This window comes from Pseudotabrizicola algicola, assembly GCF_010915705.1.
Classification (GTDB): Bacteria; Pseudomonadota; Alphaproteobacteria; order Rhodobacterales; family Rhodobacteraceae; genus Pseudotabrizicola; species Pseudotabrizicola algicola.
Map to the genome: position 1 here is coordinate 112518 of NZ_JAAIKE010000007.1, position 57671 is coordinate 170188.

53 protein-coding genes (2 of these 53 cut by a window edge) are annotated in these 57671 nt (G+C 58.8%); 17 read left to right on the forward strand and 36 right to left on the reverse strand.

From position 1 onward, the window contains the following. The 3 genes in view from G3572_RS17775 to hslO are tightly spaced (each overlapping or abutting the next) and all read right to left on the reverse strand, a layout consistent with a single transcriptional unit that may run on beyond the window. Positions 1-181, reverse strand: partial view of a CCA tRNA nucleotidyltransferase gene (locus G3572_RS17775; protein ID WP_164614416.1) — the 5' portion only. It extends 962 nt beyond the left edge of the window; the window shows 181 of its 1143 coding nt (coding positions 1-181); it begins with the start codon at positions 179-181; its stop codon lies beyond the left edge, outside the window. Further along, a complete protein-coding gene (locus G3572_RS17780; RefSeq protein ID WP_164614418.1) occupies positions 178-771 on the reverse strand; it encodes a CoA pyrophosphatase in 594 nt (197 codons plus the stop codon). Before G3572_RS17780 ends, G3572_RS17775 begins: the two co-directional genes overlap by 4 nt. Beyond that, a complete protein-coding gene (hslO, locus tag G3572_RS17785) occupies positions 764-1750 on the reverse strand; it encodes an Hsp33 family molecular chaperone HslO (protein ID WP_164614420.1) in 987 nt (328 codons plus the stop codon). Before hslO ends, G3572_RS17780 begins: the two co-directional genes overlap by 8 nt. A gap of 78 nt (positions 1751-1828) precedes the next feature. Here hslO and G3572_RS17790 point away from each other — a divergent pair, with 78 nt between their 5' ends. Continuing rightward, positions 1829-2275 carry an NUDIX hydrolase gene (locus G3572_RS17790; RefSeq protein ID WP_164614422.1) on the forward strand — a complete coding sequence of 149 codons (447 nt, stop codon included), beginning with the start codon at positions 1829-1831 and terminating at the stop codon, positions 2273-2275. Here G3572_RS17790 and G3572_RS17795 read toward each other — a convergent pair. Further along, positions 2263-3525, reverse strand: coding sequence for a PP2C family protein-serine/threonine phosphatase (locus tag G3572_RS17795; RefSeq protein WP_164614541.1), 1263 nt, complete (start codon positions 3523-3525; stop codon positions 2263-2265). The two genes, G3572_RS17790 and G3572_RS17795, sit on opposite strands and share 13 nt — an antisense overlap. 207 nt (positions 3526-3732) lie before the next feature. On the opposite strand from G3572_RS17795, the gene G3572_RS17800 reads away from it, so the two are divergent. Next, positions 3733-4041: an Hpt domain-containing protein gene (locus G3572_RS17800; RefSeq protein ID WP_354004065.1), complete on the forward strand. Its 309-nt coding sequence runs from the start codon at positions 3733-3735 to the stop codon at positions 4039-4041. On the opposite strand, the gene ilvA is transcribed toward G3572_RS17800, so the two are convergent. The 3 genes from ilvA to G3572_RS17815 form a co-directional block, all read right to left on the reverse strand. Further along, positions 4038-5285: a threonine ammonia-lyase IlvA gene (ilvA, locus tag G3572_RS17805; protein ID WP_164614426.1), complete on the reverse strand. Its 1248-nt coding sequence runs from the start codon at positions 5283-5285 to the stop codon at positions 4038-4040. The two genes, G3572_RS17800 and ilvA, sit on opposite strands and share 4 nt — an antisense overlap. Positions 5286-5661: 376 nt before the next feature. Beyond that, complete coding sequence (ctaD, locus tag G3572_RS17810) at positions 5662-8172, reverse strand: cytochrome c oxidase subunit I (RefSeq protein ID WP_354004066.1); 2511 nt, start codon at positions 8170-8172, stop codon at positions 5662-5664. After that, positions 8159-8800 carry a cytochrome c oxidase subunit II gene (locus G3572_RS17815; RefSeq protein WP_240335617.1) on the reverse strand — a complete coding sequence of 214 codons (642 nt, stop codon included), beginning with the start codon at positions 8798-8800 and terminating at the stop codon, positions 8159-8161. Before G3572_RS17815 ends, ctaD begins: the two co-directional genes overlap by 14 nt. Before the next feature lie 75 nt (positions 8801-8875). Here G3572_RS17815 and G3572_RS17820 point away from each other — a divergent pair, with 75 nt between their 5' ends. Beyond that, complete coding sequence (locus G3572_RS17820) at positions 8876-9403, forward strand: DUF2231 domain-containing protein (RefSeq protein ID WP_164614430.1); 528 nt, start codon at positions 8876-8878, stop codon at positions 9401-9403. Here the strand turns inward: G3572_RS17820 and G3572_RS17825 are convergent. Together G3572_RS17825 and G3572_RS17830 are read right to left on the reverse strand one after the other, a co-directional pair. Continuing rightward, positions 9385-9861 carry a HemJ family protein gene (locus tag G3572_RS17825; RefSeq protein ID WP_164614432.1) on the reverse strand — a complete coding sequence of 159 codons (477 nt, stop codon included), beginning with the start codon at positions 9859-9861 and terminating at the stop codon, positions 9385-9387. The genes G3572_RS17820 and G3572_RS17825 overlap by 19 nt on opposite strands. After that, positions 9858-10724, reverse strand: coding sequence for a cytochrome c oxidase assembly protein (locus G3572_RS17830; protein ID WP_205518783.1), 867 nt, complete (start codon positions 10722-10724; stop codon positions 9858-9860). Before G3572_RS17830 ends, G3572_RS17825 begins: the two co-directional genes overlap by 4 nt. A gap of 170 nt (positions 10725-10894) precedes the next feature. Between G3572_RS17830 and G3572_RS17835 the strand changes: the two genes are divergently transcribed. Together G3572_RS17835 and G3572_RS17840 are read left to right on the forward strand one after the other, a co-directional pair. Next, on the forward strand, positions 10895-12187 hold the full coding sequence (locus G3572_RS17835; protein WP_164614434.1) for a ferredoxin reductase family protein: 1293 nt from the start codon (positions 10895-10897) through the stop codon (positions 12185-12187). Between the two features lie 174 nt (positions 12188-12361). After that, positions 12362-13612, forward strand: a complete 1251-nt coding sequence (locus G3572_RS17840; RefSeq protein WP_164614435.1) for an argininosuccinate synthase — start codon at positions 12362-12364, stop codon at positions 13610-13612. A gap of 50 nt (positions 13613-13662) precedes the next feature. Here the strand turns inward: G3572_RS17840 and G3572_RS17845 are convergent, their stop codons facing one another. After that, a complete protein-coding gene (locus G3572_RS17845) occupies positions 13663-14379 on the reverse strand; it encodes a sulfotransferase-like domain-containing protein (protein WP_240335618.1) in 717 nt (238 codons plus the stop codon). Positions 14380-14455: 76 nt separating this feature from the next. After that, entirely contained in the window at positions 14456-15355 is a 900-nt protein-coding gene (locus tag G3572_RS17850; RefSeq protein WP_164614548.1) for a D-amino acid aminotransferase, read from the reverse strand. 142 nt (positions 15356-15497) lie between these two features. On the opposite strand from G3572_RS17850, the gene msrA reads away from it, so the two are divergent. Beyond that, complete coding sequence (gene msrA / locus G3572_RS17855; protein WP_164614437.1) at positions 15498-16127, forward strand: peptide-methionine (S)-S-oxide reductase MsrA; 630 nt, start codon at positions 15498-15500, stop codon at positions 16125-16127. Between the two features lie 34 nt (positions 16128-16161). On the opposite strand, the gene G3572_RS17860 is transcribed toward msrA, so the two are convergent. Both G3572_RS17860 and G3572_RS17865 read right to left on the reverse strand, forming a co-directional pair. After that, the gene (locus G3572_RS17860; protein ID WP_164614439.1) at positions 16162-18423 is read right to left on the reverse strand and encodes an NADP-dependent malic enzyme; all 2262 of its coding nucleotides are present in this window, start codon (positions 18421-18423) and stop codon (positions 16162-16164) included. A 75-nt stretch (positions 18424-18498) separates the two neighbouring features. Continuing rightward, the gene (locus tag G3572_RS17865; protein ID WP_164614441.1) at positions 18499-20214 is read right to left on the reverse strand and encodes a glycosyltransferase 61 family protein; all 1716 of its coding nucleotides are present in this window, start codon (positions 20212-20214) and stop codon (positions 18499-18501) included. A gap of 154 nt (positions 20215-20368) precedes the next feature. Here G3572_RS17865 and mutS point away from each other — a divergent pair, with 154 nt between their 5' ends. Continuing rightward, positions 20369-22969, forward strand: a complete 2601-nt coding sequence (gene mutS, locus G3572_RS17870; protein ID WP_240335619.1) for a DNA mismatch repair protein MutS — start codon at positions 20369-20371, stop codon at positions 22967-22969. Positions 22970-23285: 316 nt separating this feature from the next. Here the strand turns inward: mutS and G3572_RS17875 are convergent, their stop codons facing one another. Continuing rightward, positions 23286-23819, reverse strand: a complete 534-nt coding sequence (locus G3572_RS17875) for a nucleotide exchange factor GrpE (protein WP_164614443.1) — start codon at positions 23817-23819, stop codon at positions 23286-23288. A gap of 31 nt (positions 23820-23850) precedes the next feature. Beyond that, entirely contained in the window at positions 23851-24921 is a 1071-nt protein-coding gene (gene hrcA / locus G3572_RS17880) for a heat-inducible transcriptional repressor HrcA (protein ID WP_164614445.1), read from the reverse strand. A gap of 113 nt (positions 24922-25034) precedes the next feature. Between hrcA and rph the strand changes: the two genes are divergently transcribed. The 3 genes from rph to hemW are packed head-to-tail and all read left to right on the forward strand — an operon-like array spanning position 25035 to position 27543. Then, positions 25035-25751, forward strand: coding sequence for a ribonuclease PH (gene rph / locus G3572_RS17885; protein ID WP_164614447.1), 717 nt, complete (start codon positions 25035-25037; stop codon positions 25749-25751). Positions 25752-25776: 25 nt separating this feature from the next. Next, positions 25777-26361 carry an RdgB/HAM1 family non-canonical purine NTP pyrophosphatase gene (gene rdgB, locus G3572_RS17890; protein WP_240335620.1) on the forward strand — a complete coding sequence of 195 codons (585 nt, stop codon included), beginning with the start codon at positions 25777-25779 and terminating at the stop codon, positions 26359-26361. A gap of 27 nt (positions 26362-26388) precedes the next feature. After that, positions 26389-27543: a radical SAM family heme chaperone HemW gene (hemW, locus tag G3572_RS17895; RefSeq protein ID WP_164614451.1), complete on the forward strand. Its 1155-nt coding sequence runs from the start codon at positions 26389-26391 to the stop codon at positions 27541-27543. Positions 27544-27545: 2 nt separating this feature from the next. On the opposite strand, the gene G3572_RS17900 is transcribed toward hemW, so the two are convergent. The 7 genes from G3572_RS17900 to hemJ all read right to left on the reverse strand — a co-directional run bounded on the left by G3572_RS17900 (position 27546) and on the right by hemJ (position 34924). Then, complete coding sequence (locus tag G3572_RS17900; RefSeq protein WP_164614452.1) at positions 27546-28460, reverse strand: ParB/RepB/Spo0J family partition protein; 915 nt, start codon at positions 28458-28460, stop codon at positions 27546-27548. A 17-nt stretch (positions 28461-28477) separates the two neighbouring features. Then, positions 28478-29290 (reverse strand): ParA family protein, encoded by an 813-nt coding sequence (locus G3572_RS17905; protein WP_164614454.1) that lies wholly within the window; start codon positions 29288-29290, stop codon positions 28478-28480. After that, the gene (gene rsmG, locus G3572_RS17910) at positions 29283-29903 is read right to left on the reverse strand and encodes a 16S rRNA (guanine(527)-N(7))-methyltransferase RsmG (protein WP_164614456.1); all 621 of its coding nucleotides are present in this window, start codon (positions 29901-29903) and stop codon (positions 29283-29285) included. Before rsmG ends, G3572_RS17905 begins: the two co-directional genes overlap by 8 nt. Next, positions 29903-31768 (reverse strand): tRNA uridine-5-carboxymethylaminomethyl(34) synthesis enzyme MnmG, encoded by a 1866-nt coding sequence (gene mnmG / locus G3572_RS17915; RefSeq protein ID WP_164614458.1) that lies wholly within the window; start codon positions 31766-31768, stop codon positions 29903-29905. The genes rsmG and mnmG overlap by 1 nt, the downstream gene beginning before the upstream one ends. A gap of 11 nt (positions 31769-31779) precedes the next feature. After that, complete coding sequence (gene mnmE, locus G3572_RS17920; RefSeq protein WP_164614460.1) at positions 31780-33060, reverse strand: tRNA uridine-5-carboxymethylaminomethyl(34) synthesis GTPase MnmE; 1281 nt, start codon at positions 33058-33060, stop codon at positions 31780-31782. Between the two features lie 22 nt (positions 33061-33082). Next, positions 33083-34354: a transcription termination factor Rho gene (gene rho, locus G3572_RS17925; protein WP_164614462.1), complete on the reverse strand. Its 1272-nt coding sequence runs from the start codon at positions 34352-34354 to the stop codon at positions 33083-33085. Between the two features lie 120 nt (positions 34355-34474). After that, positions 34475-34924, reverse strand: a complete 450-nt coding sequence (gene hemJ, locus G3572_RS17930) for a protoporphyrinogen oxidase HemJ (protein ID WP_164614464.1) — start codon at positions 34922-34924, stop codon at positions 34475-34477. A 414-nt stretch (positions 34925-35338) separates the two neighbouring features. Between hemJ and G3572_RS17935 the strand changes: the two genes are divergently transcribed. The 4 genes from G3572_RS17935 to dnaQ are packed head-to-tail and all read left to right on the forward strand — an operon-like array spanning position 35339 to position 38052. Then, positions 35339-35932, forward strand: coding sequence for a Maf family protein (locus tag G3572_RS17935; RefSeq protein ID WP_164614466.1), 594 nt, complete (start codon positions 35339-35341; stop codon positions 35930-35932). Then, positions 35929-36771, forward strand: coding sequence for a shikimate dehydrogenase (locus G3572_RS17940; RefSeq protein ID WP_164614468.1), 843 nt, complete (start codon positions 35929-35931; stop codon positions 36769-36771). Before G3572_RS17935 ends, G3572_RS17940 begins: the two co-directional genes overlap by 4 nt. Further along, positions 36768-37358 carry a dephospho-CoA kinase gene (gene coaE / locus G3572_RS17945; RefSeq protein WP_164614470.1) on the forward strand — a complete coding sequence of 197 codons (591 nt, stop codon included), beginning with the start codon at positions 36768-36770 and terminating at the stop codon, positions 37356-37358. Before G3572_RS17940 ends, coaE begins: the two co-directional genes overlap by 4 nt. Further along, the gene (gene dnaQ, locus G3572_RS17950; RefSeq protein WP_164614472.1) at positions 37351-38052 is read left to right on the forward strand and encodes a DNA polymerase III subunit epsilon; all 702 of its coding nucleotides are present in this window, start codon (positions 37351-37353) and stop codon (positions 38050-38052) included. Before coaE ends, dnaQ begins: the two co-directional genes overlap by 8 nt. A 52-nt stretch (positions 38053-38104) precedes the next feature. Here dnaQ and secB read toward each other — a convergent pair whose 3' ends face one another. Beyond that, entirely contained in the window at positions 38105-38611 is a 507-nt protein-coding gene (gene secB / locus G3572_RS17955; protein ID WP_164614473.1) for a protein-export chaperone SecB, read from the reverse strand. A 60-nt stretch (positions 38612-38671) separates the two neighbouring features. Continuing rightward, entirely contained in the window at positions 38672-39142 is a 471-nt protein-coding gene (locus G3572_RS17960) for an FxsA family protein (protein ID WP_164614476.1), read from the reverse strand. A gap of 140 nt (positions 39143-39282) precedes the next feature. Between G3572_RS17960 and G3572_RS17965 the strand changes: the two genes are divergently transcribed. Genes G3572_RS17965 through G3572_RS17975 form a run of 3 tightly spaced genes read left to right on the forward strand, consistent with a single transcriptional unit; the run spans position 39283 to position 41585 of the window. Then, on the forward strand, positions 39283-39942 hold the full coding sequence (locus G3572_RS17965) for a Tim44/TimA family putative adaptor protein (protein WP_164614478.1): 660 nt from the start codon (positions 39283-39285) through the stop codon (positions 39940-39942). A 56-nt stretch (positions 39943-39998) separates the two neighbouring features. Continuing rightward, entirely contained in the window at positions 39999-40982 is a 984-nt protein-coding gene (gene mltA / locus G3572_RS17970) for a murein transglycosylase A (protein WP_164614480.1), read from the forward strand. A gap of 3 nt (positions 40983-40985) precedes the next feature. Then, entirely contained in the window at positions 40986-41585 is a 600-nt protein-coding gene (locus G3572_RS17975) for a Smr/MutS family protein (protein WP_164614482.1), read from the forward strand. A gap of 4 nt (positions 41586-41589) precedes the next feature. Here the strand turns inward: G3572_RS17975 and G3572_RS17980 are convergent, their stop codons facing one another. The 12 genes from G3572_RS17980 to regB all read right to left on the reverse strand — a co-directional run. Beyond that, a complete protein-coding gene (locus G3572_RS17980; protein ID WP_164614484.1) occupies positions 41590-42873 on the reverse strand; it encodes an alpha/beta hydrolase in 1284 nt (427 codons plus the stop codon). After that, entirely contained in the window at positions 42803-44098 is a 1296-nt protein-coding gene (gene hslU / locus G3572_RS17985; RefSeq protein ID WP_164614486.1) for an ATP-dependent protease ATPase subunit HslU, read from the reverse strand. The genes G3572_RS17980 and hslU overlap by 71 nt, the downstream gene beginning before the upstream one ends. Continuing rightward, complete coding sequence (locus tag G3572_RS17990; RefSeq protein WP_164614487.1) at positions 44095-45150, reverse strand: hypothetical protein; 1056 nt, start codon at positions 45148-45150, stop codon at positions 44095-44097. Before G3572_RS17990 ends, hslU begins: the two co-directional genes overlap by 4 nt. Then, positions 45147-45707, reverse strand: coding sequence for an ATP-dependent protease subunit HslV (hslV, locus tag G3572_RS17995; RefSeq protein WP_164614489.1), 561 nt, complete (start codon positions 45705-45707; stop codon positions 45147-45149). The genes G3572_RS17990 and hslV overlap by 4 nt, the downstream gene beginning before the upstream one ends. Positions 45708-45804: 97 nt before the next feature. Continuing rightward, positions 45805-46131, reverse strand: a complete 327-nt coding sequence (gene trxA / locus G3572_RS18000) for a thioredoxin (protein WP_164614491.1) — start codon at positions 46129-46131, stop codon at positions 45805-45807. 59 nt (positions 46132-46190) lie between these two features. Next, a complete protein-coding gene (addA, locus tag G3572_RS18005) occupies positions 46191-49532 on the reverse strand; it encodes a double-strand break repair helicase AddA (protein ID WP_164614493.1) in 3342 nt (1113 codons plus the stop codon). Continuing rightward, complete coding sequence (addB, locus tag G3572_RS18010) at positions 49529-52486, reverse strand: double-strand break repair protein AddB (protein WP_164614495.1); 2958 nt, start codon at positions 52484-52486, stop codon at positions 49529-49531. The genes addA and addB overlap by 4 nt, the downstream gene beginning before the upstream one ends. Beyond that, the gene (locus G3572_RS18015; protein ID WP_164614497.1) at positions 52479-53186 is read right to left on the reverse strand and encodes a nucleotidyltransferase family protein; all 708 of its coding nucleotides are present in this window, start codon (positions 53184-53186) and stop codon (positions 52479-52481) included. Before G3572_RS18015 ends, addB begins: the two co-directional genes overlap by 8 nt. Next, positions 53165-54178 (reverse strand): aminoglycoside phosphotransferase family protein, encoded by a 1014-nt coding sequence (locus G3572_RS18020; protein ID WP_164614499.1) that lies wholly within the window; start codon positions 54176-54178, stop codon positions 53165-53167. Before G3572_RS18020 ends, G3572_RS18015 begins: the two co-directional genes overlap by 22 nt. Beyond that, complete coding sequence (gene tsaE, locus G3572_RS18025) at positions 54171-54635, reverse strand: tRNA (adenosine(37)-N6)-threonylcarbamoyltransferase complex ATPase subunit type 1 TsaE (protein WP_164614501.1); 465 nt, start codon at positions 54633-54635, stop codon at positions 54171-54173. Before tsaE ends, G3572_RS18020 begins: the two co-directional genes overlap by 8 nt. Before the next feature lie 45 nt (positions 54636-54680). Next, complete coding sequence (locus G3572_RS18030; protein ID WP_164614503.1) at positions 54681-56255, reverse strand: PAS-domain containing protein; 1575 nt, start codon at positions 56253-56255, stop codon at positions 54681-54683. A 122-nt stretch (positions 56256-56377) separates the two neighbouring features. Then, positions 56378-57671 carry the 3' portion of a sensor histidine kinase RegB gene (gene regB, locus G3572_RS18035; RefSeq protein WP_164614505.1) on the reverse strand. The gene runs 95 nt beyond the window's last position, so only the last 1294 of its 1389 coding nucleotides appear in the window; its start codon lies beyond the right edge, outside the window — the gene reads right to left on this strand; its stop codon occupies positions 56378-56380.

A 57671-nucleotide genomic window follows, 5' to 3' on the forward strand; every position in this document is an offset into this window, starting at 1 on the left:
CGAGAATAGACACTGTTTCCGGCAAAGCATCGGTTGCGATGTCGATATCGTTGACCGCCTGCCCCATAAGCGCGTTCCGCACGCAACCACCGACAAAAAGCGCCTGATGACCACCGTCTTCGAGCGCGCGGCAAAGGGCCTGTGTGCCATCGTGCTCAAGCCAAGGCCCCGCGACCTTCACAGCGCTGCCCTCTCAGCCAAGCCGCGCATGATGCGGGCGGTCGCACCCCAGATGTAATAGGGGCCATAGGGTGCTGCAAAATAATGTCGCCACTGGCCCATCCACTGACGCCGTTCGATGGAGTAGCGGCCCGGATCAAGCAGATGGGCCAGTGGGACGGAAAATACCTCTTCCACCTCGCCCGCTTCGGGCCTCGGGTCAAAATCGTCTCTGATAAGGCCCAAAACAGGTGTCACCATGAAGCCGGTCACCGTTTCATGCGCGGCAAGCGTGCCCAATACCTCGACCAGATGGGAAGGAAGCGCGATTTCTTCCTGCGCCTCTCGCAGTGCTGCGGCTTTCACATCCGCATCTCCGGGTTCCAGCTTGCCGCCTGGAAGCGATATCTGGCCGGGATGATGCTTCAGATGCGATGCCCTTTTGGTCAACAACACCCGCGCGCCCTTTGGGTGCAGCCAGACCGGAACCAGAACGCCCGCCGGACGCAAGGTGCGGCCGACGGGCATCGGAAGTCCGGGGTTCAGGTCAAAATCAGATGACTCGCCTGCAGGACGCTGTATGGCGCGCCGCAGACGGGCTTCTTCATCCATTGTTACCCTCAAATCCCAAGGTCGTCGGGTCCATTTCGTAATGCGCTCCACAGAACTGGCAATCTGCCGTCACCAGCCCCTCCGGCGTCGTCATTTTCTGTATGTCTTTCTGAGAATAGATCGACATGGTGTTTCGCACTTTTTCTTCGGAACACGAACAACCAAAGCGCAGGGGCTGCGCCTCAAACACCCGCGGGCCTTCTTCGTGGAACAATCGCACCAGCAGTTCCGAAGGGGTGACCTGCGGCCCGATCAGTTCCATTTCTTCCACAGTGTCGAGCAACACATTGACGCGTGTCCAGCTTTCGCCTTCCTCACCCCCCAGAATATCGCTGTGGTTAAGCAGGCCGCCCTCTCCGGAACCGGCTTCGGCCGCCACGCTCATTCCGGCTTTCGGCATATGCTGCAACATTACCCCGCCACCGCGCCAATGCGCGGGGCGTCCCGGCTCCGCGCTTTGGCCGAAGGTCAGCGAGAACCGGGTCGGAAGTTGTTCCGACTGCGCGAAATAGGTTTCCGCGCAGGCGGAAAGCGAACCGCCCGCAATTGGCGTAAAGCCCTGATACGGCAACATGCCTTCGCCCTGATCGAGCATCACAGCGAAGTATCCGGTGCCGATCTGGCTGAACGGGTCTGCATTATGGTCAAGCCGGTCCGCATCATAGCTTGCATAGGCCCGAATCCGGGCAGGCTCGCCATCATCGGTCGGGCCGTAGTAATCGGTTGCGATCAGCCGCGCCGGACCGTTGCCGCGAATCTGCAGGCTCAACTTCCAGCGCAGCTTCACGCTTTGCCCGATCAGCGCGGTCAGAAGCGCCGCTTCGGCAACAAGCGCTTCGATCAGCGGCGGATAGCTGTGTTGCGACAGAACCTGTTCCAGAACGCCATCCAGCCGCACCACACGGCCGCGGATGTCGGACTGGTCAAGTTGAAAGGGCAGGACGGTATCATCCCAGGCGATCTGCGAACCAATGGTCATGGGGTTTCCTTAGCGAGCCAATCTTGGCATACCGCGCCTATATAGGCAGGGCAACCGTGCGACCAAGGGGGCAATTTCATGCGACGCTATGGCGAAGCCGTCAAACCCGGCCAGATTTACCGCCCCAGACCGGGGGTCTATGCGGTGTTGTTGCGCGGCGACCGTGTGCTTACGACACATCAGGCCGAACCGCTTCCGGAATACCAGTTGCCCGGCGGAGGGATTGACCCGGGCGAAAACCCGATTCCGGCCCTGCATCGAGAAGTGTTTGAAGAAACGGGGTGGAAGTTAGCCGTGATACGGCGTCTGGGCGCTTATCGCCGGTTCACATATATGCCCGAATACGACAAATGGGCCGAAAAGATCTGCACCATTTTCCTCGCCCGGCCAATCCTGCGCCTTGGCCCGCCGATAGAGCAAGGGCATCAGGCAATCTGGATGTCGGCAGAAGAAGCGAAGGAAAAGATCACCAACGTGGGTGATCGCGCCTTCCTTGCACATGCGCTGCATGGTCACCCACGGTAATCAAACAGCAAGCCAGAGACATCATCGGGAAACTCCTCCGAACCCATATGCGCCGCGAGATCCCAGATCAGCGCATCGAGGAGTTGGGCCGAAGCCATGGCTCGGTTCTTGCGGATCATGGCCTCGAGCCCATCTTCGCCAAGCTCTTGCCCGGTCGGCGAGGGACATTCTGTCAAACCATCAGACAGCAGAAACAGACGGTCACCGGGGTAAAGCTGCGCTGTCACCCGTTCATGCACGGCTTCGCCAAGCAGACCGATGGGCAATCCCCCGTTGCCCAGCCGATCAATCGTGCCGTCGGCGCGCAGGATCAACGGATACGGATGGCCCGCCTGTACGAGCGCGACGGACCCGCTGCCCAGATCGACTTGCGCATAGGCCATCGTGAAATACTGATCGACCTGCAAATCCTCAAGCATGGTGCGGTTGAAACGGGCAGCGACCTGTTCGGGCGGCAAGGCATCAAATCCGCCATCCGCGCGCCGTTGAAACGCGATGTTCTGATCCGGCGCGGCGGCGGAAAGGTATCCGGCAAGACGCGCCGTCATCATCGCCGACGCGACACCGTGCCCCGACACGTCAACCGAATAAAGGGCGACATGTGAAGCATTCAGCTCAAAAAATCCGGCAAGATCGCCGCCGACATGGCCTGACGTTCGCAGAAAAAGGGTCGCCGCACCGCGGCCCCAATCCCTGAAACGCTCTCGCACAAGGGTTTGCTGAAGTTTTCGCGCTTCAATCAGGTCGCGATGAACGGTGTCATGGGCACGCTGAAGTTCAGTGAGCGTGGCCCCCAGCAGACGGTTTTTTTGCACAAGTTCCTTGTGCATGCCGACAATTCTTTCGCCCGCCCGCAGCCGGGCGCGCAGCTCGTCAGCCGAAACCGGCTTGGTCAGAAAATCATCGGCCCCGGCCTCCAGTCCTTTGGCGATCTCGGTCTTTTCCGATTTGGAGGTCAGAAGGATGAAATAGGCATAGCCCTCCTGCCCAAGGCCGCGAAACGCCGCGCATAACTCAAGCCCTGACATTCCATCCATCATCCAGTCAGACAGGATGATATCATATTGCCTGGACTGGCAGGCCAGCAGGGCAGCTTCGCCCGACGCGGCTTCGTCCACAACATAGCCCCAGCGGGAAAGTGACATGGTCAGCATCATGCGTTGTGCCTTGCTGTCATCCACCACAAGCACCCGCAGCGGATTTTGCGGATCGGGCGAATGCGCCGAGGTATCAGGTTTGGCAAATTCCATCAGGGTCATCAGGGCAAGGTCCATGTTTGGCAACACAGCCTCACCCTTCGGGCGTTAAGCATCGGTGAAAGCTAAAAATTTCATCTATCGCCCCAAGACTGCCCGGTTTTGCTAAGCCGGCCTTAACCAAAATCGCCAAAAATGGGGTCACGGTTGATGGGCATTTACAAATAGTTCTGTGGTTGCGGCATGATAGACTGGACGCGGGTGAAAGATCTCAGATCGGAAATCGGGGTGGAAGACTTCGGTGAAATCGTCACCGTTTTCTTGCAGGAGGCAGATGAAGTCGTCTCGCGGCTGATTACCCTGACCGATGCGCGGTCCATCGAAAATGATCTGCATTTTCTCAAGGGCAGCGCGCTTAATCTGGGCTTTGCCGATCTTGCCCTGATTTGTCAGAGTGGAGAAAGACGGGCCGCCTCTGGCTTTACCGATGTTTGCACGCAGGCTGTGGTTGACAGCTATCAGCGGTCGCGCAGTGCCTTTCTGGGCGGTATCGAAGCCATTTTCGCCTAGATCAGAAACTCGGACAAAATGCCGTCATTGGTAATGTCACGATACGGGAACGCCGCCTGATCCAGCCGTGCAAAAAGGCGCGTAAAGTTCTCTGGCGCTTTGGTTTCTATCCCGATCAGCACCGAGCCGAAATTGCGCGCCGATTTCTTCAGATATTCAAATCGGGCAATGTCATCCTCGGGGCCGAGCATTTCAAGAAATTCGCGCAATGCGCCGGGTCTTTGCGGCATGCGCAGGATGAAATACTTCTTCAGGCCGGCAAAGCGTTGCGCCCGCTCCTTCACCTCGGGCAAGCGCTCGAAATCGAAGTTCCCGCCAGATGTGACGCACACCACCGTCTTGCCGCGGATAAGTTCTGCCAGATACGGCAAAACATCTACGGACAAGGCTCCGGCCGGTTCCAGAACGATCCCTTCGACGTTCAGCATATCGAGCATGGTGATGCAGATTCGATCTTCGGGCGCCAGCAACACCTGCTCTGGCTCGATCCAGTCCAGCAGGGCAAAGGTCTTGTCGCCAAGGCGCGCAACGGCTGCCCCATCAACAAAGCTGTTTACCTCGGTCAGGGCATGTGGCGCGCCCGCATGCAGCGCGGCGGTAAGTGATGCGCCGCCCAAAGGTTCGACGAAGCGATAATCCACATCCGGCGCGGCCAGGCGCAGAAACCGCGTCACCCCCGCCGATAATCCACCCCCGCCCACCGGCAAGATGACCAGATCGGGCGCGCTGCCCAGCTGGTCCAGAATCTCCACCCCAACCGAAGACTGACCGAGGATGACATCGTCATCATCAAAGGGTGACAGAAAATATGCGCCCTTTTCGGTGCAAAACGCCTTTGCCGCCGCAAGAGTCTGGTCAAAATAGTCGCCCGTCAGAACGATCTGAACATGCCCGTCCCCGAACATGCGGGTTTTGTCGATCTTCTGCTGCGGTGTGGTCACCGGCATGAAGATCGTTCCCTGCACCCCAAAATGGCGGCAGGCATAGGCAACGCCCTGCGCATGGTTGCCGGCACTGGCGCAGGCAAAAAATTCTTGGCCTGGCTGAGCCTCACGCACCTTGCGCATCGCTGTGAAGGCACCCCGCAACTTGTAGGAGCGGACCGGCGAGAGATCTTCGCGCTTCAGCCAGATGTCTGCGCCGAACCGTTGCGACAGGTGGTCGTTGCGCTGCAATGGCGTCGGATCAAAAAGATCGCGCAGGGCATCGGTGGCAAGGCGGGCATGTTTCACGAAATCACTCATGCCCTTGGATGCCGCAGCCGCCCCCTTTTGGCAAGTGCCGCGCCTTACAGCAGGCGTCTACACCATCTCTAAAAGCAGGTTGAGGTCAAAAGGATTGGCGCCAGTGTGAGCAGACTGGCGACCAACCCGATCCATGCCCCATAGGAGACCAACCGGTCCTCTCGGGAGGGGCCGCGCGGCATCTGCCAAATCAGAATGGCATGCAGCGCCAACCCGCCCACCCACACCGCCGCCAAGATCACAACCTGTGCTTGACCTATTGGCGTTGTCAGCGCGGGCCAGCCCCACGCGCATCCAACGCCGTGCAAAGCATAAACCACGGAGAACAAACCTGCCCAAAGCAAAGGACCTGCCAACATCCACGCTGCCCAACGCATCACAAAAGCTCCTGCGCTGTGACAAGCAGGGCAGAAATCGCGGTCGTCACGAACGCAAAATCTTGCCATAGACGCCAGACCGGGGCAGCGCCGCGCCGGTGTGCGCTCATCCGGCCTCCTCGCGCATCGGCATGACAACGCAGTGCAAGAAGCAGGGCAATCACCACGTGAACCACTGCAAATCCCAGCAGGACCCCGCGCAAGGCATCTCGGGCATGCCGCGTCGGATCATCCATCCCCGATGCAATGCCGGCGAAGGCTGCCAGCGCCACCACGGCCGAGACGATCCCTGACAAGGCGTGGGTTTGGGCCATGCGGGTTGCGCGGCCAGCCTCTGCCTGTCGTGCCGCGAATGCCCCGAAGCCAAGCGCCGCCAAGGCGATGATCGCCAGCGCCGCAGACCAGAGTCCCGGAACGGTCGACTCTGGCGCAGGCCAACCCGGGGCCACGACCGTCAGAAATCCCACACCAAAGAGCAGGCAGGCATAGAGCGAGGTATCGGCCACCAGTGTCGCGACCGCTCCACCATAGGCAAGCGTTCCGCGGACCTGCCAATGCAGTGGCAACTCGAGGCTGGGCGCCACCGCGACAACGGCATGATCCCGGTCGGCACCCATGACAAAGCCCCAGCGCCAGAGAACCAAGATAATGCCCAGAATGGACAGGGGTGTTAACCAGTAAAGGCCGGCCAGCATCAAAATGAAGAAACTGCCGATTGTCAGCGCCGTGGCGACGGGAAGCATCGAGTTATCGGGCAGCACCGCGATATGCTCGGGCCTGCCGCTGCCCGCCTCGACCACAAGGGTTTCACGCCATCCACGCGGCGCGCCGGGCAGCAGCCCCTCACCGCGCGCAAGCGTGACTGCGACATCCCTCCCTTCATGTGCGGCCACAGGCAGCGACGCGAAATTGTAGACAGGCGCGGGCAATGCCATGGCCCAGTCCAGCGTCGGGGCTTGCCACGGATTGCGGCGGCTGTGGGTTCCCAAAAACCGCTGCAGGATGATGTCGAAAGCAAACAGGGCAAAGCCCATGGCCATAACCATGCTGAAAATCGACGAAATCAAGTTTGGCAGCACCCATTCCGGATTGTCGGGGTAAACGTCGATCCGCCGCGGCATGCCCAGAAGTCCGGTCAGATGCATGATGAAGAAGGTTCCGTGAAATCCGATGAGGATCAGCCAAAACGCCGCTTCTCCCAGTCGCGGCACTCTTTCCCGCCCGCAGATCAAGGGCATCCAATAAGTCAGCGCGGCCAGCATCGGGAAAACAAAACCGCCGATCAGAACATAGTGCAGATGCGCCGTGACAAAGGCAGTGTCATGGGCTTGCCAGTTGAACGGAACGATGGCCAGCATGACCCCTGTCAACCCGCCCATCACAAAGGTCAGGAAGAAACCCAGCACATAAAGCATGGGCAGCTTGAGCTGTGGCCGCCCCTTCCAGATGGTGCCGATCCACACAAAAACCTGAACCGCCGTCGGAACGGCCACCAGTGCCGAAGCCGCGGAGAAGAACGCGAGCGCCATATGGGGGATGCCCACCGTGAACATGTGATGGACCCAGAGCCCGAAGGACAAGAACACAAGCCCCAGAACCGCTGCGACCACCGCGCCATACCCCAAAATTGTGGTCCGGCTCAGAATGGGAATGATGGTGGAAAGCGCGCCCGCAGCAGGCAGAAAGATGATGTAAACCTCGGGGTGCCCAAACAGCCAGAAAAGATGCTGCCACAGCAAGGGATCACCACCGCGCGCCACCGCAAAAAACGGCCAGTCGAAGGCGCGCTCCAGTTCCAGAAGGATGGAGCCGAGGATCAGGGGCGGAAAGCCCACCAGCATCATCACGCTGGTGCCAAGCATATACCACCCCATCAACGGCATCCGTGTCAGCGGCATATCTGCGGCACGGCAGCGCAGAATGGTGACGGTGATTTCCACAGCGGCAGCAACGGCGGAAATCTCGACAAAGGTGATCCCCAAAAGCCAGACATCGGCATTGACGCCCGGCGTGTGGGTCTTGTCTGACAGTGGCGTATACATGAACCAGCCGCCGTCTGGCGCCACACCCGCCAGCAAGGACAGCAGAATGATGGTTCCGCCAAACAGATAGCACCAGTAGCCCAGCGCCGAGAGACGGGGAAACGCCATATCGCGGGCACCAAGGATTTTGGGCAAAAGCCAAAGGGCCAATCCTTCAAGCATCGGAATGGCAAAGAGAAACATCATGATGCTGCCATGCATCGTGAAGATCTGGTTATAGAGTGCGGTGTCCAGAAACGCCCCGCGCGGAGTGGAAAGTTGCGCCCTGATCAACATCGACAGGACGCCGCCAATGGCAAAGAACACACAGGCCGTTGCCATGAAGCGAAGTCCGATGGTACCATGATTGACTGAAGACAGAACGCCCCGCCATCCCGGCAGATCGCTCCAGACCCCGGAAAGCTGTCTGTGCAGGCGCAATGCGCGTTGCGGGGGGTTCATCCGCTGCCCTGCGTCACTCATTTTCATCCCCGTCGCTTGTGGAAAGGTCGGGAAACGCCCCCGGTTCATAGACGATCACGCGGAACCGCATGAAACTATGTCCTAGCCCGCAAAACTCGGCGCAGAGCCCCTCGAGTTCGCCGGGCGCCTCGGCAAAAAGCCTCAGGACATTGGCCCGCCCCGGGACTGCGTCCATTTTGCCGCCAAGACGCGGCACCCAGAAGCTGTGGATCACATCCGTGGAAGTGATCTCCAGGTCAAGCGGGGTGCGCGCTGGCACATAAAGCACGTCTTGTGTCTCGATCACGGCTCCGTCTGGTCCCGGTTGCGTAAAGACCCAGCCCCACTGCTGCGCCTCTGCCGTGATGCGAAGCGCCCCATCGGTGCGCGGCAATATCCGCTCACCGACCCAAAAGCCGTAACCGACCAGTGCCACCAGAACGGTCATGACAAAACCCACGCCCAGACCGAGTGTCCAGACCCGCTCATCTGGTCCTGAGCCCTCGCTTCTGCGCCATGCGATGGCGAGCAAGATCAGGACGAAAGCTGTAATCGCTGCCGCGCCCAAAAGCATGGCCCACCACAGCCCTGCGATCAGTTGTGCAGAGGGTCCGGCGGGCGCGAGCGTGGAGAGCGAGCCGTCGCATGCCGCCAAGAACGGAACCAAACCGGCCAACGCGACCTTGTATCCGGATACCCCCCTGCCACCGAGCCAGTGAGGCACTGACGCATGATCAAAAAATCCAACCGCGGACGCAGACGGCGCCTGACCGATCCGATCCAGGCGCGGGACTCGTTTGACGCCACCGAGTCGAAAATCGCAATCGCCGGTCATCCGCTGCATGCGATGATGGTCGCCTTTCCCATTACTCTCGCATTCTGCACCTTCGCCGCTGACGGGCTGTACTGGTGGACGGGCGATCCGTTCTGGCCGCGCGTCGGGCTTTGGTCTGCCGGTGTGGGCTTTTGTGTCGGCGTTCTTGCAGGCATCGTCGGCACGATGGAATTGCTCGCGGTCGCAGGCATCCGCATTCGCTCTGCAAGTTGGACCCATTTCATTCTGGCGGTGATGCTTCTTTCCATGCTTGGCGCAAACTGGATCATCCGGCTGGATGATGCCGAGGCCGCGATCCTGCCTTGGGGTGCCTTGCTGTCGATGGTCACCGCAGGCATGACTGCGATTACAGGCTGGCACGGCGGAAAACTGGTGTTTGACTATCAGATCGGAACGCAGCCTGGTCACAGAGATCCTCCCTGAGGTTCCAACAAAACGGGGGGAAGAAGGTCTGCCATCCAGGCAAGATCGGGCTTTGCCAGCACCAGCCACAGCACTACGGAAATCTGCGGAAACAAAAGCACAAGGGCGATTAGCGGTTGCGGCATAACGTAACGCCCGCCGCTTTCGCCGGATCGCAGAATCAGATGGCCCAACCAAGCGTGAACCAATGCCATGCCACAGACAAATACCAGTTTCACCCAGAGCCATTCCGCCCGCACATCTGCTGCAAAGATTAGCGCGGTGCCTGCCGAAATTGCGATCACCGCGGCAGGTGTCGCAAACAAGATGTAACCGCTATGCGTGATCAGGCGAAACTCGGTGAATCGAGACTGCGCGCGCACGCCGCGGTAGTGGTGCAGGAGCAGCGGCAATGCCACAAGCGCCGCACACCAGCACAGCAAGCCGGCGATATGCAAGAATTTCAGCGCCGCAATCACGCTGCAAACCCCTGCTTCCAGACACGCCGCATCAGCCAGAAGGCAAAACCCGCCATGGGCGCAAAGCCGGGAACCCACATAATCAACCCTGCAAGCTGTTGATCGGCGATCAGCGTCAAACCAAACGCCTCTGCCCCGATCAGATGCTGCGGATAAAGACCGGTCGGCGCAAAGGTCAGCACCGCGCCGATAAAGCCCATCCCCGCCGCCAGTCCGCTGACACAAAGGGCATGCGAAAAGACATCCTCGGCCCCTTGGTCCTTGCGGAAAACCGCTGACCAGAAGACCCAAGCTGGCAACAACAGCGCCAGTTGCATCAACCAGTAAAACCCGGCGCTGGACCAGGCGAGATCATACACCGGGGGAAGATGCCAGGCGACCAGAACAGCCAGCGTGACGCCCATCGCCACCAACGATGGCAAAGACCGCCATGGGAAGGCGAGCGCGAGCGCGGGCGCAACTATGGAAACCAGAACCAGATGATGGAGGGCTCGCGCGGAAAACAATGCGACGGTCGCCGCGCAAAGGGGAGAGAGGAACGCCAGAACCAAACCCGCCGCCGCCACGATCAGGGCCCGATCTTGGGCCGGGGAAAAGCCCACCCGTGACCGGTGCATCAGCGCAGCCATGCCTGCAACAGTGAGGGCTGCGAGTAACCACGGGTCAAGGTTCCACGTGGACGCCAGGGCATCTGGTGCGATCAAGGGGCCGCAATACGGCACAGCGGACGAGCCGTCGGTCAATTTCCTCTCCTGCTCTTCACTACCAAGACGGGTGTAACTTCGGCATGACCAAACTGTCACAAAACGCTTCTGTTCCTGAACAAGTCCCAACCCACCACTTTCGTTCCCGATTTTCGCCAAACGGGCGCGGGTTGAAGAGCGGATTTCACAATTTTTGAGCGGCGCGCGGAACGATGCCCCTGGCAAATCGTTCTAGGCTGATGAAAACGCCACATCTGTCCCCTCCACCTGAAAGCTTCGTAAGACAGGGCGATCGCCCGCTTCACGTGGCATTTCGCGGGACCCTGTTGGTGCTGACCGCGTTTGCTCTTTGCGCCTTTCCTTTCGTTGTGATGCTGTGGGGCAGCGACCGCCCCGATGCGACCGCGTTTCTTTGGGATTTCTCGATGGGCTGCGGATTTGCCGCGCTTATCCTGGTTCTGATGCAGTTCGCTCTGACGGGGCGCATCCGTGCTTTGACCTCCCCCTACGGGGCAGACATTGTCTACGTATTTCACAGGTTTGTAAGCTGGGGCGCGGTTGGCCTGATACTCCTGCATTTCGGCATTCTCTATCTGTGGTATCAGCCCGCCCTGGGTGAGTTGAACCCGCTGACCGCCCGCTGGGAGTTGACGGTGGCACGTCTGGGCCTTCTTTGTTTTGCCCTTATGATCCTGACGTCAGAGCTTCGCAAAAGGATCGCCCTGCCCTATCGCGCATGGCGGATTTTACACATTCTGCTGGCGGTCGTTGGCACCCTATCGGCCTTCGCGCATGTCTTGGGGGTTGGAAAATACAGCGCCATGACTGCGGCATGGCCGCTTTGGCTGGGCGCGGCGACAGTTTGGGCGGGTTTTGTGGTGTGGTCGCGCGTGCTGCGTCCGCGCGCCCTGATGCGCGATCCTTGGCGTGTGGTGGCGAATGATCGCGAAAGGGGTGGCGTTCACACCCTTACCCTGCGCCCTGAGGGGCGGCCCTTGCGGTCGTGGAAACCGGGGCAGTTTGCGTGGCTTACCTTGGGCAATGCACCCTGGGCGCTGCGGGATCACCCTTTTACCATCTCGACAGCGCCCGATCGGGGGCCGGAGATTTCATTTTCCATCAAGCCACTGGGAGATGACTCGGCACAGATGGTAAAAGCCCGCCCCGGCACCATCGCCTATGTCGACGGTCCGTTTGGCACCTTTTCGGTGGACAGGGAGGTTGATGCAGAGGGTTTTGTGATGATTGCGGGCGGTGTCGGCATCACGCCGATCATCGCGAACCTGCACGCCCTCCAATCGCGAAAGGATGCCCGCCCCGTTATCCTGATTTACGCCAACAGCACACTACAAGATGCCTCGTTTAGGGAAGAGCTTGATGCCATCGCGCAAGATGTCCGGCTCACCATCGTGCATGTGCCAGAAGAGGCGCCAGATGACTGGGCAGGCGAAAGTGGCCTGATTGACCAAGACCTTTTGCAACGTCATCTGCCAGAGGCCACACGATCTTGGCCCCATATGCTGTGCGGTCCCGCGCCGATGATTGCCGCAGCAGCAGAAGGGCTGATCGCGCTGAGAACCCCAGCGAATGCCATTAGCTTCGAAGTCTTTGATCTGGTGTAATCCATGCGACAGACCTATGCCCGCCTGCTTGCCGCCGCACTCGTCACCTTTGCGCTTGCCTGCGCTGTTGGTTTCGCCCTTTTTGTGAACACTTAGCGGCCTCGGGCCTTCATGTTTCTTGCCCTTTGCCGGATTTCGCCTTAGACCCGCGCAAATCCCAAAGGGAGCGTCCCCATGTCACAATCCAAGCCCGTATCGAACCCGAAAAAAGTCGTCCTTGCCTATTCCGGCGGTCTGGACACCTCTATCATCCTGAAATGGCTGCAAACAGAATACGGATGTGAAGTCATCACCTTCACCGCCGATCTGGGTCAGGGAGAAGAGTTGGAACCCGCCCGCGAAAAGGCGATCTTGCTCGGGATCAAGCCAGAAAACATCCACATTGTCGACGTGCGCGAAGAGTTTGTGCGTGACTATGTGTTCCCGATGTTCCGGGCAAACGCGGTTTACGAAGGTCTTTACCTGCTGGGCACCTCCATTGCGCGGCCGTTGATCTCGAAGCATCTGGTCGACATAGCCCACCAGCATGGCGCTGATGCAGTGGCCCATGGTGCAACCGGCAAAGGCAATGACCAGGTCCGGTTCGAGCTTTCGGCCTATGCGCTTGATCCGTCGATCCGCGTCATTGCGCCTTGGCGGGAATGGGATCTGACCAGCCGCACGAAGTTGCTCGAATTCGCCGAGGCGAACCAGATTCCGATTGCAAAGGACAAGCGCGGGGAGGCCCCGTTCTCGGTGGACGCGAACCTGCTGCACACGTCCTCCGAGGGAAAGGCGCTGGAAAACCCTGCCGAGCAGGCGCCTGATTATGTGTATCAGCGCACTGTTGCCCCCGAAGCCGCACCGGATACGCCGGAATACATCGAGATCGCTTTTGAGCGTGGCGATGCGGTGGCAATCAATGGTGAGGCTCTCTCGCCTGCCACCATCCTTACGCGCCTGAACGAAATCGGCGGCAAGCATGGGATCGGCCGTCTCGACTTCGTGGAAAACCGCTTTGTGGGCATGAAATCGCGCGGGATCTATGAAACCCCGGGCGGCACGGTTCTGTTGGAAGCGCATCGCGGGATCGAGCAGATCACGCTCGACGCGGGCGCTGGCCATCTGAAAGACTCGATCATGCCCCGCTATGCCGAACTGATCTACAACGGCTTCTGGTTCTCGCCCGAGCGTGAAATGCTGCAGGCATTGATCGACAAGAGCCAAGAGCATGTGACGGGAACGGTGCGCCTGAAGCTTTACAAGGGATCGGTCAACTGCGTCGGCCGTTGGTCGGACCATTCGCTCTATTCCGAGGCGCATGTGACCTTCGAAGACGACGCGGGGGCTTACGACCAGAAAGATGCGGCAGGGTTCATCCGCCTGAACGCCCTGCGGCTCAAGCTGATCGCCAACCGCAACGCCCGTGTTGCCGGAAAGAGCTAAGCTGCGCAAATGTTCTTGCTGAAAAAGGGGCCGACTGATCGGCCCCTTTTTTACATCTTGTGAGCGACCAGTTTCTGATAAAAGGGCAGCGCCTGATCGACGATCTTTTGGTAGGCGTCGTCCAATTCGGGCAACGGACCTTCCGGATCTTCAAAGCCGGAAGACCTATGGACAGCGCCATACCAATGCGGCGCCCAGACACCATCGCAGGGTTTCGGACCGACAGGCCAGGACAGCATCTTGTCTGTAAAGGGAATTCCCAAGGCAGCGCAAAGTCGCGTCAATGCAGACCGGGGGTTTGCGCGTATGTCGGCGCTGTCAATGACCGGCGGCGGATGACCGGACCATTCTGCCACCTCATCGAACAACTGCGCCTGCTGGACAAACCCGATATCCATCAGTGTCGGACCTTCCCGCTTTTTCGCGTAAGACGCCACGACACGGGCCGGATGGCGGATAAGGAAGACATTCGCAAGGTGACGCATGAAGCCGCGATCAAACTGCGGGATCATGTGGAGCGTCATGTGCTTCTGGTAAAAAAGGCTCTGCTGCTTCGGAATCTTCCCGATGCAGCCGGCAGCGACCTTGGCGGGATCGGATTCGTGGTTTGCGATGATTTCGGGGCGCATCGGATGATCAATGCCGGTTTCGCGCAGATAGGCGGCATAGAAAGGCTCGTCCCAGACTGCGCAATCTCCGCGCGCGGCGAAGGCATACATTAGCGCGGTCGACAAATTGCGCGGCCCGGACCACATCGCGATTTTCATGGTGAGACTCCTGATGATCGGTCGGCGCCAGCGCGTTCACAGCCTGCGGCCCGTTGGAAATTGTGAAGATTTGGCGTCACGCGCCGACAAGCGTTTTGTAAAGCCCGCGGATGCGCTCCGTTACGGGGCCGATCTGGCCGGTGCCGATCTGGCGGCCGTCAATCACCCCGACCGGCGTTTGGGCGCCGAATGTTCCGGTCAGGAAAGCCTCATCGGCGCTGTAGGTATCGACAAGGGTGAAGTTACGCTCAAACACCGGTATGTCGTTGCTGCGGCACAGATCGATGACCTTCTGACGGGTGATACCGTTCATGCAGTAGTCGCCCGTGCTGGTCCAAACCTGCCCCTTTTTCACAACAAAGAAGTTGCAGGCGTTGGTGGTGTTCACGAATCCATGCACATCAAGCATCAATGCCTCATCCGCGCCGGCCTTTTCGGCGGCAATACAGGCGAGGATGCAGTTCAGCTTGGAATGTGAATTCAGCTTGGGATCTTGTGTCATCGGCAGGCCACGCAGATGCGGCACTGTCGCAAGGCGAATGGGGCGCGGCAACTTTTGGCGCGAATGCTCCATAATGATTACCACCGTCGGACCCTGACGGGACAGTCTGGGGTGCTGAAACGGGCGGGTCTTGATGCCGCGGGTGACCATGAGCCTGGCGTGGGCATCGGTTGTCATCTGGTTTGCGGCCTGCGTTTCAAGGACCGCGGCGATCAACTCGTCCCGCGCCATCCCGATGTCGAGGTCGATGGCCTTGGCCGCTTCAAAAAGCCGATCCATATGTTCGTCAAGAAAGGTCCAACGGTTGTTGTAAAGCCTGATCCCCTCCCAGACGCCGTCTCCCAGCATGAAACCCGAATCGTAAACCGAAACAAAGGCCTCGGACTTTGGGCGGAGCGCGCCATTCACCCAGATCAGAATGGCTTCGTTGCGCGCGTCTTCTTCGGCCTGATGGGTCGAAACATCGTCAGTCATCCTGTCCTCCATTTTGGCGCAGGCTATGCGCAGCGTCGCAGGAGGGAAAGAGGGAGGATCACCACTGCGTGACATCACGTCAGGGTGAGTGGACGCCAGCATCGGACGGGTGAACCTTGGCCACAGTAAAGAGGAGTGCGAGATGCACAGAATGATGTCGATACTTACGGCCATCGTGCTGCTGGGGCTGTTGGCCACCACCGGAGCGCATGCGGCAACGGAGCGAGCCATTGTCGCCGGAGGATGCTTCTGGTGTGTCGAGGCCGATTTCGAAAAGGTCGAAGGCGTCCGCTCTGTGGTGTCCGGTTATACAGGCGGCAGCTTGCAGAACCCGACCTACAAAAACCATGACGGCCATTACGAGGCAGTCGAGATCACTTTCGACACCAGCAAGATCAGCTATGCGCAGATCATCGCGATGTTTCTCCGGTCTGTCGATGTGACAGATGCAGGTGGGCAGTTCTGTGATCGGGGGGCAAGCTATCGCACCGCTATTTTCGTGTCTAACGCTGCACAAAAGGCGGCAGCGGAAGCGGCGGTGGCAGAGGCGGGCCGAGCACTAGGCCAGAAGATCGTGACCCCTGTTTTGCCTGCAAGCATCTTCTGGAAGGCCGAGGCATATCATCAGGATTACTATAAAAGTTCAGAGATCGTGATAACCCGCTCAGGGCCGAAGCAGAAGAAGAATGCCTATACATTCTATCGGCAGGCCTGTGGACGCGATGCGCGGGTAAAGCAGTTGTGGGGCAGACAGGCTGCCTTTGCCAAGTAAAACAAGGCCCGCCGGTCTGGCGGGCCTTTTGCTTTTACTGGCCAATCTTGCAGGCCGCCATGACCGCCATGTTCAGGATATCGTTCACCGTCGAGTTCGTAGAACAAATCTGGATCGGCTTTTTTACGCCCGTAAGGATTGGCCCGATCACGGTTGCCCCTGCCATTTCCTGCATCAGCTTGACAGAAATGCTCGCCGAATGGCGCGCCGGGACCACAAGGATGTTGGCCGGACCTGTCAGGCGGCAGAACGGATAGTTCCTCATCTGATCAAGGTTCAGGGCGACATCGACGGTCATCTCGCCTTCGTATTCGAAGTCAACGCCCATCTTGTCGAGAAGGCGGGGCGCTGCGTGCATTTTCGTAGCCCGTTCAGAGACCGGATAGCCAAAGGTCGAGAATGACACGAAGGCGACCCGAGGCTCGAGTCCCAGAGACCGCGCGACGCCCGCCGAACGGATCGCGATGGTCGCAAGATCCTCTGGTTCCGGCCATTCCTGCACCAGCGTGTCGGCGATGAGCACGATCCGGCCTTTGTGCAGCAGCGCCGTGACGCCAACCGCGCCATCGGCTGCGGTCGCATCAAACACATGATTGATCAGCGACAGGATGTGCGCAGACTTTCGGGTGACGCCGGTTACCAGACCGTCACCATGGCCATGTTGCAGCATCAATGCAGAGAACACATGGCGGTCGCGGGCGGCAAGGCGGTGAATGTCTTCCGCATCATGGCCGTTGCGCTGCAAACGCTTGTAGAGAAAGTCCTTATACGTTTCCAAATGACGGGTATTGGCTGCGTTTACCACGTCCAACTCTCGCACAGCGTCGCCCAATCCTGCGGCCTCAAGCTTTTCGCGCACGTCAGGCTCTCGCCCCACCACGATTGCCTTGCCCAGACCAGCCCGTTGATAGGCCACCGCGGCACGCAGCACGCGCGGATCATCGCCTTCGGCAAAGATCATCCGCGCCTGCGATTGCTTCGCCCGGGCATGGACGCCCTGCAGGATGCTGGCGGTGGGGTCCATGCGGGACTTCAGGCTTTGTTCATAGGCCTTCAGGTCGATGATTGGCCGCCGCGCCACGCCGGTATCCATTCCAGCCTTTGCGACTGCGGGAGGGATCACATAGATCAACCTCGGATCGAAAGGGGTCGGGATAATATAGTCGCGCCCGAAGGACAGCTTTCGTCCGTAGGCCATGGCCACTTCATCTGGAACGTCTTCACGCGCAAGCGCGGCCAGCGCGCGGGCGCAAGCAATCTTCATTTCATCATTGATCGCGCGGGCGTGGATATCGAGCGCACCGCGGAAAAGATAGGGAAAGCCGAGAACGTTGTTGACCTGGTTGGGATAGTCGGAACGCCCTGTCGCGACGATGGCATCGGGGCGCACGGCATGCGCCTCTTCCGGAGTGATTTCGGGGTCAGGGTTTGCCATGGCGAAAATGACAGGGTTTTCGGCCATGCTAGACACCATTTCCGGCGTTACCGCACCTTTTGCGGAAACCCCCAGAAACACATCGGCGCCCGCCATCGCCTCTTCCAGAGTGCGGAGCGGGGTGTTGGCGGCATGGGCGGACTTCCACTGGTTCATGCCCTCGGTGCGGCCCTGATAGATCACACCCTTGGTGTCGCACATGATGCAGTTGTCGTGCTTGGCACCCATGCTTTTCAGCAATTCAAGGCAAGCAATACCCGCGGCCCCTGCCCCGTTCAGAACGATGCGGCAGTCTTCAATCCGTTTGCCTGACAACTCCAGCGCATTGATGAGACCCGCAGCACAGATAACCGCCGTGCCATGCTGGTCGTCGTGGAACACGGGAATGTCCATGATCTCCTTGAGGCGCTGTTCGATGATGAAACATTCGGGCGCCTTGATATCTTCAAGGTTGATGCCACCAAAGGTCGGACCCATCAGCGACACGGCCTTGATGATTTCATCAGGGTCTTCGGTATCAAGTTCGATGTCGATCGCGTTGACGTCGGCGAAGCGCTTGAAAAGCACCGCCTTGCCTTCCATCACCGGTTTCGACGCCAGCGCGCCAAGGTTGCCCATGCCAAGAATAGCTGTGCCGTTGGAGATCACCGCAACCATGTTGCCCTTGACCGTGTAGTCATAGGCCAGCGCCGGATTGTCGGCGATTGCCTGTACCGGCACAGCCACACCGGGGCTGTAAGCAAGGCTAAGGTCGCGCTGTGTTGCCATAGGGGTCGAGGCGACAACATCATATTTGCCCGGACGCGGTTCCAGGTGGTAGGCAAGCGCTTCTTCAGGGGTAACACGGTTTTTCGAGGACATGGGCCATATGTTCCTTGATGGGTTTGGTTCGTCATAGCGAGGCCAGACGATGCGCACAATCTGCACAAACATCGGCTAGAGAAGTTGCTGAACCCAGTCGCGCCCTTTGGCGAGTTCTGCGATGCGATCAGGGAATTCGGCCTGCAAGACCCGGATGGCCCAAACCTGCACCTCAACCTTGTTCAGGCGGCGCGCACACCACAAAACCTGCGCCAATGTTTGCCAACGTGACGGATCAGCCTGCCGCGCCTCATAAAGTGCGATCAGTTCTGCACCCCATTCACCACGCGCCTTATGCACATCGGCCTGCGCCAGACAAAGGCCGGCGTGCCCGTGCTGCATGTCGCGATGCCGCTCCAGCACGGCGTCTGCGCGCTCCACATGACCTGCGCGCAGGAGCTGCATGGCGAGCCGCGCCACGTCTTCGGCTCTGTCCAGTCGCGGCGCATGGCCGCAGAGGGTTGCGACGAACGCCATCAGGCGTCCAAGCCCACGCTCGGACAGGTGAACCGGCACTAGACCGACCAGGTTGAAATCCGGCACCTCCAGCGGATTGTCACAGTCATGATCCGCCACAAAAGAGACATATCGACAGCCCGACACATGCGCAGCGGGCCAGAAATCGCCCCATCTGATCTGTGCCGTCTGCAAGGTGCCAATCTCGATCACGGTGGCATCACGATTTGCGAAGACCATATTCGCCAAGCCTGCGCCATGTGCGGTCACCACTATTTCTGCCCGTGCCATCAGGGCGATCTGGTCAAGCGGCGAAAGGTCTTCCAGCGCGACGGCTTCAAAGCCGAAAACGGTGAGCAGTTCCAGAAGCGCAGCCTCACCCCGCAGTTTCCGGTCACGCGCCTCGCCGGTCTTTCGGCAGATATAGACCCGTTTTGGCAGGTGGTCGAAGGCCCGATGTTCTACCGCAGCCAACCCGCGAGCGCGGAGGGAAAGCAGGCTGCTTTCCACCGAATTCATCGCCAGAACGGCGCGTGTCGTTCGCGAACCAGTGTGCCCATGCCAAGAGAGATCAGACGGGGCAAGCGGGTCGAGAGAGCCGACCACTTGGGAGGGGAACTGGAAATAGGCCCATTGAAAGCTGAAGGCGGTCAAAACTCTGGGGTAGTCTCTTGGCGCTCTTTCCAGCACCAACCGGTCGGCCAACTCGGGGAACAAGGCCCTGATGAAGCCCAGAACAAAAGGCCTTGTCTTCTCGGGGTGGTTCGGGAAGTGAAGAAAGATGCGACCCTGAAACTCGATTTCGTCCAGCACCGTAAGCTGGGGCAAGGTTTCTGTCAGGAAGTGGAAATAGTTGAAGGTGTTGCGGCACCCCAGCGCGAAATCGGCATCTTGGGGCATATCAGCAACGGGCAGGCGCGCTACGTCATTGGCAGCCTGACAGGCAGCAAAATACGCACTGAGCGACGCAGATGCGTCTTCCCCCCTTTCCCAGTCAAAACGGTTCATCAACCGCGCGCCGGCCGCACCGTTGAGAAGCGCTTTACCATGCGCCATCGTATAGGATTTACGAAATTCCGCACGCTCTAGCAGCGTGGCGACCACTGGAAACTCTATCACCTGGTTAAAGGATCGATGCCGCTTGACTTGCCGCACATGCGCTTCGATCCGCGCATTCATGCCCTCGTCGGCGGAAGCCGCAAAAGCATCGATTTGCGACGCGTCGCGAAGCCGCCACCAGAAAGGCGGAGGCGTCAGGAAGCCCACGCCGGCATCGCGCGCAGGATCGAGGAACAGCGCCACGGGCTCCCCTGAATGATCGATCTGATTGCGCACCTTGCCTCCTCGCTGTCCGCACCAGCACCCTAGCATGGAAGGCAGATGGGTCCAGTCGGGATAGCCCTTTCCCCCAGCCCAGTCGTTTTGTAGGGTCTGACCCGCAGCAGGGGGACCAAGCGTGCCGCAGGAAGACGCCAACGTAACGCCTATGATGGCCCAGTATCTTGAGATCAGAGAGGCAAACCCCGGTGCTTTGCTGTTCTATCGCATGGGCGATTTTTACGAGATGTTCTTTGAGGACGCGCTGGCAGCCGCCGAAGCCCTCGATATTGCGCTGACAAAGCGCGGGTTCCACCTGGGTGAGCCCATTCCCATGTGCGGGGTCCCTGTGCATGCAGCAGAAGGCTATCTGTTGACGCTGATCCGCAAAGGGTTTCGCGTCGCTATCGCGGAGCAACTGGAAGACCCGGCCGAAGCCAAGAAGCGTGGATCAAAATCGGTGGTGCGGCGCGATGTGGTCCGGCTGGTCACCCCCGGCACCCTGACCGAAGAAGCATTGCTCGATGCGCGCCGGCACAACTATCTGGCCGCATGGGCCGAAGTGCGCGACAAGGCAGCGCTCGCATGGGCTGACATCTCAACCGGCGAGTTGCGCGTCATGCCTTGCGCCTTGACCAGAGTGGCCCCCGAATTGGCAAGGCTGGCCCCGCGCGAAGTGTTGGTCAGCGAGATACACGACCGAGACATTGCGCCAATCGCAGAGGATATGGGGGCCGCGCTGACGCCACTTTCAAGGGGCAGTTTTGATTCTGTATCGGCGGAAAAGCGGCTTTGCGCTCTGTTTGGCGTGGGGTCGTTGGAGGCATTTGGAACCTTTGACCGCGCCGAGATCTCGGCGATGGGAGCTTTGGTCGACTATCTTGATCTGACGCAGCGCGGAAAATTGCCGCTGCTTCGCCCGCCCGTGCGGGAGCCTGTCGGCGGAGCGATGCAGATAGATTTCGCGACGCGCCGCAACCTCGAACTGACACAGGCGCTCTCTGGTGGCCGTGAAGGGTCGCTGTTGCTTGCCATAGATCGGACGGTCACGCCCGCTGGTGCGCGGTTGCTGGAGCGGCGCATCTCGGCCCCCTCTTGCGACCTGAACGTCATTCGTGCGCGTCACGAAGCGGTGAGGCATCTGGTCGAGCAGGCAGGCTTGCGCGAAACGCTGCGGGGCCATCTGCGCCGCGTGCCGGATATGGACCGCGCCCTGTCTCGCCTTGCGCTGGATCGTGGCGGCCCGCGTGATCTTGCGGCGATACGCGCAGGTCTTGCGCAGGCTGGAGCAATTTATCCATTGATGCAGGACGCGCCGACATTGCTGGCAGAAGCCGCCGACGCGTTGTTGGGTCAGGACGCTTTGGTTGGCATGCTTGAAGATGCGCTGGTGGCAGAACCACCGCAGATGGCGCGGGACGGCGGTTTCATCGCCAGCGGATATGATGATGCACTGGACCAGACCCGCGCCCTACGGGACGAAGGGCGGTCGGTTATCGGCAGGATGCAGGCAGACTATTGCGAACTGTCGGGTGTTGCCGGGTTGAAAATCAAGCATAACAACGTGCTGGGTTACTTCATCGAGGTCACCCCGACGCATGAAGCCGCGATGCGCGCAAAACCCGATGTCTTCATCCACCGCCAGACGACCGCAGGACAAGTCCGCTTTACCACAGTTGATTTGAATGAGATCGAGACGCGGATCTTGAACGCGGGCAATCATGCGCTGGAGCTTGAAAAGCAGCATTACGAAAACCTGCGGCGGGCAGTGCTTGATCAGTCTGGGCCTATAGGTGCGGCTGCGCGGGCGCTTGCCGAGATTGATCTGGCTTGCGGCCTTGCTGATCTGGCGGCGGCGGAAAACTGGTCAGAGCCTGTGGTTGACGCAAGCCACGCCTTCAAGATCGTCGCGGGGCGCCACCCCGTGGTGGAACGCGCCCTGAAGCGGCAAGGCGCTGGCCCATTTGTTGCCAATGATTGCTGCCTGACCGAGGCGCAGACCCCTGCTATCTGGCTTCTGACAGGGCCAAACATGGCGGGTAAGTCGACATTCTTGCGCCAGAATGCGCTGATCGCGCTGTTGGCGCAGGCGGGCAGTTTTGTGCCGGCAGCAGAGGCACATATCGGGCTGGTCAGCCAGCTGTTCAGCCGGGTCGGCGCCGCCGATGATCTCGCACGAGGACGGTCCACCTTTATGGTGGAAATGGTTGAAACCGCGGCGATTCTGAATCAGGCAGATGATCGGGCGATTGTCATTCTTGACGAGATTGGCCGCGGCACTGCGACCTATGACGGATTGTCGATCGCTTGGGCAACGCTCGAGCACCTGCACGAAACCAATCGTTGCCGGGCCCTGTTCGCGACCCACTACCACGAAATGACCGCCCTTGCTGGCAAGCTGGAAGGTGTCGAGAACGCCACGGTTGCCGTGAAAGAGTGGGAAGGCGATGTGATTTTCCTGCACGAGGTGCGCAAGGGAGCGGCAGACAGAAGCTATGGCGTTCAGGTGGCCCGCTTGGCGGGTTTACCCCAATCGGTGGTCGACCGAGCCAAAGCGGTTCTGGAGGCGCTCGAAAAGGGGGAGCGGGATGCGCCCAAGCAATCTGCGCTGATCGACGACCTGCCCCTTTTCCGGGCCGCCCCGCCGCGCCCCGCGCCCGGCCCTGCCGCCAAAACCTCGGCGGTAGAGACACGGCTGCGCGATATACAACCCGATGAACTCACGCCGATGGATGCGCTCCGCCTTGTCTATGATCTAAAGCAGCTGCTTTAGATAAAAGTTTCATCTTTTTCTTTGCTTCGGTTGCGTTGCTGTCAAGCGCGCTTCACATCCGGGTTGCACAAGGACTGCATGCTGGCGAGACTGAAGAAGTCCAAGCGGGACGCGAAGCCGCACACGGACGCCTGATGTAGCATTGGCCGACCCTACGCGCTGACCAGAGCGCCACGGCATTGAAAATCGGCAATAGGACTTAAAGCAGTGAAACTTTCATGACGAGTTGCCGGACGATTACGTTGATCGTCCGGCCATTCGAGGCACCTAGAGGCGTCATGCAGCGTGGATCGTGCCTGCCTTCAGGCAGCAAATGTCAGTTTGCAGGCGTGGAGGAAACGCCCACCTGCGCGGGCCGCAAAAGCCGGTCGTGCAACATGAAGCCATCGGTCATCACCTGAATGATCTCGCCCGCCTTTGTTCCCGGGACGGGTGCCTCGAACATTGCCTGATGCAACTGCGGGTCAAACGCATCGCCCGCGACCGGCGAGATCGGCGTCACGCCGTGTTTGGTCATCACGTTGATCAATTCGCGCAGCGTAAGTTCGACGCCCTCGATCAAAGCGGCCGCCTGGGTGCGGGTTTCATCTGTAGCCGAGTCGAGCGCCCGTTTCAGGTTGTCAAACACCGGCAAAAGATCACGGGCCAGCCGGGTGCTGCCATACTGCTCGGCCTCCCTGCGATCGCGGTCTGCCCGCTTGCGCGAGTTTTCCGCATCTGCGAGTGCACGCATGAACCGATCCCGCAATTCGTCACGTTCAGCGCGCAAAGCCTCAAGCTCTTCCGCTTCGATGAATTCCTCGATCTCTTCGATCTCTGTTGCCTCGGCGCTCGGGTTTTCCTGGGCCATTTTTGTCTTCCTTACACAAATACTCGGGCGATCATCCCTTGCCGCGCTCGGACACCAGCCGGCCGACAAGCTGTGCCGTGTAGTCGACAATCGGAACGATGCGACCATAATTCAGCCGCGTCGGACCAATGACGCCAACGGCACCGATGATCTTTCGATCAGCGTTCATATAGGGAGAGACCACCAGAGAGGAACCCGAAAGTGAGAAAAGCTTGTTCTCCGAACCGATAAAAATGCGCACACCGTCGCCCGTCTCGGTCAACTCGAGAAAGTCTGCGATGTCCCGCTTGCGCTCAAGATCATCGAACAAACTGCGGATACGCTCGATTTCGGGGCCTTCAGTGGCAGCCTCCAGCAAATTCGCGCGGCCCCTGACGATCAGCCGTTCTCCTTGCGTGCCGCTGTTTTCCCAAATGGCAATGCCGCTTTCCACCAACTCCCGGGCCAGAACGTCAATTTCCTGCCGGTGACGATCGATGTCTTGCGTCATTGTGCGCCGCAGATCGGACAGCGTGCGGCCTTCGGCAAGGGCGTTAAGAAAATTGGCCGCCTCTCTCATCGAAGAGGGCGTCTGGCCCGGCGGCGGGGTGAACAACCGATTTTCGACATGGCCGTCTGCAAAGACCAACACGACAAGGGCGCGCTCGGGCGACAGGCTGACAAACTCGATATGCTTGATGGGCGCCTCGCGCTTGGGCGAAAGCACGAGACTTGCGCCGCGCGTGATGCCGGACAGGGCTGAGCCGACCTGATCGAGCAACGATGCCACATCATTGTCCGAACTGCCGAGTGTGGCATCGATCTTTTCGCGATCTTCCTGCGCCACCGCGCCCACCTCGAGCAGACCGTCGACAAACATGCGTAGCCCGCGCTGAGTCGGTATCCGACCGGCGGAGACGTGGGGACTATCGAGCAGCCCGAGATACTCGAGATCCTGCATGACGTTGCGAATGGTCGCCGCCGAGACCTTTTCGGACATGCTGCGCGTCAGGCTTCGGGAGCCGACCGGCTCACCATTGGTCAGATAGCCTTCAACCACGCGACGGAACACTTCACGAGACCGATCATTCATTTCTGAAAGCAGATTCGCACCTTCGGTCATGTGACACTCCTTTCAACGCATCAGACTATTCCGATCCACGCGATGGTCAATCGGGGTTGCATAGACTGCGGTCAGGCGCATATCTGGCTTGGACCGACGGAAAGGAAAAAAACATGCGTCCCTCTGGCCGACAACTGGACCAAATGCGCCCCGTTTCTATTGAAACCAACGTGATGCGGCACGCGGAAGGTTCATGCCTGATCAAGATCGGTAACACGCATGTGTTATGCTCTGCGACGATTGAAGACAAGGCTCCGTCTTTTTTGAAGAACACGGGGCTTGGGTGGGTCACCGCAGAATATGGCATGCTTCCACGCGCGACCAACAGCAGGACGCGCAGAGAGGCGGTCCTTGGAAAGCAGTCTGGAAGAACACAAGAAATTCAAAGGCTTATCGGAAGATCTTTGCGCGCGGGCGTAGATCGTAGCGCACTTGGCGAGCGGCAGATCGTGATTGACTGCGATGTGTTGCAGGCGGACGGCGGTACGCGCTGCGCTGCGATCACTGGCGGCTGGGTTGCGCTTCGTCTGGCCGTGAACAAGTTATTGGCGGCAGGCACCATCGTGAGCGATCCTATTCTGGATCATGTCGCAGCGATTTCTTGCGGCATTTATGCAGGTCAGCCTGTGCTTGACCTCGATTATCCAGAGGACTCTGCAGCCGGAACGGATGGCAACTTTGTAGTGACGGGTCGCGGCCGTCTGGTCGAGGTGCAGATGTCTGCGGAGGGAGCATCTTTTTCTAGAGAGGAAATGCTTGAATTGCTTGGCCTGGCAGAAGCCGGCGCAAAGCGCTTGGTCGAGGCGCAGCTGAGCGCAATTGGAGGTTAGTGGGTTGCATACGCTGGGTAAGACGTTGCTGATTGCAACCCATAATCAAGGCAAGCTCGAAGAAATCACCGCGCTGCTCGCGCCTTACGGCGTGGAAGTGGTTTCTGCTGCGGCTTTTGGTTTGCCCGAACCCGCCGAAACTGAGAACAGCTTTGTTGGCAATGCCCGCATAAAGGCCCATGCTGCAGCGCTAGCGACTGGGCTACCAGCCCTTGCGGATGATTCCGGCATTTGCGTCGATGCTCTGGCAGGCGCACCGGGTGTTTATACTGCCGATTGGGCGGAGACCGGATCAGGGCGCGATTTCAAGCTGGCTATGACGCGGACATGGCAGGCCTGCGAAGACATCAACGCGACAGAACCACGAACAGCGCAGTTTCGGTGCACACTGGTGCTCGCTTGGCCCGATGGCGAGGATATGGTTTTCGAGGGCAGCATTTCAGGTAGGCTGGTCTGGCCAATGCGGGGCGCGGAGGGGCATGGTTATGACCCCATTTTTCAACCTGACGGATACGAGGAAACCTTCGCAGAAATGGACCTCGCGAAAAAGGGCCAGATCAGTCACCGCGCGGATGCATTCCGCAAATTAATCGCAAATTGTTTCACGTGAAACCCGCCCTCTGATTGGATGAGCATGATGGAACGATGGCAATCTGCGGGTTTCGGACTTTATGTGCACTGGCCATTCTGCCAATCGAAATGTCCTTACTGTGACTTCAATAGCCATGTTTCAGCGAAGGTGGATCATGATGTTTGGCGAGTTGCCTTCCTCGCTGAAATGAGGCGCTATGCCGAGCTTTCCCCAGATCGGGTTCTAAGCAGCATCTTTTTCGGTGGGGGGACACCCTCACTGATGGACCCCGCAACTGTTGAGGCCATCATTGATGATGCCGCGCAGCTTTGGAAAATCGCCAACAATGTCGAAATTACGCTTGAAGCGAACCCAACCTCCGTCGAAATCGACAAATTTCAGGCGTTCAAAACTGCTGGCGTAAATCGCGTTTCCGTCGGCGTCCAGGCACTCAATGACAATGATCTCAGACGGCTGGGACGGCTTCACGATGCGCATGAAGCCAGACGTGCAATTGAGGTTTCGCAGCAAGTTTTTGATCGCACGAGCTTTGATCTCATCTACGCGCGGCAAGATCAAACGATCGGGCAGTGGCGAAGTGAGCTGGTCGAGGCGCTGAAACTCGCAGGCGGTCATCTGTCGCTGTATCAGTTGACGATCGAGCCCGGAACAGTCTTTGGCGCAAGATATGATCGCGGGCTTCTTCGCGGACTGCCAGTCGAGGATGTAGCGGCGGAGATGTATGAGCTTACCCAAGAGATCTGCTCAGATGCGGGATATAATGCCTATGAGGTATCAAACCATGCCCGATCCGGCGAAGAGTCGCGTCACAATCTGATCTATTGGCGGGGTGGAGATTATGTGGGCGTAGGCCCGGGGGCGCACGGCAGAATCACCAAGGGAAATGGCGAAAGATTCGCCACAACGCGGCCATTGGCTCCCACAACTTGGCTTCAAGATGTGAAGACAAACGCGAAGCTCGGTTTGGAACCTATTTCTCGGGAAGACCAAGCTGCCGAATTCATTATGATGGGGCTAAGACTTTCTGAAGGTATTGATCTTACTGATTATCGCGCTATTGCAGGGAATGACTTACCCCAACAACCGATAAGTGAACTTGACGATTTGGGGCTTGTGACCGTCGCTGATGGCCGGTTAAGGGCAACTGCCTCCGGGCGCCTAGTTCTAAACGCGGTTTTGCGCAAGCTGGTTGCAGGTTAACATCAGCTTGCGAAATCTCGCGGCACCACCGAGAGCACTTGGCAGATCATGTCAAGCTGCTCAAGGTCTCGGTACCTGATCCGCAGCGTGCCGCCCTCACCCGAAACGTCATGATCGATGGATACACCCATCCCTAGGTTTGCACTTAGATCAGATTCGATGGCCCGGGTATCCGCATCCTTTTCTGTTTTACGAGGATTGCTGCCTTTCTTGTTGCCTCCGTTCGCAACTTGGCGGACCAGCTTCTCCGTTTCTCGCACGGAAAGAGCCGAGTTCACGACTTTTTGTGCAAGCGACAACGGGTCAGGGGCGCCAATCAAGGCACGGGCGTGGCCGGCCGTGAGTTTACCCGACCGTATCATTGTTAACACGTCTTCCGGCAAAGCGAGCAGTCGCATGGTGTTCGCGACGTGAGACCGGCTTTTGGATAGAGCTTCGGCCAGCTTTTCCTGGGTATGGCCGTAGTTTTCCATAAGCTGCTTGAATCCGAGCGCTTCTTCAACTGCGTTCAGATCTGCGCGCTGGATATTCTCGATAATTGCAATTTCAAGGACTTCATCATCCGAAAACTCTCGGATGACCACAGGAACTGCGTGAAGACGCGCCATCTGTGCCGCGCGCCAACGCCTTTCTCCAGCAATGATCTCGTAGGAATGAGAAGCTTTTATTGGACGAACGACAAGGGGCTGGATAATCCCTCTTCCCCGGATTGAGGCTGCGAGTTCTTCAAGAAGGCCTGCATCAAAGTCGCGCCTTGGTTGGTTTGGATTCGGGACAATCCTTTCGATCGGCACCATTGCATCCGCCGAAGTCCCGGCAGGGCTTTTGCCATCCATATCACCCTTGATGAGATTTACATCGGCCATCAAGGCTGACAGTCCGCGGCCCAACCCTTTTCGTTCTGCCTTCTTTTCCATGAGACTTCTTTCTTTTTTTAGGCAGCACGGCCGCTAGAGCGACGTGAGATGACTTCTAGAGCAAGCCGGCGATATGCCTCTGCACCTTTCGACGTCGGGTCATATTGCAATACAGGCAATGCAAAGGATGGCGCTTCGGAAACTCTTACATTTCGCGGAATCGTGGTAGCAAAAACCATATCACCCAAGTTGGCGCGCGCATCTGCCTCCACTTGCTGCGAGAGCCGATTTCGGCTGTCCGCCATGGTTATGAGCACCCCCTCAATTCTAAGGCGAGGATTTGCAGACTTGCGAATGTCTCGAATCGTGAGCATTAGCTGTGACAGCCCCTCCAGAGCAAAAAACTCACTCTGGAGGGGGACAAGCACGGATTCTGCCGCGACGAGAGCATTAACTGTCAACAATGACAGCGATGGCGGACAATCAACCAGGACGAAGTCGAACCCGGCAGCTAGAAAACTGGCTTCCGAAACAGCATCGGCCAGGAGAAACGAGCGCTTTTCGCTGGAAACGAGTTCAATGTCCGCAGACGCTAAGTCAGCGTTCGCCGGGCAAACGCTGATTCCAGGCACTGTAGAGTTTTGACAAAGATCTGTTATCAGCGCTTGCTCAAGTAATAGATCGTAGCTGGTCTTGCCTCGTGCCTCCGGGGAGACGCCCAGACCAGTCGACGCATTTCCTTGTGGGTCAAAGTCGATGACCAAAACCTTGTATCCGAACTCGCTGAGCCCAGCAGCAAGATTGATGGTCGTTGTAGTCTTCCCCACTCCGCCCTTTTGATTGGCAACAGCGATAACCTTTGGAGAACGGCGTGAGTTCGACTCAGACATGCCGGATATTCCTTATCTCCAAGACTGCAGATGCTCGCTCCGTCACGCTCTGGTGCACCGTAAGGTCAAAGACCCATGCCGCCTTCGCCTGAGTGATCTCATCCTGGTAACGAACGCCCTTGGGGAAAAGAGCAACTCCATTTGTCGCCATATGCAAGTTCGCGAATTCGCACAGCCGCGGCAAGCCCGCCAACGCGCGCGCCGACAACACCGCCGCTCCTAAAGGCGGGACCCTTTCGATCCTCTCCGTAAAGACCTCTACTGTGACCTCCAATTGGCGGGCAGCCTCGCGTAAAAATGCGGACTTACGCTGATCAGCCTCCACGAGCACAACCCGACCTCCGACACCCTCTTCAGCCATCATAATCGCGACAACCAGACCCGGAAATCCGCCGCCACTCCCGAGATCACACCAAACACCGCCGCGGAAATGTGCGAGACGAAATATCTGCATAGAATCGTCGATATGACGCGATCTAATGGTCTTCAAGCTTTCCTTCGACACAAGATTGATGATCGGATTCCACTTTTGGACCAAGCGCTCCAGAAGCAGAAGCTTCTCATCTGTTTCACGTGAAACAATCCGCTCGGCAGACGTCGACTTTTGTGCCATCAAGGCACCGCCTTCAGTGCAGTATATTTGCGAAGGTTCGCCAAGATTAGAGCCAAACCCGCCGGAGTCATTCCTTCGATCTTAGCAGCCTCCGCGAGACTTGCTGGCCTACACCTCATAAGCTTTGATTTAAGCTCGCCCGAGAGACCTGACAGCGTTGCGTAGGGAAAATCACAGGGTATAGCCGTAGCTTCCTCACGCTTAAGCTGAGATATCTGCGCGTCTTGCCGATCAAGGTAACGCCCATAGGCAGCGTCTCGCAGGACTTGCTCCCGAATGCTGGAATCAAGTGCGCTCAGGTGCGGAACCAGCCTATTTTGATCTTCTGCCGACATCGGATACGCGCCTAAAACCTCAAGAGCGGTTCGACGCGAGCCATCGGCGCTCACCTGTAGCCCAAAGGAAAGCAGATCGCGCGGTGTGAATGTGATCATCTGCAATGCTTGTTTCGCATTCGCCAACGCTTCCGCTTTGGTGGAAAACGCTTTTTGTCGCACATCACTGACGATACCCAGATCTACTCCTCTTGGTGTCAACCGCTGGTCTGCATTGTCCGCGCGCAAGGACAACCGATATTCGGCGCGGGAAGTAAACATCCGATACGGCTCAGTTACACCTCGGGAACGCAAATCATCCGTCAGAACGCCAATGTAGCTGTCAGCACGATGAAAAATGACTTCCGGCTCCCCCTTTGCAACCATGGCAGCATTCAAACCTGCGCAGAGACCCTGAGCGGCCGCTTCTTCATATCCGGTTGTCCCGTTAATCTGGCCAGCCAAGAAAAATCCTTTGATTTCCTTGAGTTCTAGCGCAGCTGACAAAGCGCGCGGGTCAAAAAAATCATATTCGATGGCATAGGCTGGTTGAAGGATAACCGCCTTCTCAAGTCCTTCAATGGAAGAGACGTAGGACTGCTGTACATCAAATGGAAGCGATGACGAAATGCCATTAGGATAAACAGTATGATCGCTTAGACCCTCTGGCTCAAGAAAGACCTGATGACTGTCCTTATCGGAAAACCGCGTAACTTTATCCTCGATGGAAGGACAATAGCGCGGTCCAACCCCTTCGATGTGGCCTCCGTACATGGCAGAGCGCGACAGATTCTCTCGAATGATGTCATGTGTGCGCTCATTTGTTCTCGTGATGCCGCACGAGATCTGTCGCGCCACTGGCTTGTGGTTTAAAAAGGAAAAGAGGACCGGGTCTTCATCGCCCGCCTGCATTTCCAGGATATCCCAATTGATCGTCCGCCCATCCAACCTCGGAGGCGTTCCGGTTTTAAGTCGGCCTCGCTTGAGACCAAGATCGTTGAGCCGATCGCCGAGAGGGATTGACGCATCATGGCCCATCCTTCCCCCGGATTGACGTTTGTCCCCGATATGGATCACGCCGTTAAGAAACGTGCCGGTTGTCAGAACAACCGCTCGGGCACCAATTCTTTCTCCGCCACGCAACAGCACGCCCGTAACCCGATGCTCCAGAGTCACGAGGTCAACCACTTCTCCCTCAACCAGCGACAAGCCCGCTTGAGCCCGAACTTCTTCCTGCACAAAGGAACGATATAGCGCCCGATCCACTTGCGCTCTCGGACCCTGAACCGCAGGACCCTTTCGCCGATTAAGCAATCTGAACTGGATCCCTGCTGCATCGGCTGCCCGACCCATCAATCCATCCAATGCGTCAATCTCACGCACCAAGTGACCCTTCCCAAGCCCTCCGATCGCAGGGTTACAGGACAAAAGCCCAATCGCATCCAATTTTTGTGTGATCAGGGCCACGGTGACCCCCGCCCGAGCGGCCGCCAGCGCAGCCTCAGTACCGGCGTGCCCGCCGCCCACAACGATAACATCGAAATGTTTCACGTGAAACAACCCTACTTTCCGATACAAAAGCTGCTGAATATCTCATCAAGCAACGTCTCTACCCCGATTTTTCCCACCAGAAGATCAACGGCTTGGGTGGAGGACCTCAATTCTGCCGCGACCAATTCAAGAGGAACATAATCAGCATACAGCAATTCGAGGGCAGACTCCATGCTGACACGCGCCAACGCGAGCGCAGACCTATGGCGTTCTCGAATGAGGACCCCAGATCCCGAGACCTGCCCCTCTAGTCGATGTCGAATGGTCTCGACCAGCAATGCCAGACCTTCCCCTGTCTTGCTTGAAACAGCGCCTGGACGAGGTGACAGATCGGCTCTGCTCCACACAACTATGTCCGCATTCATCTGAACGTCAGGAGTCTCGTCAGGCGCCAAAACAAGCAATCGTACATCAGCTAACTCCGCACGCTCCCTTGCCCGCGCAACACCAATCCGTTCGACTTCATCATCGGTTTGGCGCAGGCCGGCAGTATCGACAAAAGTCACAGGAAGGCCGCCGAGGTCCATTCGAACCTCGATAATGTCCCGAGTTGTTCCTGCAACAGGTGAAGTAATGGCCGCCTCTCTCCCAACCAGCGCATTCAGCAAACTGGACTTGCCCGCGTTCGGCGCACCTATAATCGCGACCTCAAATCCTGCGCGCACCCGTTCGGCACCTCGGCTGTTGTCAATTTCCTCGCGAAACTCTTCGCAGAGACGGAGCACGATCTCGCGAACATCCGAAGTCACATCAACAGGAACCTCTTCATCGGCAAAATCAATTGTCGCCTCGATAAGTGCCGCCGCCCGAATAAGGTCGGCACGCCACCGAGCAGCCTTTACACCGATCGCACCCGACAACACCCGCTGTGCCTGGCGCCGCTGTGCCTCTGTTTCTGCGTCGATAAGATCCGCAAGTGCCTCCACTTGGGTCAAATCCAATACACCATTTTCCAGTGCGCGACGGGTAAACTCTCCAGCCTGTGCAAGCCTCAGGCCTGGCACAGACTCCAGAAACTTCAACAAGGCAGAGACGACCGCTTCCCCTCCATGAATCTGAAACTCGACGACGGGCTCACCGGTAAAGCTTGCACCAGCTTCGAAATACAAAACCAATCCTGTGTCCAGAACCTCGCCCTTCGCCATAAGTTTGCGAAGTGACGCGCACCGGGGTCGGAGGCCGGTAATTCCAAGTGCTGCTGCTGCTTCCAGAGCGAGGGGGCCAGACACTCTTACAACAGCAACCCCCGCTCTACCGCGTGCTGTTGCCAGCGCGAAGATCGTGTCCGACATGACTTTGGCCCTGTTTTAGGCTTCAGGTGTTCATCGATTCGAAAAATTCAGCGTTCGACTTCGTCTGCTTCAGCTTGGAAAGCAAGAACTCGACCGCATCCGTCGTGCCCATCGGATTTAGAATGCGCCGCAGAACATAAGTCTTCTGCAAATCCACCTTCTCGACAAGCAAGTCTTCTTTCCGCGTCCCGGACTTCAAGATATCGATCGCCGGGAAGACGCGCTTGTCAGCCACCTTCCGATCAAGAACAATCTCGCTGTTCCCGGTGCCTTTGAATTCCTCGAAAATCACCTCGTCCATCCGGCTTCCGGTATCGATCAGAGCCGTTGCGATGATCGTCAGCGAACCGCCTTCTTCGATATTCCGTGCCGCACCAAAGAACCGCTTCGGGCGCTGCAAGGCATTTGCGTCAACGCCCCCTGTCAGCACTTTACCCGAGGACGGTACAACAGTGTTGAACGCTCGACCCAGACGCGTGATCGAGTCGAGCAAGATAACAACATCCCGCTTGTGTTCGACGAGACGCTTCGCCTTTTCGATCACCATTTCTGCCACGGCGACGTGCCTTGTCGCAGGTTCGTCAAAGGTCGAGGACACAACCTCACCCTTCACGCTCCGCTGCATATCCGTAACCTCTTCGGGGCGCTCGTCGATCAGCAGAACGATCAGATAGCACTCGGGATGATTCGTCGAAATCGAATGGGCAATGTTCTGCAACAGAACCGTTTTTCCGGTCCGTGGCGGTGCAACGATCAGTGCCCGCTGTCCCTTTCCGATAGGACATACCAGATCGATGATCCGCGCAGACCGATCCTTCACCGTCGGATCATCGACTTCCATCTTCAAACGCTCGTCGGGGTAAAGCGGCGTCAAGTTGTCAAAATGAACCTTATGCTTGGCACGTTCAGGATCATCAAAATTGATCTTGGTGGCCTTGATCAGACTGAAGTACCGCTCGTTCTCGCGCGGGGCCTGAATGACCCCCTCGATCGAATCCCCGGTGCGAAGGCTGAACTGCCGGATCATGTCCGGGCTGACATAGATATCATCAGGGCCGGGAAGATAGTTTGCAGAAGGGCTTCGCAAGAAGCCGAAACCATCCTGCAGCACTTCAAGCACACCGTCGCCGCCGATTTCGAAGCCTTCTTCCGCATGTTCCTTCAAGATCTGGAACATCATCTCGCCCTTGCGCATGCTCGGTGCGTTCTCGATCTCCCACTCTTCCGCCATCGCCAAAAGATCGGCAGGCGTCTTCGCTTTCAGATCGGCAAGATTCAAGCGTTCTACAGTCATATAACAGTCCTCGCGTCGCCCATCCTCAGGATAAGCGCCACATCTGCATCATCGGGAAAACAAGTGACCGGACGGCCCTCGTTTGCCGCGATAACGAGAGACCTTGTGAAAGTCAAGAAATCAGAACTTCACGATCACCGCGAACACGATGAACAACAGCAAAATTGTAGGGACCTCGTTCATCATCCGGTACTGCCGACCGCTGATCGAATTCGTTCCGCTCACAAATGACTTGCGCTGTCTTGCCAGCCACATGTGGAACCAAGTCATCGCAAGCACCGACGCAGCCTTCACCCAAGGCCAGACCATCGACCAGTCGACAATGCCCGGAACTGCCACCAAAGAAAGGCCGAATACCCAAGTCGCGATCATGGCCGGGTTCATGATGGCGCGCAGCAGGCGGCGTTCCATCGTCTGGAACAGTTTGTCCGTCTTGCTTCCGGTCTCCACCACTTCGACGTGATACACGAAAAGTCTCGGCAGATAGAACAGACCTGCCATCCAGGCGATCACTGAGACCACGTGAAGAGACTTTATCCAGAAGTACCAGTCGGTCAGTAAGTCGTGCATCGCGTCCTCGCTCTTCCTGCATCTTTAATAAAATAAATAAAGAAATGAAATGTAGATGTAGGCCTTGTGGAAAACAGAATTTCCGCTCTTGTCCGCGCAGTTGTCCACATCGAGACGCTCTCAGGATAACACTGTGGAAAAACCGGCCACCCTGTGGAAAGTTTTTATTTTATATTTTTTTATCTTATACTTAGCAACTCAAGGATCGCTGCACTTTCTTCCACGATTCTTGTCGGACCATGTCGCTGTCCCGATTCCCACAAAGCCGCTCGGCCAGTTTGCACAGCTGGATAACTTGGGACTTCGGCTTGACAAGAAGCGGTCGTATGCCGTCCTCTTGCCACATCGCCCGGAAGTCCCCATTCGGCGTCACAAGAACAAAATGAGCATATCCACAAAGCTGTCCCCGCTGGAATGACCTTCATCCTCGCCTCTACGTCTGAAATCCGGCGCAATCTTTTGGCTGCCGCCGGGGTCGATTTCACTTTTCACGCCGCCCGTATCGACGAAGACTCGATCCGTCGCAGTTTGCAGGCAGAGGGCGCACGGCCTCGGGATATCGCCGACACCCTTGCCGAGATGAAGGCCCGGAAGATCGCGGATCGCTTTCCCGAAAGCATGGTGCTCGGATGCGATCAAATTCTTGATTTTGATGGGGAAATCCTCGGAAAACCCTCGAATGCCGAAGAGGCCCGCGATCATCTTCGCCGCTTGCGTGGCCAAACCCACCGTCTTTGGTCTGCTGCCGTCATTTATGATCAAGCAAAGCCGGTGTGGCGGATCGTGACCGAGGCTCGTCTTGTCATGCGCCCGATATCCGACAGCTATCTGGAGGATTATCTGGCTCGCAACTGGGAAAGCATCCGTCACAGCGTCGGCGCATACAAACTCGAAGAAGAAGGTGCGCGCCTCTTCTCCTCGATCGACGGGGATTACTTTACCGTGCTTGGTCTTCCGCTTCTGCCGGTTTTGGGGTATCTGGGTCAGAGAGGTCTCATCCCGACATGACAGATCATCCCCGCGTTCCCCTTGCCGGTGTCATCGGCCACCCGATAGCACACAGCCGCTCCCCTGCGCTGCACGGGTACTGGCTCAAGCGTTACGGGATTCGGGGTCACTATGTTCCGCTCGACATCGCCCCGAGTGATCTTGCCCAGATGCTTCAGGTTCTTCCTCGTCTGGGCTTTGTCGGGGTCAACATTACCATTCCCCATAAGGAAGCGATCCTGAAGATCCCCGATGTTATCATCACGGATCGCGCGGCATTGATCGGTGCCGCCAACACCCTGATTTTCCGTAAGGATGGGCGGATCCAGGCCGATAACACCGATGGCTCCGGCTTCATTGCAAATCTGCGTCAAAACGCACCGCATTGGGTTCCGTCAGCGGGTCCGGCCGCAATTTTCGGTGCTGGCGGTGCCGCACGGGCTGTTATCGCCGCGCTTATAGAAGTCGGGGTGCCAGAGATACGGATCGCCAATCGCACCCGTCCGCGGGCCGAGGCGCTTCGTTCCGATTTTGGCGCAAAAGTTGTGGTGAGCGAGTGGGTCCAAGCCTCCAGCATGCTGGAAGATGCGATGACAGTGGTCAACACCACTTCGTTGGGGATGACAGGCAAGCCGGATTTCCGCGTTCCGCTCGAAGGCCTACGGTCCGATGCGGTGGTGACAGATCTGGTTTATACTCCGCTGATGACCCAGTTCCTGATTGAAGCCCAGGCAATGGGCTGCACCGTTGTTGATGGTCTGGGGATGTTGCTGCATCAAGCGGCTCCGGGGTTTGAACGTTGGTTCGGTCAGCGTCCCGAAGTGGATGACGCCACCCGCCGCGCCGTCCTCTCGGCATGAGCGCTTTTCGTCTCGGCCTAACTGGCTCGATCGGGATGGGAAAGTCGACGACGGCCGCAATGTTCGTCGCCGAAGGGCTTCCTGTATGGGATGCCGATGCCGCCGTGCACCGGCTTTATGGTGCCGGCGGTGCGGCAATCGGGCCAGTGTCGGACATCTGCCCGGAGGCTGTTGTCAGTGGCCAAATTGACCGCAGCGTTCTTCGTGCGTGGATTGCCGATGATCCTGCCGCCCTGCCCCGACTGGAGGCGCTGGTGCATCCTTTGGTCGCGCAAGACCGGGAGGCTTTTGCGCGTGCCGCCCGAAGCGATATCGTCGTCTTTGACATTCCCCTGTTGTTTGAAAAGGGTACGGAAGCGGAGATGCACGCCACATTGCTGGTGACAGCTCCTCCTGCGGTCCAGCGTCAACGCGTTCTGGACCGTCCTGGCATGAACGAGGCGCAGTTTGCCTTGCTGTTGAACCGGCAAATGCCCGACGCCGACAAGCGCACGCGCGCAACCCATATCGTGGAAACGCTTTCTATCCCCCAGACCCGCGCCTATGTGCAGGCACTCATCGCTTATCTGCGGAGGCAACATGCGTGAAATCGTTCTCGATACCGAAACGACCGGTTTCGAACCGTCAGAGGGCCACCGCATCGTCGAAATCGGCGCGGTAGAGCTTTTCAACCATTTGCCGACCGGAAAGACCTACCACCAATATATCAACCCCGAACGCGCGATGCCGAAAGAGGCGTTCGAGGTGCACGGTCTTGGCGATGAGTTCCTCAAGGACAAGCCGCTCTTTCACAGCATTGGCCGCGCCTTTCTCGATTTTATCGGTGATGCGCAGTTGGTCATTCATAATGCCGCCTTTGACATGAAGTTTCTCAACTTCGAACTTGAGCGCGCGAACCTGCCCACACTTCCGAACAGCCGGGCGACCGATACCCTGATGATCGCGCGCCGAAAATTCCCCGGCTCGCCGGCGTCGCTCGATGCTCTGTGCCGCCGCTTTGGTATCGACAACTCGGCGCGGGAAAAGCACGGCGCGCTCCTCGATTCCGAAATTCTTGCCGAGGTGTATCTTGAACTGGTTGGCGGCCGGCAGCCCGACTTCATGCTGGGCACCGCGGCGGCCGCCCCCAAACAGGCCGGTCCTGCCGAGCACGGGTCGGATTGGCGCCCGCGACCACGTCCGGAACCGCTGCCTGTCCGGATAACGGAAGAAGAGGCGGCGGCTCACGCCGCCTTTGTCGCCAAGCTTGGCGACCAATCCATCTGGCAAAAGCGCGGATGAACGCAAAAGGCCGGCCCCGATGGACCGGCCTTTTCAATGATTTTTGGCAAACTCAGTTGGGCTGGCCTTGAGGCGCTTGCGATTGGGCGCGGCGCGCAAGTTCTTGCCGGTATAGTGCCAGATAATCCACCGTATCGATGTTCAGCGCGGGGAATCCGCCATCGCGGGTCACGTCGCTGATGATCCGCCGGATGAAGGGGAACAGCAGGCGCGGACATTCGATCAGAAGGAAGGGGTGCAACTGCTCGTCCGGAACGCCTTCGATATGGAACACCCCACCATAGTCGATTTCGAGCAGGAACAGCGTTTCATCATTCGCACGGTTCTTCGAGGTCACCCGAAACTTCTGGATGACTTCGAACTGGTGGTCTTGCGGGCGCTTGCGGGCATCCAGACTGACTGCAACCTGAATGTCGGGCTGCACTTCGCCGCCGTTCAGCCCCTTCTGGGCAACAGCGTTTTCAAAGGACATGTCGCGGATAAACTGCGCCAGCACCTGCATTCTGATCTGTGGTTGCGCCTGTGGTTGCGCGGCTGCGCCATTTTCCTCGTCGGCCATCGTCTTGGTTCTCCCTGAGAAACACTTCGGTTGCGTTCCTAACAGGTCACAAGCGCGTTCTCAATGCCGGGTCCATCCCGAGGGAGGCTTTGGCGCAGGGTTTTCCTCCACCTCGAAAAACTCTCCATCAATCACCGTAAGACCGTGACGGTGAGGTGCGGTTTGCCGCACGCCAAAGGTTTGAATGCTGATGCGGGCGCCCACAAAGGCGATAACAGCCTCCCGCAGTTTTGGCACCATCAACAGAAAGCCGATTGTATCGGTGAAAAACCCCGGCGTCAGAAGCAAGAGGCCCGCCAAGACAATCAAAGCGCCATGGGCAAGCGGTGACAGCGGGTTTTTCAACTGACCCATATCGCCGCGCAGTTCGGCCAGAACCTTCAACCCCTGCCAACGCATCAGCGCCGTTCCCACAATCCCCGTGAGCAGCACCAATCCCAGCGTAGGCCACAGCGTCAGCCATCCGCCCACTGTGATGAAAAGCGCGATTTCGATCAAGGGAACGATCAGGAACACGGCAAAAAGCCACATCTTGGCCTCCTTCAGCGGAAAATGCAGGCCGAGTGGCGGTAGACACCGCCCCCTGCCAGCCCTACATAAGAGCCGATGGTCCAAGTTACCAACCCCCAAAAATAGGCCGGGCCTTTCGCGGCATCTGATCGAGGTTTTGAATGAACTCTTCCCTGATCCAGCTTCTCGTTCTTGCCGGGATCGCAATCTTTCTCATCCTGAAGCTGCGTTCGGTGTTGGGCACGCGGGACGGATTCGAAAAGCCTCCGGTTCCGCTGGAGGATGTGCGTCCGCGTGTAAAGCGTGACTTTGAGGTGATCGAGGGCGGACCGGACCGCGACATCACCGACCATGCTGCCGACGGGTCCGAAAGCGCCAAGGCGCTGGCGGCGATGAAGCTTGCCGAACCGGGGTTCTCGGTCAACACCTTCCTGCAGGGTGCCCGCGGTGCCTATGAGATGATCCTTATGTCCTTCGAGCGTGGCGATCTCGACTCGATCCGTCCGTTTCTGGATGATGAAATTGAGGCAGCTTTCGCGCAGGCGATCAATGCGCGTGAGGCTGAGGGGCTGACGGTGGAGGCGACCTTCGTCGGCCTGCGCGAACTCGCGCTGCACAATGCGACCTTTAACCGCGAAACGAAGCGCGCCGAAATCGCAGTGCGCTATGTGGGCGAGCTTACCTCGGTGATCCGCAATAAAGCGGGCGAAATCATCGAAGGTAACCCCAAGGAAATCAAACGCCAGCGCGACATCTGGACCTATGCCCGCACGATGGGTGCATCAGACCCGAACTGGCAGCTTGTCGCAACGGGCGACTAGAGCCTGCGGTGGCTTGGCTTGGTCATGCAGTCAAAGCGTTACTTCTCGGCGTGGCCATGATGGCCGCGCCAGCAGCTCCGGCGCAGATACTGGACTTTCAAGATCTTGAAGGTTGGGAAGAAGACGATCACCGCGCGGCGTTGACCGTATTCCGCAACACATGCGCCCTGCTTCGCGACCCGTTATGGTCACCCTTGTGCAAACTCGCGGCAGACACGGGGTCTTCTCAGGCCGAGGCGCGGCAGTTCTTCGAACTCTTGTTTCGACCCGTTGTCGTCGGCTCGCCTCCTGCGCTTTTCACGGGGTATTACGAGCCTGAGCTGAACGGCTCTCTGGTGCGTACACCGCGTTTTACATATCCCCTTTATCGCAAGCCGCCAGAACTGACAGAAGGCCAGATCTACCATGCGCGCGATGCGATAGAGGCTGGTGTGTTGCGGGGCCGTGGCCTGGAATTGGTCTGGCTGGATGACCCTGTGGAAGTCTATTTCCTGCAGGTGCAGGGTTCGGGACGCATCCGCTTGCCTGACGGAAAGGTGATGCGCGTCGCCTACGCAGGAAAGAATGGCCACCCTTATCGCTCTATCGGGCAGGAACTGATCCGTCGCGGCGCGTCGATGGCGGATGTATCGGCGCAAGATATCAAGGCATGGGTGCGCGCAAATCCCGGGCCCGGCCGCGCTCTGCTCAACTCAAACCCCTCTTTCGTGTTTTTCCGGAAGCTGGATGATCTGCCGCCCGAAAGCGGTCCGATCGGGGCGATGGGTCGGCCAATCACGGGTATGCGCTCTGTTGCGATTGACCCGGCCCACGTCCCGCTCGGCGCGCCGGTCTGGATCGAAAAGGACGGCCGACACCCTTTGCGCCGTCTGATGATCGCCCAAGACACGGGAGGGGCAATCAAGGGCGCACAACGAGCGGATATTTTCTATGGCACCGGCTTTGCTGCTGGCGAAGAGGCGGGGCGCATCAAGGATGGCGGGCGACTGATCCAGCTTTTGCCGATTGATCGCGCTTATGCCCTTTTGTCGGATGGCTGACAGATGTCCCGCCGCCGCACCCTCCGTCCCGACGAGATTGACCTGTGGCAAGCTGTGACCCGCACGGCGCGCGCAATGCATTCCAATGCCGAAGCGGTCTTGCGCCCCAAAGCTGACCCTGCCCCTTCCCCCGTCGTGCAGCAAAGCAGCACCACGCCGACGCCCCTGCCCGTCTTCCAGCTTGGGGAAAGGGCGCGAAAGACATCAAGCCACAACCTTGCGCCCAGCTTGCCGCAGATGCTTGCAAGCGCCCCGCTCCAGATGGATGCCAAGGCCTACGGGAAGATGACACGCGGCAAACTGCTTCCAGAGGCGCGCATTGACCTGCATGGCCTGACACTTGCCGAAGCCCACCCTGACCTGATCCGGTTCATTCTGAACTCCCACGCCCAAGGGCTTCGTCTCGTCCTTGTAATTACCGGCAAGGGCAAGGCAAAGCCTGACCACGGACCAATTCCATCACGCATAGGCGCGCTGCGTCATCAGGTTCCGCAATGGTTGCGGCTTCCGCCGATGGGTGCTGCCGTGCTGCAAGTGACCGAGGCACATGTGCGCCACGGCGGGAGCGGTGCGTATTATGTTTACCTGCGGCGCAACAGATAGGGCCTTAGCGCTGCAATTCGTTTCCGATGGCCACAACCGGGCTCAGGATGATCTGTGTCGCATTTTGCACTGTCAGCACCGCCCCGGGCAAGAGACCGGTGCGCCTGACCCGCTCTGCATCAAGCGATGCATCGACCGAAAGAATCCCGTCAAGAAGCCGCAGCAGACTTGGCGAGTCGCCCAGGTTGAAGTGACCCGCCCCGCTGCTGAATGCCGCAGTATCAAGGAAGGTGATCGGCAGGTCACCGACGCGCGAGATATCTTTGAGCGTGCCCAAACGATCCCTTTGGCCTGTCAGTGTTGCGGACAGCCGCAATATCCGGTCGCGCTCGGAAGAAAATACGATGAACGGCTCGGGCAGCTTTGGTATGGCCAGAGCCTGCGCACGGAACACATCCACATCGATATCGGGTGAAATCAGGATCACACCGCCGATCCGGTCCAGAATCCGGTTTTCTTTTCTGATGGCGATCTGTCGCAGCCCCTCCATGACCAAGGCGCTTCCCATCGAATGGGCGACAACCACGATGCGTTTGGCACCCGCCCCTTCGATTTCAACCAGCAGCCTTTCGAGCCCGTCACGCGAAAACAGGGCTGAATCGCGATCATAAACATAGCCAAGTGGCTGCGCGGCCGATGGCCATGAATAATGCACCACGGCCCCCGGCAGATCGAGATCATGTGCCATCTGTGCAATGCGATAAACACCTTCGGAAAAGGTGTTGTTGAAGCCGTGCACAAAAACCACCGCCTCACCGCCGTTGGCCCGCAAATCCTTGGCCAAGGCAGCGCGGAAATCGTCGCTGGATTGATACCGCCCTGCCGAGGTGGTCAAGAACTGCGTTTTGGGGTCAATCCTTCCGGAACGCGGGGGCCAGTTGATCTCGCCGGCGGTGCGCTCGGGCGGGATGGAAACCCCGATGCGCGAGAAACTGACCGCTTCGACGCGCCTCGTGTTGTAACTGCCATTCTCATCGATGCCGCGGGTAGTGGCCACGAAGATCTGTCGCTCTGTCCCGACTTGAGCCGCCTCGGGTGCGTATGCCATCTGCCCGCGTGGCGCGCAGGCCGCCAAAAGACAGAGGACCAAAGCCAGCTTGATTGGTTTCAGCACAACACGACCCAAATCCAGAACGATGTGCTCTCCAATTGACGCTTCCCAAGCTTCCGTCAAGCGATGGCGACACAACAGATGGACGAATATCTGCCGACGCGGGTCACAAAACGTAACGCGACAGATCGACGGATCGGGCCAGCGCGCCCACATTCGCCTCGACAAAGGCAGCATCAATGCTGACCTTGTCACCCGAGCGGTCAGGTGCCGAGAAGCTCAACTCTTCAAACACACGCTCCAGAATTGTGTAAAGCCTTCGTGCGCCTATGTTTTCAACCGATTGGTTCACATCGGCTGCAATACGGGCCAAGGCCGAAATGCCGTCAGGAGTGAAGGTTACACTAACCTCTTCTGTAGCCATCAAAGCCGAATACTGGCGTGTCAGCGAGTTTTCGGTCTCTGTCAGAATCCTGACAAAATCGCCCTCTGTCAGCGGCTTCAATTCAACACGGATAGGCAGACGGCCCTGCAATTCGGGCAGAAGGTCGGACGGTTTGGCGACATGGAAGGCGCCACTGGCAATGAACAGGATGTGATCGGTCTTGACCGGTCCGTACTTCGTCGAAACGGTTGTGCCTTCGATCAGCGGCAGCAAGTCGCGCTGCACGCCTTCGCGGCTGACGTCTCCGCCGCGGGCATCGCTTCGCGCACAAATCTTGTCGATCTCGTCCAGAAACACGATGCCATTTTCCTGAACCGCCGTCAGCGCCGCGGCCTTTACAGCCTCATCGTCCAAAAGCTTGTCTGCCTCTTGCCCGATCAGCAGGTCATAACTGTCTGCCACGCTTACCTTCTTGCGAACCGTGCGTCCGCCAAAGGCTTTGAACAGGTCTTGCAGACCCTGCATCTGCATTTCCATTCCGGGGCCGCCCATCATCGGCAGCGGGCTGGACGTGTCGGCGATTTCAAGTTCGATTACGGTTGAATCAAGCTCGCCACGCCGCAGCTTTCCGCGAAACATCTCGCGTGTCTGTTCGCGCGCATCCTTGCCAGCGAGCGCCTCTATCACCCGATCTTCGGCGGCAGCTTGTGCACGCGCCTTGACGTCATCCCGCATGCGCTCACGGGTGTCGATCATCGCGGCATCCACCAGATCGCGGATGATGCTGTCAACATCGCGCCCCACATAGCCGACCTCGGTGAACTTGGTCGCCTCGACCTTCAGAAAGGGTGCCTTTGCAAGCTTGGCCAAACGACGGGAAATCTCGGTCTTACCCACGCCTGTTGGTCCGATCATCAGGATATTCTTCGGATAGACCTCGTCGCGCAGATCATCGGCCAGCAGCTTTCTACGCCAGCGGTTGCGCAAGGCGACAGCAACAGCACGCTTGGCGTCATTCTGTCCGATGATAAAGCGGTCAAGTTCCGAGACGATCTCGCGCGGTGTCAGGTCAGTCATGTTGTGCTCATGTAAGGAGGAAGCCGATCCTTTCCGGGAAACTCCGGCAAGGCGTGCATGAGGGCAGAACGCAGGCGGTCCCATTGTGCCCCGAGGAAAACGAGTGCGAAACCCAGAAACAAGATCACCAGCGCCGAGCTGTCGAACAGCGTAAAGACAAGCCATACGGCATATCCTGCGCCCGATACCAGAAATGAACGGCGGTCGATTACCAGCGCCACCGCAGCGATGGCCAGCAGGAATACCAGCAGGAAAATTTGCCCGCCTTGGCCGCTTGCCAGCAGATAGAGGGCTGTAGTGTTCACGATGGCGGGCGCGGCGGTGACATGGAGCCAGAAACCCGTGGTGCTGCGGGTCGATACGCGCAGAGGGTCTGACATGTCAAAGCGAAGGGCGAGCGCGAAAACCAGAAGTCCGAATACAAATGACAGCACCGACAGGGGACCGCTCCCCGACATGTGCAGCAGCCCCATGCCAGTCTCGGGAAGGATGCCGCCCATGGCGAGCAGTGACCACACAAAACAAAAAACAGCCGTTGCGATGATCGCCGCATCAAACGGCACCCGAAACGTCCGGTAATGCCCCCACATGATTCCGGCAATTGCCGCCCAAGACAGTGCAGATGCCGAAAGCGCCTGCAGTCCGGCCAGATCTGCCAGCGCAAGGCCTAACACCCAAGCGGTCAGCGCGCTCATGATTGCCAGCGCGATTGATGGGGCGATCATCCGTCTCGTCAGCGTGAAATATCGCTGCGCCGCCGCGAGTCCACCCAGCGTGACTGCCGCGACAAGCACGGTATCAAGTCCGCCGGGGCTGAAAATCTCGGCGCCCAGAATGGTCGCGATGCCAGTCCAGCCCATGAACAGGATCGAAAGGCCAATGACGATAAAGATCTCGTTGAAGCCCTTGAACAGGACGAAAGGCTCTTCACCCGGCTCGACCCGTGCCACCGCCTGCCGGCGCGCCTCGGCCAATCCAATAAGCCCCGCGGCCTGTGACTCTGTAATCAGACCGCGTTGCACCGCTGCGCGAAGGTCTTGGGCGTCGATCATCCGGCTGAAATCCGTTCCACCGTCAAATTGCCATTGGTATAGACGCAAATGCTTGCCGCTATGGCCATCGCCTTGCGGGCAATATCCTCAGCCCCAAGCTCTGTCTCCATCAGTCCGCGCGCGGCGGCCAAGGCAAAGTTTCCGCCCGAACCGATGGCGGCCACGTCATACTCGGGCTCAAGCACGTCCCCCGCTCCGGTGATGACATAAAGCCCCTGCCCGTCCGTCACGATCAGCATGGCCTCGAGATTGCGCAGATACTTGTCCATGCGCCAGTCTTTCGCCAGATCGACGCAGGCACGGGCCAACTGGCCGGGCGCAGCCTCCAGCTTCTTCTCCAGACGCTCTAGCAAGGTGAACGCATCGGCTGTGGAACCGGCAAAGCCGCACACCACGTCATGGCCGCCGGGGGCCAGCCGTCGCACTTTGCGGGCGCTGCCCTTGATCACGGTCTGGCCAAGCGAGACCTGACCATCACCCGCGACCACAACTTCGCCGCCCCTGCGCACGGCGAGAATTGTCGTTCCGTGCCAACCGGGAAATTTGTCGTCTGCCATCAAAGCGCCTCCGTCTTCTGTGCCCTTATATGGCGATGGCGGCACAAAACAAAAGGGCGGCCCAAAGGACCGCCCGAAGCCGTGGTTTGTCGGGCGATCAGATCGCCGACTGAATCCAGGTTGCCAAAGCTGCCTTCGGAGCCGCTCCAACCTTGTTGGAGACAACCTGACCATCCTTGAACAGGAACAATGCCGGAATACCGCGAACTCCCAACTGGGCCGGGCTGTCGGGGTTTTCGTCCACGTTGACCTTCACGATTTTGACCTTACCGGCGTATTCGGTGGCAAGCTCTTCAAGTGCAGGACCGATCTGGCGGCATGGACCGCACCATTCGGCCCAGAAATCCACCACGACAGGAATATCCGACTTGCGGACTTCGGCGTCGAAGGTGGCGTCGGTGACAGCAACGGTCGCAGCGCCCATTTCATATCTCCTGAATGGAATGTATCAGCCAACGAAGCTAGGCACTGGCAAGGGAAAGGTCAAGCGATCGGGATACGTCTTGCGGCATCGGCCACGACATCGGGATCAAGATACATGAGCCTTGGACCTGCCGTCCACAAAATCGCCGTATCGATCTGCCGATCCGGATAGATCTGGGCAAGGGCGTGCGAATAGGCCCACATCTGCCGCAAGATGCCATCCGGCACCTGATCGCCCGTTTCTGGCATGACGCGATTGGATTTGAAATCCACGGCAAGCACATGTCCGGGCGACAGAACCACCCGATCAATCACCCCCTCGATCTGCCTTCCGTGCAGGCTGGCCGTCACCGCCACCTCTGCCAAGGTAGCAGCGGCAAACAGGGGCGCGAGGTCCGCCCGTGACAAAACGCCGGTGGCTTCTGCAAGCAGATCGCCAGCGCTCAGGTTTGGCGGACAAAGCGCGCGCGCCATCGCCGGCCATTGGGCCGGATCGCTTGCCGGCAAGACCTCCAGCAGCCTGTGGAGAAACACGCCCCGCGCTTTTGCGATATCCAATGAGTCGCCCTCACCCGGCAGTGCCTTTGCACCGCCCAAATCAGAAGGCGACAGCGGTTTAAGATCGCGCGCGGCCTCGGGCGCCGGTCGGTTCATCCATGCAGGATGGCTGATGACCGGCGGGCTGACTTGGCGCGAAGGTGCATTCTCTGGCCAGTGGCCAGAGGCATGGCGCAACCGGCCCCGCGCATCCGCCCGCGCGCCCAAGGCCTGCAATCCGGCCTCAACCTGCCGATACCATGCCCATTTTTCCCGCCGCTTTGGCTCTTTCCCGCTTGTCGTCTTTGCGTCCCCCGCGCCGGCCACAATCAGCCACGACCGTGCCCGCGTCAGCGCAACGTAAAGAAGGCGGAGGTTCTCTTCGGCAACTTTTTCCTTGCGTAGTCCAAGCGCCGCTGCCACCTGTGGCGGGCTTTCTTTTTCCGGGGTCTTCCAGACGGGCAGGCCATCGGCCAGCTTGATGACTTCGGCATGATCGCGCGGATTGCGGTCGGCGGTATCGGGAAGGATGACAACGGGGGCTTCCAGCCCTTTTGATCCGTGAACCGTCATCACCCGAATGTTCGCTCCTTCGCTGTCCAGTTGTCGTTTGACTTCGACGACATCGCTTTCGAGCCAGATCAGAAAGCCGGTGAGGCTCGGCACATCATTGCTTTCATAGGCCAGTGCCTGATTGAGCAATTCGTCTATCCCGTCCTCTGCTTCGGGCCCAAGGCGGGTCAACAACCGCTGACGCCCGCGGTGGCGGGTCAGGATACGCTCGAGCATCTCATAAGGCCGCAGGAAATCTGCCTGATCGCGCAGATCCGTAAGAACCGAAAGCGTTTCGGGTTCATCCGCATGGCGTAAGGCTGCCCAAAGGTGCCGTTCGGTCCGGCCATGAGCCAATCTGAACAGCCGGTCCTCGGACCAGCCGAACAAGGGAGAGCGCAACGCAGCGGCCAGTGACAGGCTGTCCTCGGGTGTTGCAAGGAAAGACAAAAGCGCAACAAGGTCCTTGACCGCAAGCTCTTCGCCCAACTTTAGCCGATCTGCGCCGGCAATCGGCAAGCCGGCCTGCTTGCAGGCACGGATGATCTGCGAAAACAGTGTGCCGCGGGTTTGCACCAAGATAAGAACATCACCGGCCTGCATCGCCCGACTTTTGCCGGGGGAAATCGGTATCTGCACCCCGGAGTCGATCATTGCCCTGATTTCGGAGGCAATCATGCGCGCCAGTTCCACAGTGTGGTGACTGTCGGAAATCAGGTCTACCGGGTTCCAGCCATCCTCGTCGGCTGTTGTTCCGGCCTTTTCAATCAAAGGCCAAAGATCGACCCGCCCCGGCAGGGCGTCAAAGAATGCAAGATGGCGGGGCTGACTTCCCAGCGCTGCCGGAAAGGCGTTGCCGAATGTCGCGTCGACCACCTCGAGCACGGCAGGCGACGAGCGAAAGGAATAGTCCAGTGTCCGCTCCTGCATCGGCTGGTCAACGGCGGCGAATCTTTCACCGAACTCGAGCCGCTTGGTATCAAACGCGGATAGGTCCGCGCCTTGAAACGAGTAGATCGATTGCTTCTTGTCACCGACGACAAACAGCGTCCGCGTTTTCTCGCTGGCGCTGCGGCCGGCGGTAAACTCTGACGTGAGCTTTTCGATCACCGCCCATTGGGCCGGCGACGTGTCTTGCGCCTCGTCCACCAGAATGTGGTCAATGCCACCGTCCAGTCGGAACAGAACCCACGCGGCAAGTCCCGGATCGTTCAGCAATTGTCCTGCCTTGCGGATCAGGTCATCAAAATCGAGAAAGCCGCGTTCGGCCTTGCGAGCCCCATAATGCTCCAGAAACGCGCGGGCGAAACGGTGAAGCGCGAGCGTTTTCTCGGTGGAGTCGAGGGCAGTGCGGGCAGCCCGCCCATTTTCAACCCGGAGCATCAGCTTTTGCAATTTCTCCCCGAGGGGGCCAAGGGCATTGCGCAGGTCCTTTGCGGGAAAGTCGCTCAATTTGGCTTGGTTGGCGCGTGGCCCCGAGCCAAAGAGAAATACACTTTCAAGGACGTTCAATGTGCGCAGGTCAGCAGCGAACGGCTCCAGCGCCGCCAGTTTATTGCCTGCCTTCTGGTCGTTCGGGCCACTTGCGGCAAGGCGCGCGGTCAGTTCAGCCAGAATATCCGCCTCGTCCCCGAGAAAAACGCTTTGCAGCAAACTTTCCAGTGTCAGTGTTTCGGGTTGGTCATACCGAGCCAGTGCCTCGGCGCGGCTGAGAGGTTTGACGAAATCATCGGCCCGGCTGCAAATCTCGGCCAGAAGTGCGGCAAAATCTTCGGCAGTGTAATGCCGCGCCAGATCGGTCACCGTATCTGGGGCCAGCCGATCTGCCATGGCCTGCACGATATCTTCGCGCAAGGTGCGCGCGGTGCGGTCGTCCATTTCCTTGAAACCGGGCGTTACACCCGCTTCGAGCGGATAACGCCGCAGAAGCGTGGCGCAAAAGCTGTGGATGGTCTGAATCCGCAACCCCCCCGGGGTTTCGATGGCCCGCGCAAACAATTGCCGCGCCAAGGCCAGTTGATCGGGGCCGAGCGTGTCACCCTCCCCCAGTTCCACCAGATCGGTGCGCAATTCGGCATCGGGCTTCATCGCCCATTCGCCCAAGCGGCGGAACAGACGGTTCTGCATCTCGGTCGCGGCGGCCTTGGTATAGGTCAGGCACAAGATATGCTGCGGTTCTACCCTGTTCAGCAAAAGCCGCGCCACACGGTCGGTCAGCACACGCGTCTTTCCGGACCCCGCATTTGCCGACAGCCAAGTGGACAGATGCGGCTGCGCGGCTGCCATCTGGGCACGGCTTGCATCATGGGTCATGGCGCATGCCCTTCTCCGACATCTTGCGGATCGGGTGGGTCTGTCATTTCCCATTCGCCAAAGCGCGCCAAATGGTCGTAATCGCCCGGATATCGTTCCGAAAACACAGCCCGACGAGACGGATAGCCCTGTCCGCGCCGCGCATAAGACCCGATCAGGTGGTAAAGTCCATCCCGCACGCCTTCCAGCTTTTCGGGTGTGATGTCATCCTCTGTCACCTTGCCAGCAGACCCGAGGCCCACATAGGTGATCTTGGCAACCTGTTGCGGTCCAAGCCCTTTGAACCCGCCTTCTTCGGCAAGCAAGGCCGCGAGGTGAAGCTGCTTGGCAAAGGATTTCTGCTCCTTTTCCGACGGCGGGCTGCCGGTCTTGTAGTCGATGAGGTGCAACTTGCCATCCGGCAGCATGTCGATACGGTCCGGTGTGCCAAAGAGTGTGAAACCCAGCCCCTGCAGGGTCAACTCACCCCGCCCTTCGACGAGAACGCTTTCACCGCCTGTCGCGCTGTCGACGTTCAGAAAATGGTCGGCGGCTCTTTCCATGCGGGCAGCCCAGAGCGCACGGGCGGCGGGCCAGGGCACCTGCTCTTCCAGAACCTGTTTCGTCAGCCCCAACAGGCGGCTACGGGCCTGCTGGCGGTTTTCGCCTGCAGGACGCTCCTCTACGAACCGCTCCAAAACGGTATGCACCACGGTGCCCCGGTCGCGCGCATCAGGTGTTTGGCGGATGGGGTCCAAGGGCCGCAGGTTCAGCACCTTGTCGGCATAGATTGCATAAGGATCGCGGATCAGTGTCTCGATTCTTGTAAGCGAGAGCGAAGCGGGACGCGCCGCGATCGGAGGGCGCGGGGCAGGGCGAGTGGCGGGTTGCAGTCCCGGTTCCGCGTTTTCCAGCGGCCGGTCCATTGTGGCGGCAAGATCAAGCCAAGCCTTGCCCCGGCTCCGCATGGCCTGCAAGGCATCGGGTCCGCCGCGCATGGGAAGTCCATCCAAAAGGTTGGTCAACCGGTTGATCCAGCGCGAGGGGACAGTTTCGGCCTCCGCGTTGCGCAGCGCGCGGGAAAGAACAACCTTTGGCGCAGCGATTGCCTGTTGAAAATCATGCGCCGACAGACCGATCCGGCGCTCTGGCAGCAAAAGACCCGCATCCAGCCGCATCTTTCGGTTCAACCAAGGGTCCGGCGGTGGCAGAGCAGGCCAAGTGCCATCGTTCAGCCCGGCCAGAATGACCAGTTCGGCCCCCTGTACACGCGCCTCCAGCGTTCCCCATATCATCACATCCGGATGCGCAATCATGGGCGCGCGCACCTCTTTTCCTGAAATCAGGCTATCAAACAAATCGCGGAACGCTCCCGGAGTCAGTTCGCCGCCATGAACCGCCTCGGCCTGTAGTTCATCCATGAACTGCAAGGCGGCCTCTCCCGCCACTTCGTTCCACAGTTCACCAGTGCCTTGCGGGGCCGGACCGCGCGACAGGCGTTCGGCGAGAAGGCGCAAATGGCTGACGTGATCTGTCAAGGGCAGCGTGCCGATCATATCCAGCCCATCAAGGGCACCGGCCAATGCAGTTGCCCAGCCCAGCGCATGCTCGTTGCGCTGCGCGGCGGCCCATGTGATCAGATCATCTCCGGTTGGAAAGGCCGGGCCCTCGCGCCGCAGTTTCAGTTCTAGATCGCGCGACAAGAGCAGGTGCTGCCCTCTCTCCATGGCGGAAGCCGTCAGCGGGTGCTTTAGCACCGTGAGCAACATGTCAGATGTCAGCTTTTGGCCGGGCAATCGCACGATGTGCCGCAGGAAGCGGCCCGGTGCCGTCTGGTTCAGCGGGATTCCCGCGCTGTCATCGGGCCGGATGCCCCACCGGTCCAAGGCGGCGGCAACTTGCCGCGTGAGCACCCTGTCGGGGGAGATCAGCGCGGCTGGAACACCCGTTTCGGCAGCGTCACGCAGAATGAGTGCGATGCCAAGCGCCTCTTGCCGGGGGTTTGCGGCCTCCATAAGCGCAACATCCTGCATGGCCGACGGCAAATCCGGAAGGTCGGGCCCCTCCACGAGCCACTGGTCCGTTACCGGCGCGGGGCGCAGTGCCAAAGAGACGACCCGGTTTCGATCAGGACTGGGCGCGCCCGTGCTGTGCCAGAGCGCCACATCGCGCGGTTGCGCCCCGATCAGAGACATGAGCTTCTGAAAACGGAATTGCGGATGATCTTCCGATGTCAGCGCATCCGCCAAGCCCGACCAGACTTGTTCGGGCATGTCAAAGTCATACCCTGGCAGCACGATGGCCCCCTGCGGTAACCTTGCCACCGCTTGCATGAACAATGCAGTCGTGCCGCGAGAGCCGGTAGAGCCCGCCACGATGATCGGATCGGCTGGAGGGGAGGATTGCCAAAGCTCTGACAGCATCAATGCCAGACGGCGCTGTCTGCCTTCGCTGTCGGGCTCATTCGCATCGGTAAAAAAGGGGCTGATGATGGTCAGAAAGGCGCGTGTTCGGGCCCAGTGTTCGGAATGATCCGAAACATCCAGTGCGGCCACCTGTTCCGGCCCCACCCCTTCGCCCTGCATTTCCGACATCAGCCCAGTGAGGCTTTCGGCCAGATCGGCCAAGGCAGATCGCGGCGCAAGATCGGGAAGTTTTTCGAGAAGCTTGTCGATAAGCACCGTGAGTTGCAGTTTCCGCCGCAAGGTTGGAACCGCCGGGGGAAGGTCCGGCAAGATCATGTCGGCGGCAAGGTTGCTGACAAGACGAATGCGGGGCATGAAGCCAGGCCCGTGCTGACCAAAAATCTGGACCACACGGCGACGCATCCGCGTGGTGTTCAGATACAGGGTTATCCGCGCCATCGCCTCGGGCGGCTGGCCCTGCAACATTGCGCGCAGACCTGCCACCAGAGCGTGCGGGAAGTCGACTCCGGGAGGCAGGGCAAACAACCGGGATTCGTGCGCCTCAAACATCTGGCCATTCTCCGGCTTCGCGCAAAAGCGCTTCTGCTTCTGCGATCCCGCCGGGATGCCCGACATCGCACCAATCACCCATGTGCAGCACGCCAAAGGCGCGGCCTGCCGCCATCGCGCGGGTCCACGGCGCATGGAGCGAGAATTTCCGTTCCGCTTCGATTAGCAGTCGCGGATGAATGATCTGGGCGCCAAGGTAGAGATAACCATCACGCCCCTTCGCCCAATCGACCCTTCCTTGATCGTCCATTACAAAGTCGGATCGGCCTGACGCGCTGCGAGCGCGATGGGCGGGCAGCAACAGAAAAAGCTGGTCCATCCGGTCACCATCCCAAGCCAGCATCAATTGCACGAGCGGGTTGGAACCCGTCCAGATCGCGTCGGTGTTAAGGGTCAAAACGGGGCCTTGCCCGAGCAGGGGCAAAGCGGCCTTCAGGCCACCGCCTGTGTCCAGAATTTCGTCCCGCTCCCACGACAGGATAACCCCGCTCTTTTCCAGATGGGTCGCAATCTGCTCGCCAAGGTAATGCAGGTTTACCACCTCATGCCGCAAGCCGGCTGCCGCCGCGACCCGTCGTGCATGGTCGATCAGCGCCAGCCCCGCAACTTTCACCAAAGGCTTTGGCAAAGTCGCCGTCAGCGCACCCATACGGGTGCCGAAACCAGCGGCGAAATACATCAATGGGAATGGATCGCGCATTTATCCCCGATGGTTTGCAAGACATGGTGACTGGGTGGCGGCAAAAGCGGCGCGCAGATTTTGCGCAGATCGGCAAGGGCAGGATGGGCCAGGTTCTGCTGAAGCTGCGCCCAGACGCGCGGGATCAGACGTAGGTATCCCGATTTGCCCGAAACCAGGCAAAGCCGCGCAAACACGCCCAGTATCCGCAAAGCGCGCTGGGCACCAAGAACGGCACATTCGGTTTGAATGCTTGCCATATCGCGGCCCGTTGCCGCCGCAAAATGGGTGGTGACCTGACGGGCAACATCCGGCGAAACATCGCGGCGCGCGTCTTGCAACATTGAAACCAGATCGTAACCCGGCTGTCCCATCTGCGCGAGCTGGAAATCGAGAAGCCCGACGGACGCGACCCCGTGTCGACCGGGCAGATGCAACAGGTTTTCCGCGTGATAATCCCGCAGGATCATCACCCGCGCCCCATCCGCATGTCGCCCCAGCACCCCGGCAAGCGCCGAGACAAAGGCCGATTTTTCGGGGCGCTGCCCGGTTGCGGCATAAGCATACCAGTCGAGCGCAAACCCTGCTGCTTCCGCCCAGTCTGAGGCGGAAAGATTTGGCAGGCCATCGGGGGCGGGGTGTCGGTGCAGATGCACCAAGACGTCTGCTGCGGCGGTGTAAAGAGCGGTTTCGCGCTGGGGCTCTGCAGCAACAACGCGCGCAAACAGCGCGTCGCCCAGATCTTCGATCAGCAAAAAACCTTGCGCGTAATCTTCTGCCAGCACCTTTGGCGCGGACAGGCCAATGCTGCGCAGATGTCTGGCAATGGCGACGAAGACTGCTGGATCATCGCCAGATCCGGGTGGTGCATCCATCAACACGGCTGATTCACCGGAGCGGGTGAGCCTGTCATAGCTGCGGTCTGATGCATCGCCTGCCAGAAAGTGCCTGTCTGCGTCGCCCCAGCCATGCCTGGCAAGAAAGGCTATGGAATCTGCCTTCCGGTCAGTCATCAAGTGCCTCTGCAAGCGCCGGGCGGTTGGCAAATCCTATCACGGCACGCCGACCTTCGCCCTCTGGCGACAATGCGACGCGGATTGCCTCATCCGGTTGATAGGGGCCAAGCCGTTCAGGCCACTCTACCAGACAGATTGCCGTTGCAAATGCCTCATCCAGCCCCAATTCCAGAACCTCGTCGGGGTGCGACAGCCGATAGAGATCAGCATGCCAGATATCACCCTCAGCGTCTTCATAGGTTTGCACCAAGGTGAAGGTTGGTGATGGCACGTCTTCCTCCCGCCCAAGACGCGCACGGATGACCGCTCGGCACAGTTGAGATTTTCCTGCCCCGATCGGTCCGGTCAGCAGAACGGTATCGCCCGGGCGAAGGTGGCTTGCCAAGACACGGCCAAGCGCATCGGTCGCCTCTTCAAACGGCAGGAAAAGGCTGTGTTCTGTCAACTCGGGCATTTGCGCAGTTTTACCGCGCTGCGCGCGCACCGCAAGCCGAACCCCTCAGGCAGATCGCCGTTCATGGGCTGAAAACTGCAGTTTATCCTTTGTGTCATGCTCTGCTCGAAAACTGACCAAAGTCGCTCCGGCAGAAAGGGGCGTGAAGCGGCAGCTTATCAGGCGCCCGTCCAGCATGCGCACCTCATCGCTCCAGATGGTGCGGTCGCCTATGGTGCAGACAAATTCCTCGGCCTCTGCCCAGACCCCATTCGGAGCGGTTTTGCTGCGCCAGTGGCGCGCCAAGGAGGTGATTCCGTCTGTTGTGAGATTTTCGGCCGGGTCATGACCCCAAAGTTTGGCATAGGCGGCATTTGTCATCACCAGAATGCCGGTCTCTGAAAACACGGCCATTGCCTCATCCATGGAGTCGATCACCGACTGTCCAAGCTCGAGATCCGCGCGATAGCGGCGGGTGCGGGTGATTTCGTTCGAAATGTCTTCAATCATCAGGGCTAGCGCCCCGTTAGGATGCGGCCTGCCGATCACTTTATAGGTCTGGCCGCCTGGCAGGTTCCATGTTTCCTCATAGACACCGGATGCCGCCGCGCGTTCCATATCTGTGATCTGCTTGCGCCAACCGCGATAGTCCTTCGGTTCTGGCACCATGTTCTGATCGCGCAGGGCATCCAGCACGGCCAGAAGCGAAGGTCGGCGCGACAGGAAATCGGGTGGCAGGCCCGTCAGGTCCAAGAGGGCAGGATTGAAAAGCTGCAAGTGGCGCCGACTATCAAAAATTGCCAGCCCGATGGGCAAATGCGCAAAGGTCTTGGCCAACGTCTGCATGAAATCGCGCAATGTGGCCTCTGCCTGCACGGCGGAATCGGCATGGAGGGCATAGACCCGAAGCCCATCTCCATCAGGCATGCTGATAAGATCGAACCAAGCCGCCGAGCCGTCGGGAAACCGCAACTTTTGACGCTGGCCAGAAGCGCCCTGCTGCGTGGCGGTCTTGTCAAACAGGCGGGGGAGGGGCCAGGTAAGCTCTTTCCCCGGCGGCAGCAGATCGCCGGCATTCAGAAGATAGGCGGTATTGGCCCATATAATATCGCCATTATCTTTTTCACGCCACGCCAGAAAAGGTGCGCGGGACAGCATGGATTGGAGAAAAGCCAGTTCTTCTGTCATGGACCGATGGGCCAGCGGATCTTGCCCAAAGCCCCTGCCTTCCGTCTCCGGATCAACAATGGTGATGCGCGAAAGCCCGCCCCGCTGTTCGGCCAGCACAAGTAGGGGCTGTTCTGCCGTTTCATCCGAAGCCAGTGTTACCACTCCTTCATCAGGCAGTTTCGACAATTGTTCTTCGATCCTGGGAAACACTTTCGACAGATAGGCCAGAAGCTTCACCCACGCGGTGCCGGGAGCGGGCGATGCCGCCAACAGTGCCTGAGCGCCTGGAGTGCAGTCGATCAGCGTATCGCCATCGAACAGAAACAAGGCCCCCTTTTGTCGTTCGTCGAATATGCTTTCGCGAACAGGCTTTCGGTTGGCTTGCAGCGCGGTAAGCAAAAGAATGCCACCAAGAGCGGCGAGAATAGCTGTCAAGCCTATGCCGAGGCCGAAGATGAAAGAGCTATCCATCAGGTTCCCGCGGAAACAACGTAGCGTCAACCTATGGTATAGTTTGTTAAGACAAAGTTAACACAACGTTAAACTCGGTTTTGGATAAACAAGTGGCGATATCCTTAGCCTATTTTTTCCGCTTATGCCCCGAAAGGTGCATTTTGCCCCAAGGCACGGTCAGGTGATTGCGCCAAGCGCTCCGACGGCCATACAACCTCGACGATTGCGCCGCTACGCAAGGGGCGCTCTGCCGGGGTCAGAAACGGGTCTGATGCGTTGCCAAAGGTAAGGTCGGCGCCGGTTCGCTCGAGGAGGGTTTTTGCGATGAACAGGCCCAGACCCATGCCTTCATATTCCGGGCGCATTGCCAGATCCTGCGAAGATCTGCGGCTGCGCACAAAGGGATCGCCGATTCTACCAATCACATGCGATGGAAATCCATCGCCATCGTCGACGATACGGATGCTGATCGTGTGTTCCGTCCACTCGCCATGCACCCAAACGGTCGAGTTTGCGAAGTCGACAGCGTTCTGGATCAGGTTGCGCAACCCGTGAATGACTTCTGGACGCCGGCTGACTGTCGGCTGGCGCTCGCTGCCGCCCTGTCCGGGCAGAAAGGTAAGCTCCACATGTTTGCCGCGGGTTTGATGGGGTTCTGCCGCTTCTGTCACCAGCACGGCAAGTGGAACCGAGCGCATGTGGAGATCGTCTTTTCCGGCGCGGCCCATGGAATGAAGGATGTCACGGCATCTATCAGCCTGCTCGCGGATCAGCCGCGCGTCTTCCAGAAGCGCAGGTTGCCCTTCCAGCTCGTCCATCATTTCGGCTGACACAAGTTTGATGGTCGCAAGCGGCGTTCCCAGTTCATGCGCGGCGGCCGCGACAACGCCGCCAAGATCGGTCAGCTTCTGTTCCCGCGCCAAGGCCATCTGGGTCGCCAGAAGGGCATCGGACATGGACCGGATTTCTGTGGCGATCCGGCGGGAGTAGAAGCCAAGAAAGAGGATACCGATCACGATCGACAACCAGAAACCGAACTCAAAGAGCGTGGGGATCGAAAGGACGGAGCCATCCGAGTATTGCAGGGGCACATGCACAAAGGCGATCACCGTGATGAAAATGATCGACAGGCTGCCCAGAAAAAGCGTTGTGCGCAGTTCAAGCGCAGAGGCGGAAATGGTGACGGGCGCGAGGATCAGTAGCGCAAACGGGTTTGTCAGCCCCCCCGTGAGATACAACAGAAACGAAAGCTGCGAGAGATCGAAAAGCAGCACCAGCATCGCCTCGGCTTCCGAGAGGCGCTTGTTTTCAGGGAACACGAAGACCGACACAAGGTTCGCGACGATGGAAGCCCCGACCGCCAGATAGCATAGCCCCAGAGGCAACTGCATTTCGTAATAGCGATCTGCCACGGTGATTGCGGCCAATTGTCCC

Coding starts and splice junctions, on each gene's coding strand:
- G3572_RS17780 (WP_164614418.1), bottom strand. CDS start 771: ATGGATGAAGAAGCCCGTCTGCGGCGCGCCATACAGCGTCCTGCAGGC.
- hslO (WP_164614420.1), bottom strand. CDS start 1,750: ATGACCATTGGTTCGCAGATCGCCTGGGATGATACCGTCCTGCCCTTT.
- G3572_RS17790 (WP_164614422.1), top strand. CDS start 1,829: ATGCGACGCTATGGCGAAGCCGTCAAACCCGGCCAGATTTACCGCCCC.
- G3572_RS17795 (WP_164614541.1), bottom strand. CDS start 3,525: ATGGAATTTGCCAAACCTGATACCTCGGCGCATTCGCCCGATCCGCAA.
- ilvA (WP_164614426.1), bottom strand. CDS start 5,285: ATGAGTGATTTCGTGAAACATGCCCGCCTTGCCACCGATGCCCTGCGC.
- ctaD (WP_354004066.1), bottom strand. CDS start 8,172: ATGAAAATGAGTGACGCAGGGCAGCGGATGAACCCCCCGCAACGCGCA.
- G3572_RS17820 (WP_164614430.1), top strand. CDS start 8,876: ATGATCAAAAAATCCAACCGCGGACGCAGACGGCGCCTGACCGATCCG.
- G3572_RS17840 (WP_164614435.1), top strand. CDS start 12,362: ATGTCACAATCCAAGCCCGTATCGAACCCGAAAAAAGTCGTCCTTGCC.
- G3572_RS17845 (WP_240335618.1), bottom strand. CDS start 14,379: ATGAAAATCGCGATGTGGTCCGGGCCGCGCAATTTGTCGACCGCGCTA.
- G3572_RS17850 (WP_164614548.1), bottom strand. CDS start 15,355: ATGACTGACGATGTTTCGACCCATCAGGCCGAAGAAGACGCGCGCAAC.
- msrA (WP_164614437.1), top strand. CDS start 15,498: ATGCACAGAATGATGTCGATACTTACGGCCATCGTGCTGCTGGGGCTG.
- G3572_RS17860 (WP_164614439.1), bottom strand. CDS start 18,423: ATGTCCTCGAAAAACCGTGTTACCCCTGAAGAAGCGCTTGCCTACCAC.
- mutS (WP_240335619.1), top strand. CDS start 20,369: ATGGCCCAGTATCTTGAGATCAGAGAGGCAAACCCCGGTGCTTTGCTG.
- G3572_RS17875 (WP_164614443.1), bottom strand. CDS start 23,819: ATGGCCCAGGAAAACCCGAGCGCCGAGGCAACAGAGATCGAAGAGATC.
- hrcA (WP_164614445.1), bottom strand. CDS start 24,921: ATGACCGAAGGTGCGAATCTGCTTTCAGAAATGAATGATCGGTCTCGT.
- rph (WP_164614447.1), top strand. CDS start 25,035: ATGCGTCCCTCTGGCCGACAACTGGACCAAATGCGCCCCGTTTCTATT.
- hemW (WP_164614451.1), top strand. CDS start 26,389: ATGGAACGATGGCAATCTGCGGGTTTCGGACTTTATGTGCACTGGCCA.
- G3572_RS17900 (WP_164614452.1), bottom strand. CDS start 28,460: ATGGAAAAGAAGGCAGAACGAAAAGGGTTGGGCCGCGGACTGTCAGCC.
- G3572_RS17905 (WP_164614454.1), bottom strand. CDS start 29,290: ATGTCTGAGTCGAACTCACGCCGTTCTCCAAAGGTTATCGCTGTTGCC.
- rsmG (WP_164614456.1), bottom strand. CDS start 29,903: ATGGCACAAAAGTCGACGTCTGCCGAGCGGATTGTTTCACGTGAAACA.
- mnmE (WP_164614460.1), bottom strand. CDS start 33,060: ATGTCGGACACGATCTTCGCGCTGGCAACAGCACGCGGTAGAGCGGGG.
- rho (WP_164614462.1), bottom strand. CDS start 34,354: ATGACTGTAGAACGCTTGAATCTTGCCGATCTGAAAGCGAAGACGCCT.
- hemJ (WP_164614464.1), bottom strand. CDS start 34,924: ATGCACGACTTACTGACCGACTGGTACTTCTGGATAAAGTCTCTTCAC.
- G3572_RS17935 (WP_164614466.1), top strand. CDS start 35,339: ATGACCTTCATCCTCGCCTCTACGTCTGAAATCCGGCGCAATCTTTTG.
- G3572_RS17940 (WP_164614468.1), top strand. CDS start 35,929: ATGACAGATCATCCCCGCGTTCCCCTTGCCGGTGTCATCGGCCACCCG.
- coaE (WP_164614470.1), top strand. CDS start 36,768: ATGAGCGCTTTTCGTCTCGGCCTAACTGGCTCGATCGGGATGGGAAAG.
- dnaQ (WP_164614472.1), top strand. CDS start 37,351: ATGCGTGAAATCGTTCTCGATACCGAAACGACCGGTTTCGAACCGTCA.
- secB (WP_164614473.1), bottom strand. CDS start 38,611: ATGGCCGACGAGGAAAATGGCGCAGCCGCGCAACCACAGGCGCAACCA.
- G3572_RS17960 (WP_164614476.1), bottom strand. CDS start 39,142: ATGTGGCTTTTTGCCGTGTTCCTGATCGTTCCCTTGATCGAAATCGCG.
- G3572_RS17965 (WP_164614478.1), top strand. CDS start 39,283: ATGAACTCTTCCCTGATCCAGCTTCTCGTTCTTGCCGGGATCGCAATC.
- mltA (WP_164614480.1), top strand. CDS start 39,999: ATGATGGCCGCGCCAGCAGCTCCGGCGCAGATACTGGACTTTCAAGAT.
- G3572_RS17975 (WP_164614482.1), top strand. CDS start 40,986: ATGTCCCGCCGCCGCACCCTCCGTCCCGACGAGATTGACCTGTGGCAA.
- G3572_RS17980 (WP_164614484.1), bottom strand. CDS start 42,873: ATGCTGCCTTTGTCGAGGCGAATGTGGGCGCGCTGGCCCGATCCGTCG.
- hslU (WP_164614486.1), bottom strand. CDS start 44,098: ATGACTGACCTGACACCGCGCGAGATCGTCTCGGAACTTGACCGCTTT.
- G3572_RS17990 (WP_164614487.1), bottom strand. CDS start 45,150: ATGATCGACGCCCAAGACCTTCGCGCAGCGGTGCAACGCGGTCTGATT.
- hslV (WP_164614489.1), bottom strand. CDS start 45,707: ATGGCAGACGACAAATTTCCCGGTTGGCACGGAACGACAATTCTCGCC.
- trxA (WP_164614491.1), bottom strand. CDS start 46,131: ATGGGCGCTGCGACCGTTGCTGTCACCGACGCCACCTTCGACGCCGAA.
- addA (WP_164614493.1), bottom strand. CDS start 49,532: ATGACCCATGATGCAAGCCGTGCCCAGATGGCAGCCGCGCAGCCGCAT.
- addB (WP_164614495.1), bottom strand. CDS start 52,486: ATGTTTGAGGCGCACGAATCCCGGTTGTTTGCCCTGCCTCCCGGAGTC.
- G3572_RS18015 (WP_164614497.1), bottom strand. CDS start 53,186: ATGCGCGATCCATTCCCATTGATGTATTTCGCCGCTGGTTTCGGCACC.
- G3572_RS18020 (WP_164614499.1), bottom strand. CDS start 54,178: ATGACTGACCGGAAGGCAGATTCCATAGCCTTTCTTGCCAGGCATGGC.
- tsaE (WP_164614501.1), bottom strand. CDS start 54,635: ATGCCCGAGTTGACAGAACACAGCCTTTTCCTGCCGTTTGAAGAGGCG.
- G3572_RS18030 (WP_164614503.1), bottom strand. CDS start 56,255: ATGGATAGCTCTTTCATCTTCGGCCTCGGCATAGGCTTGACAGCTATT.